The organism is Bradyrhizobium sp. F1.4.3 (assembly GCF_040548375.1).
Lineage (GTDB): Bacteria > Pseudomonadota > Alphaproteobacteria > Rhizobiales > Xanthobacteraceae > Bradyrhizobium.
Window position 1 is genome coordinate 115,344 of the sequence record NZ_JBEPRN010000012.1, and the last position, 56,335, is coordinate 171,678.

Sequence of the window (56,335 nt, forward strand, 5' to 3'; positions counted from 1 at the left end):
GGAATGCCACGGCGCTGCTCAATGCGACGAACCCGCCCCGCGCAGATTGTTATGTCATCGACTACAAGATGCCTGACATCAATGGCATCGAGCTGGCCAGGCGGCTGCGCCAATCCGACGTCGACACGCCCGTGATCCTGATCACGGGTTATCCGGACGGACATATCTCAGCACGGGCGGCGGCGGCAGGGATCAAGGACGTGATTTTGAAGCCGCTCCTCGATGAAAGCCTCGCGAAATGCATCTGCCACGCCATCCAGGACAGGCGCGGCCACTGACCTCCGGGATTCTCCGTAGGTAAACCTCCTTAAGATATCGCTCGAAATTTCCGGACCGTACGATCCGGCATACCAATGCACCATCACAACGGAGATGGCGCAGATGCTGACCCAGACGCTCAAGACCGAGGCGATTAACACCCAAATCGGCGGTAAGATCGCTCCCGCGCGTCCCGTTTCCGACCAGTTCGGCGCGATCGCGGGACATGCCGGCCTCGTTGCCACCGAGTTCTCCTATCGCAAGGACGAGGAGATCTACGGCGAAGACGAGCCCGCCGAATATGTCTATCAGGTGGTCTCCGGCGCGGTGCGCAGCTACAAGCTGCTCTCCGACGGCCGCCGTCAGATCGGCGCATTCCACCTTCCCGGTGACGTGTTCGGCCTCGAACCGGGCCAGACGCATCGCCTTGCGGCCGAAGCGATTATCGCCACAAGCGTGCGCCTCGTGGAGCGGGCCAGCCTCGAAAGGGTCGCCGGCACCGACGTACAGGTCGCGCGCAAGCTCTGGGCCATGACGGCGGGCGAGCTGCGTCACGCCGAAGATCACATGTTGCTGCTGGGGCGCAAGACGGCGATGGAGCGTGTTGCAACCTTCCTGCTCGAAATGGATCGCCGCCTCGCCGTCGCCAACATGATGGCGCTGCCGATGTGTCGGCTCGATATCGGCGACTATCTGGGCCTCACGCTCGAGACCGTGTCGCGCGCGCTCTCGCAGCTTCACGCAAAGGGCATACTCGGCTTCTCGGGCGCTCGCCAGATCGTGCTGCGCAACCGCCAGCACCTGCACAATCTCGACGCCTGATCGCTTTCACCTGGCCGATGTTTCTCCTCCGCGACTTGGCTCGATGGCGGCTATTCATTGCGCCCCGAGCATGATGTAGTGAGAAACTAGCACCTGGCCGGCGTCAGTTTTGCATACTAGAGAGGTCCGCCAGAGCTTACCGGTATTCACCGTAGCTGCTGGACCTCGGGTCGATCAAGATTGGCGGATGCGAAACAATAGACGATCACACGGACTATGGGCTCTGACTGCGCCACCAGCGCCTGAAACTGCTCCCCTTACCGCCGAACTGCAGCGGATATCGTCGTGATTGGGGCTGTCGGCGGCCCTTCATCTTGCTGAAGGTGGGGCGCGTGTCGCGCTTTTGGAGGCGTCTGAAATAGGATTCGGCGGCTCCGGGCGGAACGTCGGGCTCGTGAATGCGGGCATGTGGCTCATGCCTGACGCGCTTCCGGACGCGCTCCGCGCGCCGTTTGGAGAACGGTTGCTTGAACAACTCGGGCGCGGACCGCAGACGGTGTTCGAACTCATCGAAAAGCACGACATCGAATGTGAAGTGGAACGTGCCGGCACTTTACATTGTGCGGTCGGACGTAAAGGCTTGGAGGAGATTGAGGCCCGTGCCGAACAGTGGCAGAAGCGTGGAGCGCCCGTCTTGGTGCTAAATGCGGAGGCAACACACAGGAAAGTAGGCGGTGGCGACTACACCGGCGCGCTGCTCGATAGCCGCGCCGGCACCATGCAGCCATTGGCCTATGCGCGAGGGGGTGTGTGGGACACTCGAGAGGTCCTCTCTTCATTTCGCCTCGATCGCTCCGGGCGACTCGTGTTTGGCAGTGTTGATGCGCTTGAGGGAATGGGGCAATCTATTCACCGGGCCTGGGCCCAAAGATCGCTGCGCAAGCTTTTTCCAGGACTTCGGGGCGTCCAGTTTGAAGCCGGCTGGTTCGGCATGATTGGAATGACGTCGGATCTTGCCCGGGCTTCACAAGCTGGATCGCAACGTCATCGGTTTCAGTGGCTATAACGGCCGCGGAATCGCACCAGGCACAGTGTTTGGCAGTGTTTTGGCTTCGTACGTATTGGGGCAGATCGCGGAGAACGATTTGCCGTTGCCGGTCACTGCCGTTGAACGCCAGCGTTTTCTGGTTGGTGACAACCTTGAAGCCATCGGAAGGGTCTAAAATCATAGGCAGGGCCATCCGGCATCAAACTAGGCTACCGTGATTTTCAAAGTAAGCCACTGAGACTGACCGCGCATGTGAACGTTTCGTGAAACCAGAACGATGCCCCCACAACGATGAACCGCCTCTACCCGTAGTCTGCCCAACTGGAGCGGCGAGGAACGAAGGCCAACAGATCGGCTTGAGAGTCTTGCCAGCGCGCTGCCGAGCTGGCGGAGCGGCCCCGGCCCTGGCCCAAAAGTCTTCTGAAGCCGCGGCCGTCTCTCCGCCATCCGTGGTCTGAGGATGACTATGACCGTCTTCGTCTACGTGAACACCGCCAAACAGGTCGGCGACGTCGACCACATTAAGGTCTTCTCCACGATCGACGCCGCGGAAACGTGTTTCGAGGAGAACGATCCTGAGGGCGTGGCGTTCGAGTACGACGTGATAGGCCCGCCAGTCTGACCACCCGTAAATTTCCCAGCTGGACCGGCGAGGAACGCAGGCCAGCAGATCGGCTTGAGAGTGTTGCCAGCCCGTGCAGAGCTGGCAGAGCGGCCCCGGCCATGCCCCCCAGCCCCCTGAAGCCGGGGCCGTCTCTCTCAGCCTTTGTGTTCTGAATAGCTCATGCGGTCCTCGCCCTCGATTGTACCGGCTGATCGCCTCGATCGTGACGTCTATTTGGTGTTGGAGGACTTTGGAGCGCGCGCCGGCTGCGCTTGGCGGGAGACCGACGAGGAAGATACGGACTTGGAGACCATCGTCCGCGATCTGATCTCTGGACAATACACCTATCCCGTGCGGATCGTGGCCTTTAACGCTATTGAGGGCTGGTCGAGGGACGCGACGTCGGAGGTTGCCACGGCGCTTGCGCAACTCGCAATCGATGAGGCCTTGGAGATCACACCTGCGCTGGATGCCTTCATCGCCGCCAATGCGAGCGAAACAAGGCTGCAGTTGGTACTGCCGCTACGCTAATGTCTGAAAGCCCACGAGGTGCTCCACGTCGCGCCAACTAGAGCGACGCGTCGATCGCCACCCGATGTCCGTCGACCATCGCGGCGGCCTTGACCTTGGCTTCTTACTCTGTTGCGCAGTCGCGCTAAGTCTAAACTCAGCGCATTACCAAGTTCGTCGAGCACGCAATTCTGATAGATCATCATGATTTTCAACCTGCCGAGTTCCAAACGAAAACTAACATAAGTTGGGAATTCGCATTCTTTCCCGGCATTCATCGGATTTACATTGGCAGAAGCAAATCACCTTGGCATAATCTTAGGGCCGGGGCTGGAACGTTCATCTCGCATCTATTTACACCCGGGGTCTGACGTAGCAACAAGGCTACGTCGGTGCTTTCAGCACGATTTTAGATCAGCATAGCGAACAACCTGAGGCCGTCCAAAGGGCGGCCTTTTCTTGTGACGTGCGACGAAAGTTTTGCTGGATTTTCCTGCACTGGACAATCAAGATCGTCCCATTGAGCAGTCAATTTTTCCGGGGACATTGCAATGGCAAAACCGGCCGTTTCCCGTGATGCTTTTCGTGGACTATTCGCTTTCTATGCGGCGAAAGCTCATCACGACCACAAAGCCGAAGGTGAGGAATGCCTTCTGAAGCTGTTCGGGTCCGCGGAAGACATTCCTGATCGTCTATTGCAGCAGTGGTCTGAAAGAGCTGATTTACTCGGCCGCGAAACCGTTGGCAGTATAGTAGAGCCGCGCGCGCATGATATCGCCGGCGGCGGCGCGCGATATGATTGCGCGAGCGACTTTCTCCACACGCTCCTGAGAGATCTTGAGAGAAAAATGCAGTGATCAAGATACGCGCAGATTTTCCGCGCTGCTCTTGCCCCGCCTCTGATCGACTTTGACCTCGTAAGAGACCTTCTGTCCCTCACGCAGGTCCGAGAGACCAGCGCGCTCGACGGCGCTTATGTGCACAAAAACATCTTGGCCGCCATCATCGGGTTGAATGAAGCCGAAACCTTTGGTCGCATTGAACCATTTTACCACGCCAGTTGCCACGTTAGTCTCCTCGCTACGCAATTCCGAAAGAATAAATCAGGTTTGCTGAGCTTTCCACCTTGAACTTACGGCGCAGCTCCCAAAACTCCTCCGGCGGAAGTAGCTCGCGCACCTTGTGTTCGTATACCCGTCAAAATCATCTTCGGCGAGATGCGCGCGATGGGCACCGCCGGCGGAGGCTCGTTCGGTGCAATCCGCGTCGAGCGCGCAATCGCAATTGGCTGCGCAGCCGGGCACGCCGGGCAATTGGTCTATATGCGCGGCGGCCATGGACCACGCTCGGAGGAGGCAACGCCGATCGGCGTCGCATGTCGCGTCTGCCGCCGCCCGAGATGCGCGGCTCGGTCAGCGCTTCCAATTGGTCGTGAACTCCTTCCCGACGACTTCAGGACGTCAAGCGTACCGTTTGGGTTCTCCGGTGACTGATTATACGGGCACCTTCAAAAACACGCCTAGATATCGCGAGCCGATCGCTGGATTACTTTCAGATCCGGCGGGCGTTGGGTGAGCCGACGTATGTTCGACAGCGCGGTCCACTTCGGGAGCCAAGCGAGTATAGCCAGTATGAAGAGGTCCGCGCGCGCTTTATGGCTTCTCGCTGCGCGATATAATTGCGCCTCGTAACCCAAAAATTGTACAAATGGCGGGACACCATGGTTGCCACTCTCAGCAGCGATTTTTCCGTTTTTTCCGTTGGCGCGGCCGGCGGAATCTCGGCGGAGGTTCTTCATTGGTATGGACTTCGACGCGGTGGTCGTGTGCCGATCTACGCAAAGTCGGTTTTTTACTGGATTGTGACGATTGCGATGGTCTTGGTGGGCGCGTTTCTCGCGTGGGTTCGATTCGGCTCTGACGGAGTTCCATTTGACGTCTACTTCGTTGGTCTGGCCGCACCAATAATACTGCAGAAGCTGATTGCCCACGCTCCCGCAGGCGTTAAGGGATCGAGAGGCTCATCGGCCGGCATCCGAGATTTTTTCGTTTGGTAGCCGATGGCCCAAGCCCGTTTTGCCTCCCTCGCGATTGGAATCGACGAGTACCCCCAAGGGTTCTACCAAGGGGATGAATTGCCCCTGAAATGTGCTAGCGCAGACGCCCGCCGTGTCCACGCGTGGGTTTCCGACACCTTCCCGCGCGAGCAGTCGAGACATTTCGCATTTTTCAACGCGCAGGCGACTCACCTTACAATTAAATCCTCGCTCGAGACACTCGCGACCCTGCAAAACCTTGATTTCGTGCTGATCTATCTTGCCGGTCACGGTCGTCGTACGGCAAACGGCGCCAACTTCTGCGCGTACGACCATCCGCAGGTTGGCCAAGGCGTCGATGCCCAATTTATCGACGATGCGCTCCGTAGAATGCAAGCAAAGAACGTCCTGATCTTTGTGGATTGCTGCCACGCGGAGGCGGTATTCTGGGGCAGCGAGTTCTTCAGCCGGTTGGAAGGCTCTCGTTGCAGGTTGTTCGTCGCTTCGTGTCAAGCGGATCAACTAGCCTACGAAGACGATCTCCTAAAATCTGCAACTGACGCCAGTGGGTCAAGTTTGCTTGCGCTGGCGTTGTTCGAGAAAATCGACGAAGCGGCGCGGCTTCGCTCGGAGCACGTTAGCCTGGATGAGGCCTTGTTTCCCTACCTAAAGAGAAGAGTACCTGCGCTCGCGTTCAATCTCAAAGGGAGAGCCCCGCAGGAGCCGGTTTCCGGCGGACTGTCACGCGATAATATCTACCTGCCGATCGCCCCCTCAACTCGCCCACCGCCTGGAACGTTCACCGCGCTATTGGCGCGGTGGCGTTCAGTAGTCACCACTATCTGTGTAATTGCCGCGTTCTCGATCGTGACCATCTATGCCGCGACCTGGCATCTTGAATTCAGCTCCAAGGGCTATTTGGCACTGTTTGCAGGTCCATCCTGGTTACCGTCACTGCCGGGAGATCTCCTGCTACGAAGCGAGCTTCCATTTACAGTAGCTGACATCACCGAAGAGCCGTCCCTTAGGGCAGCGGCGTTGAGCCGGAAGATCGAGGGTGTGTGGTGGCAGACCGATCGTTTCGGCCAGCGCCGCTGGCTACAGGTCATCGAAGGCGCTCTGCGACCTGGCATCCGCGCTTACACTAGGGCACTCAATGGCATGCCCCAGGAAGCAGCTCCAGACTTGAACCTTATCAATCCGGAAAGCTTCGATTTCAAGAGGCGCGGAGCTGGCGTATCCGGATACTCAAGCATGCTGTTTGGCCCCCGGCCGATGGACATAGATCATTTAATCGCCATTGGCGCGTCGGCTGTCCTCGATCATCCTACTGACATGGACGGCTTGATTAGACCGGTCGTTCAGCACAAGGATTTGGCTACATTTAATTCCAACGCATGTGCGACAACAATAAGCTACGAGTACCTCGAGTGGGATAAGGGCGATTTTTGGCAATCGTTGTCTCTCTCGGCGGCCAGAGCCGACGCACCCGAGTTTTTTGACTTTCTGATCTTCCAAGCCCGAGTTCTGGATCTCATCCTACGAGCGGAGCCGCCACGACCGGAATCTCCTGAATCCGATCCACTTGACTACATAGTGTTTAGCGCCGCCAAACTTCGCCACCTGATTAGATCCTACGCACTTGGACGACGATTGAGAAATGAGACGGCGTTAGCGAAAGGAGATGCCGACAAAGTTTCCGAACTGAAAACGTCGGGATGCGGCACGATGGCGGATATTCTCCTTGCTTGGCTGGAGGAGGAGAAAGCTGATCCAGAGCTGCCAGCGAGGATCCTCACTGATCTCACGACGCCCCCGGTCAAGTACGGAAAACGTAGCGATACCGTGGTCAAACTGCTTCTCGGAGCTTTCGAGGAAATTTGCCACCGTGAGGCGATCAAAGAGACGTCTAAAGGGTGGTCTTTGTTATCGCAGGTGCCACAATCGGTGAGCGCCAAGGACAGGCTCCGAATGGCTGTGCGCTTGGCGGCGGATCGCGGGTTTCCGGGAGAGTTGGAAGACGCCCTTTTTCAAACAATCGAAAGATGGCCGAATAGAATTGCCGCAGACAAAGTGCCGCCTATGTGGGCGCAACTGTTCTCAGAGGCGCTGTCGCGTCCCGATCGCGCCCTGCAGACTCTGAGTGTTTGCTTCGATCGAATTGGAGGACCTGAATGAGAAGCGCTGAAGCGCAACGCCCCCCGCCGACGCGCGACGCTGAATCAAGGCGCGATAGGTTGCACAGCCGGCAACGGCTATGATCCGACCGTCTTGCCTGCCGCAGCATCTGCTTTCGGCGCATCCGCAAGGCCGCGCACGAAGTTTATGGCTCGCTCCTGAAGTTCGGCCTCAAGCTTCGTCGCCTTGATGCGCTCGACAACGAGCTCGCGATCGAACGGTCGCGCCTGGTGGTAGCCTTCCACGAACTCCTTGTCCTTGTCGGACAAGCGAGCGAGTTTGGATACGATGATGTCCTCAGGACATGGGGCAACGGCTAGGACCTTTCGATCGTCGACGTCGACCGTCTTGGTGATCGCCCGCTTGTTCCAATCTTCAGGAAGCCGCGCGGTGTTCTCGTCGACACCGTCGATATAGAAGCCGTGCTCGCGATGGAATTTAGAGCCCTCGCCATAGAGGGCATTGATCTCTTCTGAAGCCTCTGGATCGTCTTCGGGATCCAGTTCCTTCTGCTGGATCTCCCAAATCTTCGCGTTTTCCGGATAAGCGTCGATTTCGCCAGAGGTGCGTAGGACGATTGGTGCGTCTGGCCATGAAAGCAAGATGCTTTGGCTGCCGATGATGAAGACCTTGTCGGTTTTAAATAGCCGGGCGATCACCCTGACTGTCTCGACAAGGTCTTCAATAGTGCGAACAAACGAGTTTTGTGTCACGCAGCCATCCGCGGAAGTCCCGCGGTCTGATGGATCGCAGATCTCTCGGCAATCCGCTTCGCCGCCTTCCAGATACGACGGCGCAGAGTGTCGTCCTCGAAATTGATGCCTTCCGCCAAAACGAAAGGTGAGGACAGACGCAGACGCGTCATCTCTTCGTCGCGGCTCGTCAGACGGCGGCGGACCGTAGAAGGAGGAAAGCCAAGCATGTCCGACCACTCGCGAACGAAAGCGTAGCCTTCGAAACGCTGGTAGTTATGGGCCAAAGAATCCTTAGCCCTTTCGACCAGCGACGGGTCGCGACCGATCTGCCGCGCAATAAGCCGATGCATGATCAGCTTCGCGGTGTCGTTCACGTATTCCCGGTTGATCCGGACGCTCATGGCTCTCGACCAGTGCCTATCTCAGGGTGCAAAATAGGGCATCGACCCTTAAAAATCCAGCTACCCACCAATCCTCTTGGACGGCGGATGTTCCCTGTCCGTTCAAACTAGCAGTTCCGATAAGCTCGGGCAACGGGGCAAAAACCCGGAAAATCGCCAAGGTCTAAGGAACCTGACCTCCGACCAGCAAGCGTCTTACTCAACTAAATATGGGGGTATCGATAAGACAAATCAATATCTTAGCTCGATCTATCGCCTCAAGAGCGATAATCCTCCTTTCAGGCCCAAAATGGGAATGGAGGCCATGCCGGCGATACGAACTGAGATCTTCCAGAGAACCTTTACCCCCTCCCCGCGGGAGATCTCCGAGCCCATCCTGGCCCTTTGCCGCGAACTCAGCCCAGACCGACAGCCTGTCTGGATCTCAGTCTTGCCTGAGCCCGGCGCCGTTGCCAGCGAGTGCTTCAGCAACGTTGCCGCAAAGGTTGCGAGAGACGGAGGGACACTGCTTTACGGATGGACGATTTGGGAATGGCCACGAATTTTCGTTGAAGCCGAACATCACGCCATTTGGGAATGCGATGATTCAGAGTCCTCGATCGTCCAATTTGTACTCGGAAGTCGCCGATTGCCGCACCGGCCAAGGCATCAAGCTTCACGAAGGGCAGATTTTGCTTACACGTTGATCAGAACAGCGGAAGCAAAGGTCCCGGGTCCAACATATGCCCAAGCGAAATGCCGACAAGCTTGCGCGCGCGAAAGCACGACCGGATCCCTCCCAATGGAACGAGGATGAAGCGATGACCTTTGTCGAGGCTGTCGCCGTGTTTTTTCCGCAAGGTCCACTGACATTATCATCACTGCGCAGGGCAGCGGCAGTTGGGACTCTTGAAATCGCCAAAGTGGCAGGTAAAGATTTGACGACGCCTCGTGCTATCCGCAAATTGGTAAAGCCATCATGCCGGGCCGCAAAGCCAAGCCGCCGCGACTCTGGTTCCGAGAAGACGACGGATGCTGGGTCATCCTCGATCGATCGGAGGGAAAGCGACGGCAGATCCGCACAGGTTGCAGCCGCGACGACATTGACGGCGCTGCGAAAGCGCTCGAAACCTACATCGGCGGACGGCACCCAACCACAATCGGGGCAAGTGACCCTGGGGTCCTCGCCATAGCCGACGTCCTTACTGCCTACGAGATATCCAAACGGCCAAAGGATAAGAGTGACGAGCGAGCCTGGGCGCAGCATGATCTACTGCTCATCCGGCTCCTCGATCTGAATGGCTTCTTCGGTGACAAGACAGTGAGCAAGCTCAAGGCCCAGCTGTGCCGCGACTTCGTGGACTGGTCCACGAACACGCCGAATGAAAACAACAGGCAGGCCGGGATTAAGCCACGTCAAGACAAAGTTTCCGAGCAAACCGCTAGGCGCCGGCTTGAGGATTTACGTGCTGCCATCAACGCGTACCATGCGGAGCACACGCTGAGCGTCGTTCCGAAGATTACCCTACCTCCCAAGGCGGAAGGCCGCCACCGCTGGCTGACGCGCAACGAAGCCGCGCGCCTGCTCGGTGCCGCGATCGGCTACGTGTGGGATAACGAGCGAAAATCCTGGAAACGAAAGGAAGATGGCAAGCTGTTGCGCCGGGAGCGGTGGATCATCCGGCGACGCTATCCGGCCGCCCGCTTTTGTCTGATTGGCGTTTACAGCGCGCGGCGCGAGGAAACGATTCGGCGCACACAATGGCTCGCCACCACCACGCATCCATGGATGAACCTCGACGGCATGGTCTATCAGGGCAAAGGCGCCCTGGAACGGTCAACTAAGAAACGGCGCCCTCCGGCAAAGATCGCTAGCCGCCTGCGCCCTCACTTGGTCCGCTGGCGCAAGATCGACCAAATGCGATCGAGCGAACTGCGCGCGGCCGGCATTCTGGAGAACGGCGAACAAATCAGATTCGTCGTGAACCGCATTCACGATGGCCAGCCGCTTGCCGGCAAGATCAGGTCAGCTTGGGAAGGTATTCTGCAGGACGCGGGGCTTGGCGAGGATGTTGTCCGGCATTCGCTACGCCATACAGCAGCGACGTGGCTGATGCAGGCCGGCGTCGATATGTGGGAGGCTGCTGGCTGGCTTGGAATGACGGTAGAGCAGCTTGAGGCAAACTACGGTCATCACCATCCTGAATTCCAGGAAGAAGCCGCTGAGGCGTTTGGCGGCCAACGCTAGTCCCGCGCGGGGAACTTGGGATCGATTTCGTTCGCTGCAGCGTCGAGCTCAGATTGAGCGGCCCGCACCTTCGCCCAAGCCCCGGACTTCTCAGGATCCCTCGGCGAAATCTGCAGAAACCGATCGTTGGCTGTGACAAGCGCGTGCACGGCCTTACTCCAACGCTCGTATGCAGAATCGAGCTCTACAGCCACCACATTGCTCCGATCGAGCCATTTCGTTGCGCATTTCGTTGCGCGCAAAAATCATCGAAAGTATAAGTATTTGAAAGAATGGTCGGAGTGGCAGGATTCGAACCTGCGACCCCTGCGTCCCGAACGCAGTGCTCTACCGGGCTGAGCCACACTCCGACAAGAGGCCGGCTTATAGCGTCGGGCTTGGCGCACCGCAAGCGGCCGATTTGAGGAATTTCGTCCCAGTGAAAACGGGTCTTGAAACGCTGATTTTGCCGGCCGGCGGGGCGACCGCAGGGGCCGCCGCCCGGACGTTGGCCTCGGGCGGCCTCGTCGCGTTCCCGACCGAGACCGTCTATGGCCTCGGGGCGGACGCCGCCAATGCGACCGCAATCGCCCATCTCTACGCCGCCAAGGGCCGGCCGGCCTTCAATCCGCTGATCGCCCATGTCGCCGACCTCGCGGGCGCGCAGGCCATCGGCCGGTTCGACGCGCGCGCCCTGAGCCTGGCGGAGGCATTCTGGCCGGGGCCGCTGACGCTGGTGGTGCCGAAGACGGAGGGCTGCCCGGTGGCCGATCTCGCCACCGCTGGCCTCGATACGGTCGCGATCCGCATTCCCGCCCATCCGGTGGCGCAGGCGATTCTGCGCGCCTTTGGCGGGGCGGTGGTGGCGCCGTCCGCAAACATCTCCGGCCATGTCTCGCCGACGCTGGCCGCCCATGTCGAGAGCGACCTTTCGGGGCGGATCGACCTGATCGTCGACGGCGGGCCGGTCGCGGTCGGCGTCGAATCGACGATTCTCGGCTGCTTCGAGGCGCCAATGATGCTGCGTCCGGGCGGACTTTCGCGCGAGAAAATCGAGGCGGTGCTTGGCGCACCGCTGGCGCGGCCGCCCGCAGACGCCGAGAGCGACGACAGCCAGCCGCTGGCGCCGGGCATGCTGGCCTCGCATTACGCGCCGCGGGCCAATGTGCGGCTCAATGCGCGCGACGTCGCGCCGGGCGAGGCGCTGCTGGCGTTCGGCCCCGTGCAACTGCCCAGCCTTGACGCTGAGGTGACTGTCATGAATTTGTCGCCCGCGGCTGATCTCGATGAGGCCGCCGCCAATCTGTTCGGTTATCTTCGCGCTCTCGATGCGAAGGGACCGCGGGCGATCGCGGTGATGACGATCCCCGAAGAGGGTCTGGGCGAGGCGATCAACGATCGGCTGCGCCGGGCCGCGGTGGCGCGATAAGAAGCGGAATGAGAGAAGAAGGCATGAACATCAATAAATCAGCAACTCCTCCGCTTGCGCCCGAGCTGATTGAACAATTCCGCAAGATCGTCGGCGACAGGCACGCGATCACAGACGCGGCCGACATCGAGGCCTACGTCACCGAGGAGCGCAATCTGTTCCACGGCCGCTCGCCGCTGGTGCTGCGCCCGGGCTCAACGGCGGAAGTCGCCGCGATCTGCAAGCTCGCCTCCGCGCACAAAATCGCGCTGGTGCCGCAGGGCGGCAATACCGGGCTCGTCGGCGGGCAGACGCCGCACAATGGCGAGGTGGTGGTATCGCTGCGCCGTCTGGACAAGATCCGCGAGGTCGACGTCGCCTCCAACACCATGACCTGCGAGGCCGGCGTGGTGCTGCAGATCGCGCAGCAGAAGGCCGCTGAAGTGGACCGGCTGTTTCCGCTGTCGCTCGGCGCGGAGGGCAGCTGCACCATCGGCGGCAATCTCTCGACCAATGCCGGCGGCACCGCCGCGCTCGCCTATGGCGTCGCGCGCGAGATGGCGCTGGGGCTCGAAGTTGTGCTCGCCGACGGGCGCGTGCTCAACGTGCTGTCGAAGCTGAAGAAGGACAACACCGGCTACAATCTGCACAACCTCTTCATCGGCGCGGAGGGCACGCTCGGCATCATCACGGCGGCGACGCTGAGACTTTTCCCGAAGCCGCGGGCGATCGAGACCGCGTTCGTCGGGCTGAAGTCGCCTGAGGCGGCTCTGAAGCTGCTCACGATTGCACAGGGCGAAGCCGCGAACGCGCTGACGAGCTTCGAGCTGCTGTCGGAGATGGCGGTGGATTTTTCGATCCGCCACGGCATCGACGTGCGCGATCCGCTCCAGGCGAAGCATCCCTGGTACGTGCTGATGGAATTGTCCTCACCGGGCGAGGATGCCCGCGCGCCGCTAGAGGCGATCCTGACCCGCGCCATGGAGGAGGAGATCGTCGACGACGCCGTGATTGCGGCCAACCTGACCCAGCGCGCCGGTTTCTGGAAGCTGCGCGACGAGATGTCGTCGGCGCAGAAGCCGGAGGGCGGCTCGATCAAGCACGACATCTCCGTGCCGGTGGCCGCCGTGCCCGCCTTCATCGCGGAGGCCAATGCCGCCGTGGTAAAACTGATCCCCGGCGCGCGGCCGGTGCCGTTCGGCCATCTCGGCGACGGCAATCTGCACTACAATGTCAGCCAGCCCATCGGCGCCAACAGCGCGGATTATCTGGCGCGCTGGCACGAAATGAACGCCGTGGTGTTCGCGATCGTGCTGCGCATGGGCGGCTCGATCTCGGCCGAGCACGGCATCGGCGTGCTCAAGCGCGACGAACTGCCTGATGTGAAGGACAAGACCGCGATCGAGCTGATGCGCGCGATCAAGGCAATGCTCGATCCGCTTGGCATCATGAATCCGGGGAAAGTGCTGTGAACGAATCCGCGTCCTCCGCCCTCGCGATCGATGCGATCAAAGATGCCGATATCGAGCCGGTCGTCGCGCTGTGGCAGCGCTGCGGCCTGACGCGCCCCTGGAACGATCCGCATGCCGACATCACGCTGGCGCGGCGGCGCGACAATTCGACGATCCTGGTCGGCCGCAATAGTGGCGCAATCGCCGCGACTGTCATGGTCGGCCATGACGGCCATCGCGGCTGGGTCTATTACGTCGCCGTCGATCCCGATAGCCGCAAGCGCGGCTATGGCCGGGTGATCATGGCCGCGGCCGAGGACTGGTTGCGCGGGGCCGGCATCGCAAAGCTCCAGCTCCTGGTCCGCCGCGAAAACGCGCAGGCCAATGCGTTCTACGCCTCGCTCGGCTTCGAGGAATCCACCTCGGTGATGTTCCAAAAGTGGCTCGACGGCCGCGATCCCGGAAGACAGCAATGACCATTTCCGATCGCGTCCGCATCAAGGACGTCCGCGTGCTCTCGGACAACTGGACAATCCTGAAGAACACCACGCTCGAATACCGGCGCGCCAATGGCGAGTGGCAGACGCAGCACCGGGAAACCTACGAGCGCGACAACGCCGCCGCCGTGCTGCCCTACAATCGCGCACGGCGCACGGTGATCCTGGTGCGCCAGTTCCGTCTGCCGGCCTATATCCGCGGCTACGACGATCTTCTGATTGAGGCGGCCGCCGGCGTGCTGGACGATGCCTCACCCGAGGTGCGCATCCGCGCCGAGGCCGAGGAGGAGACCGGCTATCGCCTGCACCACGTCCACAAGGTGTTCGAGGCGTTCATGAGTCCCGGCGCCATCACCGAAAAGCTGCATTTCTTCGTCGCCGAGTACGAGCCGGAGATGCGCGTCAGCGCCGGCGGGGGCCTCGAGCACGAAGGCGAGGACATCGAGGTGCTGGAGCTCGGTATCGACGAGGCGCTGGCGATGATCGCGGACGGACGCATCATCGACGCCAAGGCGATCATGCTGCTGCAATATGCGGCGCTGCATATCTTTAGATAACTCGCGAGCTGCCTTCCCTTCTCCCCTTGTGGAAGGGGAGAGGGGAAACAGTGCCCGTGCGGCATCATCCGCAACTGCAATTCTGGCCTGCGCTGCCCTACCCGCTGTTGAGCTCCCCGCCGACTATCTCTAGTCTGGCCTCAACAAGAACCCTAGGAGACGCGCCCCATGTCCGCTCCGCGCGACGACGAATTCGGCTTTGCACCCGACTACGATGCCCCCGTCCCCTATATGCAGCGCACGCGCGATTATTACACGGCGATCGGCTACACCACAGCCTATCGCTGGGCGCATTACACCGAGGCGCCGTTCCAGCCGCTGAAGAAGCCGCTTTCGCAGTCGCGGGTCACCATCATCACGACGGCAGCACCTTACGATCCGGCCAAAGGCGACCAAGGGCCCGGCGCAGCGTATAATGGCGGCGCGAAGTTTTACCAGGTCTATGACGGCGACACCTCCAAGCAGCACGATCTGCGCATCTCGCACATCGGCTACGACCGCAAGCACACGTCGGCCACCGACAACGGTACCTGGTTTCCGCTGCCGCAACTCCTGAAGGCGCGGGCCGCGGGACGGATTGGCGAAGTCGCCCCTCGCTTCTTCGGCGCGCCGACCAACCGCAGCCATCGCGTCACCCTCGACACCGACGCGCCGGAGATTCTGGCGCGCTGCCTCGCCGATGCGGTCGATGTCGCCGTGCTGGTGCCGAACTGCCCGGTCTGTCACCAGACCACGGCGCTGGTGGCGCGGCATCTGGAGGCCAACGGCATTCCGACCGTGGTGATGGGTTGCGCCAAGGACATCATCGAGCACGCCGCCGTGCCGCGCTTTCTGTTCTCGGATTTCCCGCTCGGAAATTCCGCCGGCAAGCCGCATGACGTCGCCTCGCAGACGCAGACGCTGGAGCTCGCGCTAAAACTGCTGGAGACTGCGAGCGGGCCGCAGACCACGATGCAGTCGCCGCTGCGCTGGAGCGAGGATGCTTCCTGGAAGCTCGATTACAACAATGTCGCGCAGCTTTCGCCGGAAGAACTCGCGCGCCGCCGCGCCGAATTCGACAAGCAGAAGGAGATCGCGCGCGGCAACCGCGCTGCCTGACGTCCTCCGACAACGATAGTCAAAAAGGGAGAGCGACGTGATGCGACCGTTCGAGGGCGTGAAGATCCTGGATTTCACGCAAGTGCTGGCCGGCCCCTATGCGAGCTACCAGCTCGCCCTGCTCGGCGCCGACATCATCAAGGTCGAGCGGCGCGAGGGCGAGGACATGCGCCGCACGCCGCTGTCGCGCGAATGGGCCGAGCGCGGGCTTGCGCCGGCGTTCCAGGCCATCAACGGCAACAAGCGCAGCCTGACGCTCGACCTGCAAAAGCCCGATGCCATCGCCATCGTGAAGAAGCTCGCCGCGCAGGTCGACGTCGTGATGGAAAACTTCCGCCCCGGCGTGATGGACAAGCTCGGCATTGGCTATGAGGCACTCTCGGCGCTCAATCCAAAGCTGATCTATTGCGCGGTGTCCGGCTTCGGCCAGACCGGCCCGGACCGCCTGCGGCCCGGCTATGACGGCAAGATGCAGGCGCTGTCCGGCATCATGGCGATATCAGGCCATCCCGAGACCGGCCCGACCCGCGCAGGCTTTGCGGTGTGCGATGTGCTGTCAGGCGCGACCGCCGCGTTCGGCGTGTCGAGCGCGCTGTATCAGCGCGACCGCACCGGCCAGGGCCAGTTCGTCGACGTCTCCATGCTGGAGGCGACGATGGCGTTTCTGTCGGGGCAGATCGCGGACTGGTCGGTCGCCGGCCATCGCCAGCAATTGTCGGGCAACCAGGCGGTGAGCCGCAGGACCACCGCGAATTTGTTCAAATGCGGCGACGGCCACATCCTGCTCGCCGTCAACAACGAGAAGCAATACCGTGCGCTGATGTCTGCCCTCGGCCGCGAGGATACGCTGTCCGATCCGCGCTTTGCCGACTGGTTCTCGCGCAACGAGAACGAGCCCGCGTTGCGCGCCATCATCGAGGAAGCGCTCGCAGCAAAGCCGGCGCGCGAATGGGAGACGATTCTGGAAGACGCCGGCGCGCCCTGCGCCAGCATCTGGAAGATCGAGGAGGTCATCGATCATCCGCAGATCGCGGCACGCGGCGCCATTCAGGAGCTGGACACACCCTACGGCCGCCTGCGCTTCGCCGGCAGCGGATTCAAGCTCGCGCATGGTGGCGGCAGGCTGGATCGGATGGCGCCGGAGCTTGGTGCGGATACGGACACGGTGCTGGGTGAGTTGGGTTTTGACGCGGCGGAGATTGCGGCGTTAAGGGCAAGGGAGATTGTGTAGAGCAGCAGCCAAAAACTCAGCTGTCGTCCCGGACAAACGTCAGCGCAGATCCGGGACGACGGCGAAGTGAATGGCACCAGCTTGCTTAGAATAACGATCCCTGCCCGTCATCAGCCGACCCGGCCGCGGCTTTCCGCACGACCTTCTTCGGCTTCACCATCTCCGCCTCCATCTCTTCGGCACTGATCGGCAGCAGCAATTGCTCGTCGTCATTAGCGACGCGATTGACGCGGGTGGAGACCGGGTGCCAGGCGAATTCGCCGATGCGCGGAGCCGTCATCAGCGGCATCACGGCGTCGATCTCATCGCCGCGACTATCGAGCCAGCGCTCGAAATCGCGCGGGCTGATGGTGACGGGCACGCGGTCATGCAGCCCGGCGAGATCCTCGCCGGCCGCCGCCGTGACGATCGCGACCGTGTCGAGCTCCTCGCCGTTCGGTCCGGCCCAGGTCTCGAACACCGCGGCAAAGCCGAGCGGCGCGCCATCGGCGCGATGGATGAAGAACGGCTGCTTGCGGCCGTCCATCGCCTTCCATTCGTAATAGCCGTCGGCGGGAATCAGGCCGCGACGCCGGCGAATCGCGTTCTTGAAGGCGGGCTTTTCCAGCAGCGTCTCCGAACGTGCGTTGATCAGCAACGTGAAGCCCCGGGGGTCCTTGACCCAGCTCGGCAGCAGGCCCCAGCGCATCAGGCGGAAGTGGCGGGCGCCGTTCTCGACCAGCACGACCGGAATCGGTTGCGTCGGGGCCACATTGTACCGGGGCGGGAAATTCGGTTGCTCGATATAGCCGAACAGTTGCCGCAAAGCCGCGGGGGCCGAAGTTATGACGAAGCGTCCACACATCCTTGAGGGCCTATTTAGGGTCCGTTCAGGTCCTTTTAACCCCGAACGCTAACACTGCGGCAGATGAGCTCAACGGCCTCCCAACCCGCGCGGACGCAAGCACAGACGGGCCCCGAGGCCGCGGCCTGGGCCGATCGGCTGCGCGTGGCCAACATCAATCCGCGGACCGGGCTTGCCACTGACTATCTCAACCATTTTAATGAAGCCGTGATGCTCCTGGAAATGGTCCCGGACATGCCGGAATGCGCGGAAGATTTCTTGACATGGTCACCGCTGTCCTATGCCGAACATTTCACCGCGTCGAATTTCAAGGCGCGCGATCTTGCCATCGAAGCCTATGAGAAGGCCGATCCCAATGTGCGCACGCAGTTCGACCACCTCACCGACACCATGACCTCGATTCTATCAGCGGTCGGCTGGGCCATGCGTGACGTCGAGAAGGACACGACCCGAGTGCGCCTCGCCGAGCAGGCAACTCTCTGGGTCAAGCCGCTGATCGCGGCCTGCGGCGGCATCATCAATGGCGGCGCAGAAGCCGACGTCGACACCATCATGGCGAATTGAGCCCGGGTAGTTGAAGAGATATGGCCCCGGTCGTCCAGCCCACCCATCCCCAGCTCGCAGTCTCAGCCGCGATCTTTCGCGACGGCGAGGTGCTGCTGGTCCGCCGCGCCCGCTCGCCCGCCAAGGGCTTCTATTCGCTACCAGGCGGCCGGGTCGAGTTCGGTGAATCGCTACACCAGGCGCTGGCGCGCGAGGTCGACGAGGAGACCGGGCTCAGAATCGAGATCGTTGGCCTCGCCGGCTGGCGCGAGGTGCTGCCGGCCACGGCCGGCGCCGGCCATTACCTGATCATTTCCTTTGCCGCCCGCTGGGCGGCCGGGGAACCGGCTCTCAACGACGAGCTCGACGATTACCGCTGGATCGCCCCTGACACCCTGGCGAGCCTCGGCGACCTCAAGCTGACCGGGGGGCTGGAGGAGGTCATCCAGTCCGCGCACAGGCTGATCGGACCCTAGATCCAACCGCGCGCCCCGCTGCACCTCTCCCGCCTGCGGGAGAGGTCGCGCCGAAGGCGCGGGTGAGGGCTTTCTCCTCTAGGGGGTTCTCTCGCCAGCGGAAGCACCCTCTCCCCGACCCTCCCCCGCAAGTGGGGAGGGAGCGCACCGCCCGCGCGGCTCGCCTTGCTTCTCCAGCCCCGAGGGGGCATACACCCCGCCGATGTCTACGCGATTTCTGGCCATTTTTGCCCTGGTTCTCGCCTGCGTTTCCGTGCCCGCCCGGGCCCAGGACGTGGCGGCGCCGTTTGACGGCGATCTCCAGCGGCTGGCCGAGATCCTCGGCGGCCTGCACTATCTGCGCGGCATCTGCGGGTCCAACGAGGGCAACAAATGGCGCAGCGAGATGCAGGCGCTGATCGATGCCGAGACCCCCTCGGGCGAGCGCCGCACCCGCATGATCGCCGGTTTCAACCGCGGCTATAACGGCTTCCAGCAGACCTACCGGAGCTGCACGCCAGCCGCGACCGTCGCGATCCGCCGCTACATCGAGGAAGGCTCGAAGATCTCGCGCGATCTGACTGCGCGTTACGCGAACTAATTTTCTTCGTCATTCCGGGGCGCGCGCAGCGCGAACCCGGAATCCATCAAGCCGCAGAGTTGGTGGCACGATGGATTCCGGGTTCGCGACTTCGTCGCGCCCCGGAATGACAGTGCCTGGAACCCCGACATCGTCTTTGTCCACCGCCATTAACCGTTCCTAAAGATGTGGCCTAGCGAGCGTTAATACGCGTGCTACACCTCTCGTGCAGCGCATCGCCGTGGATCGCGCCCCAGCCCTGTCGAGTTTCATGAGCCATCCAGTGTCCTACGCCCCCGCCCGCGCGCCGCTGCCCGATCACGAGCAGAAACAGGCCGCGCTGAGCTATCTCAACGAAGCCTGGGCCGAGGCGCGCCATGACGGCGTTGACGGCGATTGCCTGGCGCAGGCGAGCCTGTTCGCGGCGCTCGCCGAGCTCGTCGGCACCTATGGCGAAGACGCGGTGGCGAAATTCGTCGAGGGTTTTCCCGCCCGCATCCGCAACGGCGAATTCTCGGTCGACATCTCCCGGCAATAAGCAGTTTTCGAAAATGACCCCGCCACGCGGGCGGGGCCAGTTTACGGATGAATGACTTGGCGAATAAATTCGCGAAGTCTGCCGCGCTTATCGCACGGAAGCTGCTCCCTGCTGACAAGCATTAGTCTCGCGATGACCGGGAGATGTTCCCGGCAGGGTCGGGAATGCGCGCCTTAGTCGGTCTCGATCGGCAGCGCCGGATCCCTCGCCCACTCGCCCATCGAGGCATCGTACAGCATCAGCTTGTCGTAGCCGAGCTGCGTCAGCAGCAACAAATCAATCGTCGCCGAGATGCCGCCGCCGCAATAGCAAATCACATTCTTGTCGCGCGTGACGCCTGCCGCAGCGAATTTGGCTTCGGCATCCGCAAGCGTCGTCAGCGTCTTGTCGGGATTCGTCAGCGTTGCGGCGGGAACGTTGACGCTGCCGGGAACACGGCCGGGCCGGCCGTAGCGGCTCGGCTCGAGGCCGCGATGAAACTGCGGCCCGAGCGCGTTGACGATTGCCGTCGAGGGATCGCCGATCCGAGCCTTCACAGTATTCTTGTCAACGAAGAAGCCCGCGCGCGGTGTGGCCTTGAAGGTCGTGGCCGGATAGCCCTTCGATACACCCGTCTCGACTGGCCGCCCCTCGGCCTTCCATTTGTCGAACCCGCCGTCGAGCACCTGCGCATCGACGCCGAGCGAACGCAGCATCCACCAGAACCGCGTCGCCCACATCATCGTGCCGATGCTGTAGAGCACGACGGTCCTGGTCGCATCGAGGCCGTGGCGGCCGAAGGCGGCCTCTAACTGCGCGATACCAGGCATCATGAAGAAGTGCTGCGCGGAGGTGTCGGAGAACTCGCCTTGCAGGTCGAGGAAATCGGCGCCCGGAATGTGGCCGTCCTCGAACGTCTTGTCGCCGGGCACGGCGCGATAAGGCACATCGCTGCCCGGCGGCACCGGCTCATTATAGGTCGTGCAGTCGTAGAGGCGGAGGCTGGGATCGCCGAGGATCGCAGCGAGTTGCTCGGTGGTGATGAGGGGTGCCGGTTGGGTCATCGAATGCTCTCCCATGCTTCCTCAATGTCGTCCCGGCGAAGGCCGGGAGCCATACCGCGTGACCTATCGGTGAATGTAGGTATTCGTACCGAGGGTAGGACTAGCAACTACTGGTCTTCGCCAAACTTCTCCCTGTGGTTATGGGTCCCGGCCTTCGCCGGGACGACGGCGAGGTTGTGGCGAGAGCGGAGAACGAGACGCCCTACGCCTTCAGCGTCTCCAGAAACCGCACCGGCTCGCCTTGCGACGCCGTCACCAACTCGCCCTGCCACATCACGCGGCGGCCGCGGATGAAGGTGCCGACGGGCCACCCCGTAACGCGCACGCCGTCGTAAGGCGTCCAGCCGGCCTTGGAGGCGACCCATTTGTTGGTGATGGTTTCGCTGCGTTTGAGGTCGACGATGGTGAAGTCGGCGTCGTAGCCCGCCGCGATGCGGCCCTTGCAGGCCATGTTGTAGAGGCGCGCGGGGCCGGCGCTGGTGAGATCGACGAACCTTGCCAGCGACAGGCGGCCGGCATTGACGTGATCGAGCATGAGCGGCACCAGCGTCTGCACGCCGGTCATGCCGGAGGGCGAGGCGGGGTAGGTCTTCTGCTTTTCTTCGAGCGTATGCGGAGCGTGGTCGGAGCCGAGCACGTCGATGATGCCCTGCTCGATGCCGCGCCAGATGCCGGCGCGATGATCGGCCCCGCGCACCGGCGGGTTCATCTGCGCAAGCGTACCGAGCCGCTCGTAGCATTCGGGCGCCGCCAGCGTCAGATGATGCGGGGTCGCCTCGCAGGAGGCGACGTCCTTGTGGTCGCGCAAGAACTCGATCTCTTCCTTGGTCGAGATGTGCAGCACGTGAATGCGCTTGCCGGTCTCATGCGCGAGCTTCACCAGCCGCTGCGTCGCCATCAGCGCCGCGGTCTCGTCGCGCCAGACCGGATGCGAGCGCGGATCGCCTTCGATGCGCAGCGATTTGCGGTCGTTGAGGCGATACTCGTCCTCGGCATGGAACGCGGCGCGGCGGCGGATTACCTGGAAAATTCGCCGCAGGCTTTCGTCGTCCTCCACCAGCAGGGCGCCGGTCGAGGAGCCGATGAAAACTTTTACGCCGGCGCAGCCCGGCGCGCGTTCGAGCACCGGCAGGTCCTGGACATTCTCGCGGGTGCCGCCGATGAAGAAGGCGAAATCGCAATGCATGCGGTGATGGGCGCGCTTCACCTTGTCGGTGAAGGTGGCTTCCGTCACCGTGAGCGGCGACGTGTTCGGCATCTCGAACACGGCGGTGACGCCACCCATCACGGCGCTGCGCGAGCCGGTCTCGAGGTCTTCCTTCTGCTCCAGCCCGGGCTCGCGGAAATGCACCTGCGTGTCCATCACGCCCGGCAGGATGTGCAGGCCTTTGCAGTCGACCATCTCAGCGGCAGAACCTTGCGACAGCGGGCCCAGCTCGGCGATCCGGCCGTTGGTGATGCCGATATCGCGAACACCCTCGCCGTCCTGGTTGACCACGGTGCCGCCCTTGAGGATGACGTCGAAACGCTGGGTCATGGCTAAAGGCCTCTCTCATCCCCAAGCGCGGGGCTCGAGGTCTTGTCGTTTATGCGTTGCGGGCTTACGTTCCGGAGCAACATGTCGCAAGAGATTTTCGCATGAAATCAGCGTTTCTTCTCGACCGGGGCGTGGTCAAGGTCGCGGGCGAGGATGCGCGCAACTTCCTCAACGGCCTCATCACCACCGACGTCGACAGGCTCAAGCCGGGCCTGGGGCGATTCGGTGCGCTGCTGACGCCGCAAGGCAAGATCGTCGTCGATTTCCTGATCACGGAGGTGCCCGCCGGCCATGGCGGCGGGTTCCTGATCGACTGCCCGAAGGCGCTGGCCGAGGGCCTCGCCACCAAGCTGAAATTCTACAAGCTGCGCGCCAAGGTAACGGTGGAAAACCTCTCCGATAATCTCGGCGTGCTCGCAGCCTGGGGCGGCCCGCTTGCAGCCCAGCCGGATCTCGCCTTTGCCGACCCGCGTAACGAAGGGCTCGGCCACCGCATCCTGATTCCCGAAGATCTCAAGCAGAAGCTGTCCGATCTGATCGGCGCCGAGCTCGTCGATGCGGCCGAGTATGAGGCGCACCGCATCGCGCTCGGCGTGCCGCGCGGCGGGCTCGATTTCATGTACAGCGATGCGTTCCCGCACGAGACCAACATGGATCGTCTCTCCGGCGTCGATTTCGACAAGGGCTGCTATGTCGGCCAGGAGGTCGTCTCGCGCATGCAGCATCGCGGCACTGCGCGCACCCGCAGCGTCAAGGTGCTGCTCGACGGGCCCTCGCCCGAGACCGGCGCCACCATTCTCGCCGGCGACAAGCCGGTCGGCACCATCGGCTCGACCGCCGACGGCAAGGCCATCGCGCTGGTGCGCATCGACCGCGTCGCCGACGCGCTCGACGCCGGCCAGCCGCTCACCGCCGGAGGCATCGTGTTGCGCCTCGCCGAGCCGGAGGTCGTCCGCATTCCAACGAAGCAGCCCGTCGCATGAGCCGCGCCCCGCGCCTGCATGCCGACGGCCTGACGCGCTGCCCCTGGCCGGGCGAAGATCCGCTCTATGTCGCCTATCACGACACCGAATGGGGCGTGCCGGAATATGACGACCGCGCGCTCTATGAGAAGCTGATCCTCGACGGCTTCCAGGCCGGCCTGTCCTGGATCACGATTTTGCGCAAGCGCGAAAATTTCCGCAAAGCCTTCGACGACTTCCAGCCGGAGAAGATCGCGCGCTACAACGCCAAGAAGGTCCATGCGCTGATGAACGACGTCGGCATCGTGCGCAACCGCGCCAAGATCGACGGCACCATCCTGAGCGCAAAATCCTATCTGGAGATCATGGAGAAGGGCCCGGGCTTCTCGAAGCTGTTGTGGGATTTCATGGGCGGCCGGCCCCTGGTCAACCATTTCAAGACCACCGCAAGCGTGCCGGCCTCGACGCCGCTATCCGTGCAGATCTCCAAGGAGCTGTCCTCGCGCGGCTTCAAATTCGTCGGCCCGACCATCGTCTACGCCTTCATGCAGGCGACCGGCATGGTCAACGACCATCTCGTCGACTGCCATTGCCACGCGGGCTGCGGCAAGACGCAGCGCAAGCCGCGCCTCAAAGCCAAATGACCGCGAAGAAGGCCGCCGCACGTGACGTCCAGTCCCGTGCCTGGCAGCGCATGCTGTCGGGCCGGCGGCTCGACCTGCTCGATCCTTCTCCGCTCGATGTCGAGATCGCCGACATCGCGCATGGGCTGGCGCGCGTGGCGCGCTGGAACGGGCAGACCATTGGCGCGCACATCTTCTCGGTCGCACAGCACACGCTGCTGGTGGAGACCGTGATGCGGCACGAGACGCCGCGCGTCGATCAGCGCGTGCGGCTCGCAGCGCTGCTGCACGATGCACCCGAATATGTGATTGGCGACATGATCTCGCCGTTCAAGGCCGTGCTCGACGGCCACTACAAGGCGGTCGAGAAGCGCCTGCTCGGCGCCATCCACATTCGCTTCGGCCTGCCGCCGGTGCTGGCCGACGAAATCACGCAGGCCATCAAGGCCGCCGATCGCGGCGCGGCCTATCTGGAGGCGACCGAGCTCGCCGGCTTCAGCGACGCCGAGGCCAAACGCCTGTTCGGCCGCGATCCCGGCCTCTCCGACAGCGTCCGGCGCGACTATCTCACGCCATGGACGGCGGCGCGGGCCGAGAAGCAGTTTTTGGAGCGGTTCAACGCGGTGTTTGCGTAGAGCGTTGTTGCGGGTTGGTGGTGCCCCTTGCTCCACCGTCGTCCCGGCGAAGGCCGGGACCCATAGCCACTGGGAGAGGTTGCGGTGCGAAACTGGCAACCACGAGTCTTCGCCAAACCACTCCCTGTGGTTATGGGTCCCGGATCCTCGCTGCGCTTGTCCGGGACGACGCGGTGAATGAATAAAGGCCGCGAGCTTCACTTTGCCCACCCTACAGCCGCGGCTATAATCAACAAAAAGGTCCCCCCATGATCCACGTTTGCTCCCTCGCCGCACTTCCCGAAACCGTTCGCATCACCAGGGCCAGCCATGTGCTGACCGTGATGGCCAATGTCGAGCAGGTGGCGCGGCCGGTCTCAGTGCTGCCGGCCAACCATCTCAAGGTGTCGATGGACGATATCACCGAGGAGATGGACGGTTTCGTCGCGCCCTCGGAAGCGCATGTCGACCAGGTGTTGAATTTCGTGCGCGGCTGGGACCGCAACGCGCCGCTGGTGGTGCATTGCTATGCCGGCATCAGCCGCTCCACCGCGAGTGCGTTTGCCGCCGTCTGCGCACTCAATCCAAATCGCGACGAGGTCGAGATCGCCAAGAAAATCCGCGCCGCCTCGCCGATCGCCTCGCCGAACCGGCGCATCGTCGGCCTTGCCGACCGCGCGCTGGGGCGCAACGGCCGCATGCTGCGCGCGCTCGACGAGATGGGCCCGGGCGCGATGATGGTCGAGGGCCGCCCCTTCGTGATCGAACTCGAATGACAGTTGCGCGCCACAGCATAGGTGCGCTCCCTCTCCCGCTTGCGGGGGAGGGTTGGGGTGCTTCCGCATCGGGGCACTCCCGGTGTGGAGAGAGCCCTCACCGGGCGCTACGCGCCGACCTCTCCCGCACGCGGGAGAGGTCGCAGCGAGCCCGCGGAGAGGCTGACTCAATCAACCGGCATATCTTTTTCACAACGCCTGCGATCATCCCCGCATGAGCGACAGACTGACGCCGATCGAGATCGGCCTGACCGCGGCGATCGTCGCGATCGAGGACCATGAGCCGCTGGTCCTCACCGCACGCGGCGGCGACGGGCTTGCCGGCCTGCCGTTCGGTCCGTTCGATGCGCCGAGCCATCGCACCTTCGAGATCGGCCTACGCGCCTGGGTCGAGGCGCAGGCGGGCTTGCGGCTCGGCTATGTCGAGCAGCTCTACACCTTCGGCGATCGCGGCCGGCATGCGGAAGCCGGCGATACCGGTGCACATATGGTGTCGATCGGATATCTCGCGCTGACACGCGCCGTCGACGGCGCGGCATCCGCAAACGCGGCGAGCTTCGAGCCCTGGTATCGCTTCTTTCCCTGGGAGGACTGGCGCGAGGAGCCGTCCGCCATCATCGCCCGCGACATCATCCCGGAGTTGACGAGGTGGGCCGAGGAGGAAACGCCGGAGACGACGCGTGCGCTGCCGCGCAGGGATCGCGTACGCTTCTATTTCGGCCTCGAGGGTGCTGCCTGGGACGAGGAGCGCGTGCTCGACCGGTACGAATTGCTCTACGAGGCCGGGCTGGTCGAGGAAGCGCGGCGCGATGGCCGCCCTGCGGCATTAGCACGCAAGACGCTTCCCGCACTCGGCACCTCGATGCGATTCGACCACCGGCGGATCCTTGCGACCGCGATCGCGCGGCTGCGCGCAAAACTGAAGTATCGTCCTGTCGTCTTTGAACTTTTGCCGGCGGAATTCACACTCACCGAATTGCAGTATACGGTGGAGGCGATCTCCGGCCGGCACCTGCACAAGCAGAATTTCCGCCGCCTGGTCGAAACGGGAGCCCTGGTCGAACCGACCGGGGTGATGTCGACACAGACGGGTGGACGGCCAGCGGCGCTCTATCGCTTCCGCCGCGACGTGCTCCAGGAACGGCCCGCACCCGGCTTGCGCGTACGCTCCCGGCGTTAGGTTAAGATTTGCGCGATCGGCCCCTGCACGCCGATTGCCTGGAGGCCTTATGTTCGACGCCCCGTTCGACGTCTTTGCGGTGATGCTTGCGATCGCCGCGTTCCTGATCGCGCTGAAGGCGTCCAACCAGGCGACCGATCTGCGCCGTCGGCTGAGTTCGCTGGAAGCTGCGCTGCACGCACAACGACAGATCCAGCCGCCGCCGCTGATGCCGATGCAGGAGCAGGCGCCTCTAGCGACCACGGCAGAGCCGCCTCCGCTTGTACCCGAAGCCGAGCCGGCGCCGCCGCCGATCGAGACGAGCACAGATAACGTCGTGCCGCCACCAGTGCCGGCCGCAGAGCCCGGTTTCGAAGAGCGGCTCGGCACCCGCTGGGTGGTGTGGATCGGCGGCCTTGCGCTCGCGCTCGGCGGCTTCTTCATGGTGCGCTATTCGATCGAGGCTGGCCTCATCGGCCCCGGCGTGCGCGTGTTCCTCGGCGGCGTGTTCGCGCTGGCGCTGCTTGGTGCCGGCGAATGGACGCGGCGCAAGGAGAGCATTTCCACCATCCAGGCGCTGCCGATCGCCAACATCCCCGCGATCCTCACCGCGGCAGGAACGGCGGTGGCGTTTGCGACCATCTATGCTGCCTACGCGCTCTACGGTTTCCTCGTGCCCGCCACCGCCTTCGTGCTGCTCGGCCTTGTCGCACTTGGCACGCTTGCGGCAGCGCTCTTGCACGGTCCCGCGCTTGCCGGCCTCGGCGTGGTCGGCGCCTTCGTGACGCCGGTCCTGGTCTCCAGTGGCAGGCCGGATTACTGGGCGCTGTACGTCTATCTCGCGGTCGTCACCGCCGCGAGCTTCGGCCTCGCCCGGATCCGGCTGTGGCGCTGGCTCGCGGTGACCACGATCGTCTTCGCCGTGCTCTGGATCTTCCCGGGTCTCGATATCGGTGACTTGCAGGTCGCGCCGCACGCCTTCCATGTGATCGCAGGTTTCGTGCTCGCCGCTCTCCTCGTCGTCTGTGGCTTCATGTTCGGCCCCACGATTGAAGATGGCCAGATCGAGCCGGTGTCGTCGAACGCGCTCGGCGCCTATGTGTTCGGCGCCATGCTGATCGTGCTGTCGAGCGCGCATACTGACCTCTCGCTGATCGCTTTCACGCTTCTCGTGGCGGCGACGCTGGTTATGGCCTGGCGTGCCCCTGCGGCAACCGGCGCACTGGGGGCGGCCGCGGTAACCGTCTTCATCGTCTTCGCCGAATGGGCCGTGCGCGCCAATCCCGACATGCTGGTGCTGCCGGGCGGGCCCATCCCCGGCATCGGACCGGCCGCGACAGACAGTGCTGTGACACTGCATCTGCTGATGGCGGCGATCTTCGCGGCCGGCTTCGGCATCGCCGGGTTCCTCGCGCAGGGCCGTTCGAACTCGGCGATCATCCCGGTGGTGTGGTCGGCGACAGCGGTCGCCACGCCCGTCGCAATCCTGGTTGCGCTCTACGCGCGCATCACCCATCTCGACCGCTCGATCCCGTTCGCGATCCTCGCGGTGCTGCTCGCGGCCGCCTTCGGGGCGGCGACCGAAGCTCTCACCCGGCGCGAGACCCGCCCGGGGGTTGCTATCTCCACCGCGCTGTTCGCCACCGGCACGCTCGGCGCGCTGGCACTGGCGCTGACCTTTGCCCTGGAGAAGGGCTGGCTCACCATTGCGCTGGCGCTGATGTCGCTCGGCACCGCCTGGATCTCGATGCAGCGGCCGATCCCGGTCCTGCGCCGGCTCGCCGCCATCTTCGCAGCGATCGTCACCGCGCGCATCGCCTATGATCCCCGCATCGTCGGCGACGCGATCGGCACGACGCCGATCTTCAACTGGCTGCTGTGGGGCTATGGCCTGCCGGCGCTGTCATTCTGGACGGCGAGCATCTTCCTGCGCCGCCGCGGCGACGACGCCCCGCTGCGCGTGGTGGAATCGGCCGCGATCCTGTTCACCGCGCTGCTCGCTTTCATGGAGATCCGCCATCTCGCGACCGACGGCCGCATGACCTCGCCGCCGTCGCTGCTCGAATGCGCGCTCCAGGTCTGCGTGATGCTGGCGATAGCGATCGGGTTGGAACGGCTGCGGCTGCGGAGCCGCAGCATCGTGCACAATGTCGGCGCGGTCGTTCTGACGGCGATCGCCGGGCTGATCAGCGTGTTCGGCCTCTTCATCCTGGAGAACCCGCTGCTGTGGCGCATCGACGTCGGCGGCGCCGTGTTCAACCTGCTGCTGCTCGGCTATGCGCTGCCAGCGGTGCTGATGCTGCTGTTGTCCTATGCGGTGGTAGGCGAGCGGGGCAAGGCCTATGCCAACACCATCGCGAGCGGCGCGCTCCTGTTCGCGCTGGCTTTCGTCACGCTGGAGATCCGCCGCTTCTATCACGGGCCGATCCTCTCCAGCGGCGAGACAACCGGCGCCGAGCAATACACCTATTCGATCGGCTGGCTCGCCTTCGGTGTGGTGCTGCTCGGCATCGGCATCCTGGTCAATTCCGAGCGCGCGCGGCTGGCATCGGCCGTGGTCATCGCGCTGACGATCCTGAAAGCCTTCGTCATCGACATGTCGACGCTGACCGGCATCTATCGCGCGCTGTCGTTCATGTGCCTTGGCATCGTGCTGGTCGCGATCGGCTGGCTCTATCAGCGCATCCTGTTCCGGCGGCAGGTGCCGCCGCCGGCTCCGCAGACAAGCGCGTAACGATCAGGCCGCGCGGACCGATTCCAGGAACTGCGCGACCTCGACCTTCAGCCGCGTGCTGTCGCTAGCGAGCGATTTCGCCGCCGACAGCACCTGGGTCGAGGCCGAGCCGGTCTCGATCGCGCCGCGCTGCACGTCGGTGATGTTCATCGAGACCTCCTGTGTGCCGACCGAGGCCTGCTGCACGTTGCGCGAGATCTCCTGTGTGGCCGCGCCCTGCTCTTCGACGGCGGCAGCGATGGCGGCGGACACCTCGGACAGCCTCTCGATGGTGCCGCCGATCTCCTGGATCGCGCTGACGGATTCACCGGTGGCGGCCTGGATGCCTGCGACCTGCGCCCCGATCTCGCCGGTGGCTTTCGCAGTCTGCTCGGCCAGCGCCTTGACCTCGGCGGCAACGACGGCGAAGCCGCGGCCGGCTTCGCCCGCACGCGCCGCCTCGATGGTCGCGTTCAGCGCCAGCAAATTGGTCTGCCCCGCGATCGTGTTGATGAGCTCGACGACGTCGCCGATGCGGGATGCCGCCAGCGACAAAGCGTTGACGCGCTCGTTGGTCCGCCCGGCCTGCTCGACGGCTTCCGCAGCCATCCGTGCCGAATCCTGCACCCGGCGGCTGATCTCGGTGATGGAGGACGACAGCTCTTCCGAAGCCGACGCCACCGCCTGGACGTTGGTGGAGGCCTCCTCCGACGCCGCGGCAACCACCGTCGCAAGCTCCTGACCGCGCTGTGCGGTGCTGGTCAACGTGCTCGCGGACGCCTCGAGTTCGGTCGAAGCCGAAGAGACGGTTCCGACGACTTCGCCGATCATGGCTTCGAACTTGCGCGTAATGGCATCGACGCGGCGACCGCGCTCGATCTTGGCTTCGGCATCGGCCGCAGCGGCCGCGTCGGCGGCCCTCTTGGCGATCAGCGCCTCCTTGAAGATCTGGAGCGCATCCGCCATCGAGCCGATCTCGGTCTTCTCGCCGCGATGCGGCACCTCGGCCGAGAGGTCGCCCTCGCCGAGCGCCTGCATCGGACGGATGATTGAAGCAATACCACGAGAAACGTCGCGCACGAGATAATAGGCGGCGCCGATCGCGATCACGACCGCAGCCACGATGATCACGACGAGCACGCGGAAGATGGAAGCGTAGCTGTCGGCGGCCTGCTTCGTCTCCGTTTCGGCACCCCGGTTGTTGATGTCGATACCCTTCAAGAGCAGCGGATCGGCGGCTTGCGCCATCTTCGCGACCTTGGTCTGGAGCATCTCGTTGGCATCGGTCGGGAAGCGGCCAGGGCTTTTGCGCGACAGCGCCATCACATCCTGCACGCCGTTCAGGTATTCGGCCCATGCCTTGACCCACTGCTCGTAAATCGAGCGCTCTTCCGACGAAGTGATCAGGGGCTCGTAGACCTTGCGCGTCCGCTCGATGCGCTCGCGCAGCGAGGCAAGACGCTTCTCTGCAGCGTCCTTGCCTTCGACGGTGTCCTGCATCAGGTGCAGACGGAGCGCGACGCGCAGCTCGTTGACGTCTGCGCGGATCGAGCCGAGGGCACGCACACCCGGCAGCCAGCTCTGCGCGATCTCGACGGTGTGAGAATTGATGTTCTGCATGGTGGTGATCGCCATCACGCCGACGCCGGCGAGAGACAGCACGAGGACCGACAAGACGGTCAGAATCTTGAAGACGATCGACAACTTCGACATCACAATGAATCCCGATGATACCTGGCAACGCACAAGTCACCTGCGCCGCGACCGTCGCAACGGACGGCAGGGCGGAAGTCATTCCAACAATGCTGGCTGGTTCTTGTCCGGTAAGATTGCGCTCATAATCGCAAACAGCCGTTAACAGGAACCTACGTAAAACTACGGGCGCGACCCCGTTTGCGTTTTTCTTTGCAACCACCTGTTGCAGCCGCAGCGATATCTCGTAGAGCCGCACCATCGCACGGCGTTCGCGAAATGCAGCATCCGAACGGACGGCCCGCGCCGTCACGCTGCCCGCACCGAGTCGAGGAACCTGCCGACCTCGAGCTTGAGGCGATCGCTGTCACCCGACAGCATCTGCGCGGCGGACAGGACTTGCGAGGAGGCGGATCCGGTCTCGCTCGCACCGCGCTGCACGTCGGCGATGTTGGACGACACCTGCTCGGTACCCTGGGCGGCCTGCGCCACGTTGCGGGAGATTTCCTGCGTGGCCGCGCCCTGCTCCTCGACGGCGGCTGCGATGGTCGAGGAGATCTCCGACAGTTTCTCGATGGTGCCGCTGATGTCCTTGATCGCTCCGACCGACTGCTCGGTCGCGGTCTGGATGCTGGCAATCTGCTGCCCAATCTCACCGGTCGCCTTCGCGGTCTGCTCGGCGAGCGCCTTGACCTCGGAGGCAACGACGGCGAAACCGCGGCCAGCTTCTCCGGCACGCGCCGCTTCGATCGTGGCATTGAGCGCCAGCAGGTTGGTCTGGCCGGCGATGGTGTTGATCAGTTCGACAACGTTGCCGATCCGCGTCGCCGCCATGGACAACTCGCTGACGCGCTCGGTGGTGATGCGGGCCTGGCCGACGGCTTCCCTCGCCACGCGCGCGGATTCCTGCACCTGCCGGCTGATCTCGGTGATCGAGGACGACAGCTCCTCTGTCGCCGACGCCACCGATTGCACGTTGGTGGAGGCTTCTTCTGAGGCGGCCGCGACCATCGTCGTGAGTTTCTGCGTGCGCTCCGCGGTCGAGGTGAGCGTGGTGGCGGACGCTTCGAGCTCGGTCGAGGCCGATGACACGGTACCGACGATCTCGCCAACGGCGCCTTCAAAGCTGTCGGCAAGCTTGCGCATTTCCACCTTGCGCTGCTCGGACGCGATCTGGTCCTGCCGCATCTTGGCTCCCGCTTCCTCGCGCACCTTCTGCTCGGACACGATCTTGAATTTCTCGACGGCTCCGGCGACCTCGCCGACCTCGTCCTTGCGGCCGAGACCCGGCAGCACCACGGAGAAATCGCCGCCGGCGAGCTTATCCATCGCCAGCGTCAACGCCCGCATCGGCCGCGCGATGCTGAAGACGGAGAAGATGCACGCACCGATCAGGACCATCGCGACCATCACGCCAGTGACGAGCGACGTGCGCGCAACCGACGCAGCCTCCGCTTCCGCTGCGGCACGAGTCTCGACACTCCTTTGCTTGGCAAAGTTGGTGATGTCGTTGGCTAGCTCGGAGATCTCTTCGTTGATCGGAGCGAGTGTTTCCTTGCGGATGCGGTCGACCTCGGCCACCAGCTTTGCGAGCTGCGCCGCCGCTTCGCCGTCCTTCTTCGCGTCGAGCACGAGCTCCTGCTTGCGGATCGTCTCGATCTGCTGCTCTCCCTTCTGAAAGTTGCCGATCAGCACGGTCAGCCGATCGATCCGCTTGCGGTTCTCCGGCGAATGCGAGAGCTTTGCCATTTCATCCGAGAACTTCAGGGCCGCCGTCTGGCGGTCGTTGAAATAGGTTACGGCCTTCTGCATCTCGGCCGGCGATGAGGACGTCAGGATGTCGCGAATGCCGATCTGCATCCCGCGGACCGACGCCTTCGCTTCCGCAGCGTTTTGCGCGATCGATTGCTGTCCGGATGCCCCATTGCTGAGCTTCTGGACCTCCACATCACCGCTCATCTGGAGAAAGATCATCAGCGCGACGAGGCCGATGGTCAGTGCCGAGGTAATGGCGAGTTTGGTGCCAATTCGCAGATTCTGAATGAACATCATCAAAGCATTTCCCAGGATACGAACTGGCGCGGCGAAGCGCGTAAACAGCCTGGGCAGGCTAACCGGCATGTTCCTCATTAACGTTAAGTGCTGAGGCTGCGGCGTTGGTAGAAATACGGGAAACGCTGCTCAAATCACGCGACTTGCACACTTTTCACGCGCAGCCGAGCCACGACTCGCGAATTTGCAATTGTCCTGTTCGTTAACGCCACCCGCCGCTGGCAGCCGCGTCAGCGCACCGTCTCGCCGACCAGACTGATGCGGAATACCGGTTTCTTGTTTTCGTCGAGCAGCTCCATGCTCCACTCGGCGTTCGGCTTCAAATTGCGTGCGATGCTGCCGAGAAAATTGGCGCACACCTCGGTCATCTCGGTCCAGGCGGCGGAGCGATCCTCGAATTCGTACGGCTGATCGGCGGCGCCGGAATAGCGGCCGGTGCTGATGCGGAAGAAATACAGCGACATCGTTGAACCCTTGTGTAGGGCCGCGCCCCCGGCCGTCACGCAAGCTGGGGCGCCAGTCGCTACCAAGGCATGAAAGCCGCCGTCCGTATGACTACGGCGCGGCGGCTTCGTGCTCGATAATGTCTTCAACGACAAAGTGCGCGAAGAGTGGCGCGCGGCCGGTTCACTGGGTCGAGCGGCGCAATTCCAGCGGGCCCTCGATCTTGACGGGCTCGGACTTGGCTTCGGACTTGGCTTCGGACTTCACCGGTTCGATCCGGCTGCTCTCGACACGCGGCGTCTCGACGCGCGCTGCGACCTCGGTGCTGGATGAGTTGACCGAACCGGTCTGCTCCGGCGCACGCAGCGAGCGCGGACGCGCGACAGCGCGCGCCATCAGCATCTGGTTGCCGCCCTGGTGGTGGAAGTCGCAATAGGCGAAGCCCATGCCCGACACCGAGCCGCGGAAGCTGCGATCGTCGGTCTTTTCAAGGTTGAAACAGGGCTCGAACGGAATGCCCTTGATCGAGGCGCAGACGTTCTGGCCGCGGATCTGGAGCGTGTTGCCGGGCAGCCGGAGATGGCGCACCGGACCCGCACCGGAGAACTGCACGGCGCCGGCGGCGCCGAGATCATCGAGGATACGGCCTGCGCCGCGGGTGCCGTCGAAACAGGTGAAGGCGAACACCTTGCCGGCAACGAAGCGGCGCGCCTCATCGGCGTTCATGCTTCCGGCAATGGCCGGCGCAAACGTCACGGCCGCCGTGACAGCCCCCAACACAATACGCGCAAGCATGCTCTACTCCGAACCAAACCCGCAGCGGGCGATGCCGTATCTCTTTACCCGCTGCTTACCATACTAACCATGGCGACATTGAAGCAGCTTGGTTGGTAAAGTCTGAACGCCGTTAGACAATTTTTACCACGATGCGGCCACGGACCTGGCCGGCGAGGATTTTCGCGCCCCATTCGGGAACTTCGGCGAGCGGAATTTCCTGAGTTATTTCAGATAGTTTCGTCCGATCCAAATCGGATGCCAGGCGCTGCCAGGCGGCCTTCCGGGGTTCGATCGGGCACATCACGGAATCGATGCCGAGAAGGCACACCCCGCGCAAAATGAACGGGGCAACCGAGGACGGCAGGTCCATGCCGGCCGCGAGACCGCAGGCGGCGATCGCGCCGCCATATTTCGTCATCGACAGCAGGTTGGCGAGCGTGGTCGAGCCGACGCTGTCGACGCCACCGGCCCAGCGCTCCTTGGCGAGCGGCTTGCCCGGCGCCGACAATTCGTTGCGGTCGATGACTTCAGCTGCACCGATCTCCTTCAGGTAGTCGGCCTCGGATGCGCGGCCGGTCGAGGCGATGACGTGGTAGCCAAGCTTCGAGAGCACCGCGGTCGCGACCGAGCCGACGCCGCCGGCCGCGCCGGTCACCACCACGGGGCCGCTTTTCGGCGACAGGCCGTGTTTCTCGAGCGCCAGCACCGAGAGCATCGCGGTGAAGCCCGCGGTGCCGATCGCCATGGCGTCGCGCGCCGACAGGCCCTGCGGCAAAGCGACCAGCCAGTCGCCGTTCACCCGCGCCTTCTCGGCATAGGCGCCGAGATGGGTCTCACCCATGCCCCAGCCGGTGCAGACGACCTTGTCGCCCGCCTTCCATTGCGGATGGGAGGACTGCTCGACCGTGCCGGCGAAATCGATGCCGGCGATCATCGGGAAGCGACGCACCACCGGCGCTTTGCCGGTGAGCGCAAGGCCGTCCTTGTAGTTCAGCGTCGACCATTCCACGCTGACGGTGACATCGCCTTCCATCAGCTCGGCTTCGTCGAACTGCGTGATCGCGGCGGTCGTGCTCTTGTCCACCTTGTCGATCCGGATCGCCTTGAATGTGGCCACGACTGAACTCCCTGACTTGTTTCAGGGGATGTTTAGCCGATCAGGCAGGCTGCGCAACCGCTCTACAGACCGGTTTCTCCACGATCGGAAGATTGATCAGCGCCGAGAGCACGCCGAACAGGATCGAGAGCCACCAGATCGGCGTGTAGGAACCGAACCGCTCGAACACGATGCCACCGAGCCAGACACCGAGGAAGCCGCCGACCTGATGGCTGACGAAGGCGAAGCCATACAGCGTCGCGAACCAGCGCGTGCCGAACATCAGCGCCACCAGCGCCGAGGTCGGCGGCACTGTCGACAGCCAGGTCAGGCCGGAGATCGCGCCAAACGCGATCGCCGAGAACGGGGTGATCGGGAACGAGATGAAGGCGAGCGTCGCAAGCGCGCGCGTAAAATAGATGGTCGAGAGAATGTAGCGCTTGGGCAGCGAGTTCTGGAGATAGCCGACGCTCAGCGAGCCCATGATGTTGAACAGACCGATCGCCGCGATCACCCAGCCGCCGGTTTGCGTCGAGATGCCGCGGTCGACCAGGAAGGCCGGCAGATGCACCGTGATGAACGCGAGCTGGAAGCCGCAGGTGAAGAAGCCGAGCACCAGCAGCACGTAGGAGCGATGACTAAACGCCTCGGCGAGCGCCTTGGTGAAGGTCTGCTCGTCCGCCGGTGCCTTGCTTGCGGAGCTTTCTACCGCCGGCGTCGACAGCGCCAGCGCCAGCGGGATGATCAGCAGCATCAGGAAGCCGAACACGGTGAGCGCCTGCTGCCAGCCGAAATTGTCGATCAGTGCGACGCCGATCGGCGCGAACAGGAACTGGCCGAACGAGCCCGCCGCGGTGCCGGCACCGAGCGCAAGGCCGCGCTTCTCGGCCGGCAGCAGCTTGCTGAACGCCGACAGCACCAGATTGAACGAGCAGCCGGCGAGGCCAAAGCCGACCATCACGCCCGCGCCAAAATTGAGCGACAGCGGCGTCGAGGAATAGCGCATCAGCAACAGACCGCCGGCATAGAGCAGCGCGCCGACGCACATCACCCGGAACAGGCCGAAGCGATCGGCGATCGCGCCGGCGAGTGGCTGACCCAGTCCCCACAGCAAATTCTGAAAGGCGATGGCGAGGCCAAACACGTCACGGCCCCAGGCGTATTCATGGCTCATCGGCTGCACGAAGAAGCCGAGCGCCGAGCGCGGGCCGAAACCGAGCATGGCGATCGCGCAGCCGCAGAGGATGATGACCGCCGGGGTGCGCCAGTTGGAGGATCGTGAGACCGCACCGAGCTCGCGCGCTTGTGTCGACATCGAATTCCTCACCTGTCGTTAGCGGATCCGCAAACAGGCCACCGCCAGTCCAGCCGTTTAATGCAACTGCATGAAAATCCAAAGCCAAAAATGATTGCGTTCTACGAAGAGCTGCCGCGGGAGCATTGCGTTTCACCGAGGCCTCGAACGGACGCCGACTTAACGAGAATGTGTGTGGCCATACCTAGCGGCGCTCCAAAAGGCGTGTTATCTTAGATCTACTCAGAGTGAGCATATTAGAGCGATGAAATGTGCCCGGCCCCACGGCCGGATTTCTCGGGCTCTATATATACTCATCTTGAGTATATATAACTTACACGGGAGGCTTCGATGCCGATCACTGGAATTTACGGCCCTGACGACTTTGCCAATCGGCCGCCGAGCGAAACCACCTCCGCCCACGTTGCGCCCGCGCCAACGGGCCCCGCATTGCCGATGCCGTTGCTGGAATGGACGCCGGAGGTCGAGCAGGCCACCGCGTCTCTTTACGAGCGCGTGAAACACGTGATCCCGCCGATCGAGTGGCCGCTGATGGCACCGACCATCAAGGCGATCAACGAGCTCAAGAGGGCGCGCAACGCCGTGATCCTCGCCCATAATTACCAGGCGCCGGAGATATTTCACTGCGTCGCCGACATCGGCGGCGATTCGCTTCAGCTCGCGGTCGAGGCCACCAAGGTGAAAGCCGATGTCATCGTACAGTGCGGCGTGCACTTCATGGCGGAGACCTCGAAGCTGCTCAATCCGGACAAGACGGTGCTGATCCCGGACTCACGCGCGGGCTGCTCGCTCGCAGCCAGCATCACCGGCGCGGACGTCCGGCTGCTCCGCGAAAAATTTCCCGGCGTGCCTGTGGTGGCCTATGTCAATACGTCCGCGGAGGTGAAGGCCGAGGTCGACATCTGCTGCACATCGTCGAACGCGGTGCAGGTGGTCGAGAGCCTCAACGCGCCAAGCGTGATCTTCCTGCCCGACCGCTATCTGGCGAGCTACGTCGCCTCGAAAACCGACGTGAAGATCATCGCCTGGAAGGGCGCCTGCGAGGTGCACGAGCGCTTCACCGGCGCGGAGCTGCGCAGCTATCGCGAGGCCGATCCGTCCGTGCAGATCATCGCGCATCCGGAATGCCCGCCGGACGTGCTGGCGGAAGCCGATTTTACCGGCTCGACCGCGCACATGATCAACTGGGTACGCGCGAAACGACCGCGGCGGCTGGTCATGATCACGGAATGCTCGATGGCCGACAACGTGCGCGCCGAACTTCCGGACGTCGAGATGCTGCGCCCCTGCAATCTCTGCCCGCACATGAAGCGCATCACGCTCGCCAACATTCTGGAGAGCCTGCTGACGCTTGGTGAGGAGGTGACGATCGATCCCGAGCTTGCGGTGCGCGCGCGGCGATCGGTCGAGCGGATGATCAATTTGAAGAACTAGCAACAAACAATGCTGCCGTCCCGGCGAAGGCCGGGACCCATAACCACCGGAAGGCGTGGTTGCGAAGAACGACGTTGAACAGCTCCGCGCAACAACTCCCGCTGCGGAGTATGGGTCCCGGCCTTCGCCGGGACGACAGTTGAGAGCTTGGAGAGATCCATGACAAACAACATCCACAACCTCACCCGCAGCACCGACGACGTCGTCATCGTCGGGGGCGGCCTTGCCGGACTGTTTTGCGCGCTCAAGCTCGCACCGCGCCCGGTGACGCTGATCTCGGCGGCGCCGCTCGGACAGGGCGCATCATCCGCATGGGCGCAAGGCGGCATCGCCGCCGCCGTGGCCGAAGGCGACAGTCCCGAGGCGCATGCCGCCGACACCATCGCCGTCGGCGGCGGTATCGTCGACGAAACGGTTGCGCTTGGGATCGCGCGCGAGGCCGCACCGCGGATTCATGATCTGCTGGCTTACGGCGTGCCGTTCGACCGCGACCTCGAAGGCAAGCTTGCTGTCGGGCGCGAGGCCGCGCATTCGGCGCGGCGTATCGTGCATGTGCGGGGCGACGGGGCAGGTGCCGCAATCATCGCGGCGCTGAGCGAGGCCGTGCGCCGCACGCCGTCGATCCGCCTGATCGAAGGTTTTGTCGCCGAAGCTCTCCTCACCGAGAACGGCGCCGTCACCGGCCTTCAGTTGCGCGAGGCCGGCAGTTTCCTGGCGAGGCCGATGATGATCGCCTCGCGCGCGGTGGTGCTCGCAACCGGCGGCATCGGTCATCTCTATGCGGTCACCACCAATCCGGCCGAGGCGAGCGGATCAGGCCTTGCGATTGCGGCCCGCGCCGGCGCGGTGATTGCCGATCCGGAGTTCGTGCAGTTTCATCCGACCGCCATCATGGCCGGACGCGATCCGGCGCCGCTCGCGACCGAGGCACTGCGCGGCGAAGGCGCGACGCTGATCAATGGCAATGGCGAACGCTTCATGACCGCGTGCCACCCACTTGCCGAGCTTGCGCCGCGCGACATCGTCGCCCGCGCCGTGTTCGCCGAGATCGTGGCCGGGCGCGGCGCATTCCTCGATGCGCGGCAGGCACTTGGGTCGCGCTTCGCCGAAAAATTCCCGACGGTGCATGCAAGCTGCATCGCTGCCGGGATCGATCCCGCCAAGCAACCGATCCCGATCGCGCCGGCCGCCCACTATCACATGGGCGGCATCGCGGCCGACGCGCGCGGCCGCAGCTCGATCGACGGGCTCTGGGCCGGCGGTGAAGTGTCGTCCACCGGCGCGCACGGCGCCAACCGGCTCGCGTCGAACTCGCTGCTCGAGGCCGTGGTCTATGCCGCGCGCATCGCCGACGACATCGCCGGCCGCGCCATTCCCTCGCCTGCCCGGCTTCCCGACATACTGGTGACGCCGCGCGGCGGCGCGCTGGATGCAGCGGTTGTGAAGCGGCTGCGGGCGATGATGAGCGCGTGTGTCGGCGTGATCCGAGACGCCGATGGTCTCGCAGACGCCGTGCGCAGCTTTGCGACACTCGAACGCGAGGCAACGAGCATTGCGCTACGCAACATGGCGACAGCAGCCCTGCTGGTGGCCGCCTCGGCATGGACACGACGCGAGAGCCGCGGCGCGCATTTCCGCTCCGACCATCCGGCGGACATGCCTGTGCTGATGCAACGAACCATGACCACGCTCGCAGCAGCGCACGAGGTCGCAGAAAGCCTCACCGAACACCCGCTGCCGCGCAGCGCCCAAGCCATGATCGCCTGACGGAGCCTTCCATGATCACCCCGACCTCACTGCTCAATCCCGACGCCTTCCTCTCTCCGCTTGCGATCGACGAGGCCGTGCACCGCGCGCTCGACGAGGATCTCGGCCGCGCCGGCGATATCACCTCGTTTGCGACGATTCCCGAAGCAACGAAGGCGCAGGCGATCCTCGTCGCGCGTCAGTCCGGCGTGATCGCCGGATTACCCCTGGCGCTGGCGACCTTGCACAAGCTCTCGCCCGACATCGAGGTGCGCGCGCATGTCCGCGATGCCGCGTACGTTGCCCGTGGGCAGCACGTGCTGACGATCTCCGGCCCGGCCCGCGCCATCCTCACGGCGGAGCGAACCGCACTGAATTTCGTCGGCCGCCTGTCGGGTATCGCGACGCTTACGGCCGACTACGTTCGCCGGACCGAAGGCACCAAGATGCGCATCTGCTGCACGCGCAAGACCACGCCGGGATTGCGTGCTTTGGAGAAATACGCGGTGCGCTGCGGCGGCGGCTTCAACCATCGCTTTGGCCTCGACGACGCGATCCTGATCAAGGACAACCACATCGCAGTCGCCGGCGGCATCCGCCCGGTGCTGGAGCGCGCCCGCGCCCATGTCGGACATCTCGTCAAGATCGAGATCGAGGTCGATACGCTTGGACAACTGCGCGAGGCGCTCAACACCGGACTCGCCGAGGCCGTGCTGCTCGACAACATGGATATCGCGACGCTACGCGAGGCGGTGAGGATGGCGGAAGGCCGCGTCGCGCTGGAGGCGTCCGGCGGCATCACGCTCGAGTCGATCGCGGCCATCGCGGCGACCGGCGTCGACTACGCCTCATCCGGCGCACTGACGCATTCGGCCCCGAATTTCGACTGCGCGCTGGATATCGAGGCGTGAGGCGAGCTCCCGTCTCCGTCATGGCCGGGCTTGTCCCGGCCATCCACGCCTTGCCACTCGGTGCGAAGAACGTGGATGCCCGGGACAAGCCCGGGCACGACGAACTCTTGTGAAGTAAACTACCGTCGTTCGCTCACGCCCATCTCGGCGGAGCTCTTGGCTTCCTGGGCGAGTTCGGCTGAAAGCGCGGCGGTCTGCGCCGGCGTGCCCCAGCTCGGTTCCTCGTCGCCGTCGCCCCAGGCGCGTGGCCGGTAGAATGTGTGGACGCCGAACTTGTACGTCTTCTTCATCTCGGCGACCCAGGACGGACGCACCCAATAGGCGTGGTAATGCGTGGACTTGCCGACTTCGGGCAGCCAGATCTGGCCGTCGAGCATCGCCTTGGAGATCTTCTTGGCGCGCTCCCACATCTCGGGCTCGCGGATCACGTCGGGATTGTTGTCGCAGGCAAAGGTGAACTGGCAGGCGAGGTGGCGATACTTGTTCTGATAGACCACGCCGCACACCGTGTCCGGATATTTGCCGGAGAACACGCGGTTCATCACCACCTGCGCGACCGCGATCTGGCCGCGCACGGCCTCGCCGCGGGACTCGAAGTAGATGGCTTCGGCGAGGCACTTTTCCGATTTCACGCGTGACTTGTCGTCCAGCGCCAACCGCTCCGCCGGCGACTTGGCGCGCTGGTTGTCGGCGTTGACCTCACCCTTCGGCGCGACGCTCTCGCCGCTTTCGATGTCCCTTGCAACATCCTCCGATGGCGGCGACAGCGAGGCCGTCACCTTCATGTCGGGATCGGCCATCACGATCAGTGGCTCGGCGCCGGGCTGCCAGCTTTCGATGCTCTCGAGATTGCCGCCGAGCGAGGAACTGCCGAAGAACAGGTTCGAGGTCTTCACGCTGAAGGGATCGCGTGGCGGCGCGATCGCCGCTTGCTTCAGCGCGTCGAGCGGCTGGGCCGCAAAGGACAGCGCATTGTCGTCGGCCTTCGGCGGATTGGCATATTGCGGCAATGGCGGCGCGCGCATCGCCTCCTGGAGCTCGGGATCGAGCGCCGCCGCGGACTCCGGCGACATCGCGTGCGGCAGTGTGACGGTCTTGGCGCCGAATACCGAGCCGTTGGAGGTTGTGGGATCTTGCTGCGCGGGGGCCGCGGACGGAGCAGCCATTTCCGGGGCCGGCGCGGGCGTCGCGGTGGCGAGGCGATCACCCTTCAGCGCGCGGTCGACCTTGGGGAAATCGGCGGCCTGGTAGCGCGGCGGCGCCTGGAGCGCCGGATTGCTGCGGGTCAAGGCGCCGGTGACGTCGCGACCATCAAGGTTCGCGAGACGAACCATCGCGCTCTGCGGCACTGACGTTCCAATCGGCCGGGAAAAACTGTAAGTGGCGAGCTGTATGGAGGACGCCGCAGAAAATACCTGCTTCTGCCAGCGCTCGGCGACGCCGGGTTGGCGCGCCAGCAAGGAGGCAATGTCCTGATAGCCGGTCTCTCTCGGCATCAATGCGAAGATGCAGAGACCGATTCCGAAGGACGCGAACCGCGCGCCCTTCGGATGGTTACGCAACACAAACATCGATACGCTCACGCTACGCTTACGCCAGGAAAATCGAGCCGCAGTACATCCGTGCAATTCGATCTTTATCGTGAGTATCTAATTTAGGTTGCCGGGGCGTTAATCGGCGTTGCGCGCGCAGCACACTCAAGCGGTCTCAGGTGTTTTCACGGGGTGATTGTGCGCGTTGGTAAATGCCGCCTCACGTGACGCGGTAAACATCTGGTCAACGCGAATGGTGAAGGAACTCTTGATGGCGCGTATCATTACGGGACGCGCGCGGTTCCCACTGTCGCGAGAAGCGCTTCCACACCACAGCTGTCATGCCCCGCGAGGGCGGGGTCAAGCCGGGCGATGACAGTGAGTGTGTGGCGCTCGCCGATGTGGATGCGGTGTCGCTCAAAACAAAAGAGGCGGGGTTTGGCCCCGCCTCTCTCAATTCAAAACCGAACCCTTCGCTTACGCCTGGCTCGCGACCGCCTTGCCGAGTGCGGCCTGCGCGGCGGCGAGGCGGGCGATCGGCACGCGGTATGGCGAGCAGGAGACGTAGTCGAGACCGATCGTGTGGCAGAAGGCGACGGAGGCGGGATCGCCGCCATGCTCGCCGCAGATGCCGACCTTGAGCGAGGCGCGCGTCTTGCGGCCGCGCGCGACGCCAATCTTGACGAGCTCGCCGACGCCTTCCTGGTCGAGTGCGACGAAGGGATCGATCGGGAGGATGCCCTTGGACACGTAGGTCCCGAGGAAGCTCGCGGCATCGTCACGGCTGATGCCGTAGGTCGTCTGCGTCAGATCGTTGGTGCCGAAGGAGAAGAACTCGGCGCTCTCGGCGATCTCGGCCGCGAGCAGACAGGCGCGCGGCAGTTCGATCATGGTGCCGACCTGATAGACGAGCTTGCTGTTGGTGTCGCGCATCACGGCTTTCGCGGTGGCGTCGATGCGCGCCTTGACGAGGTCGAGCTCCATCTTGGTTGCAATCAGCGGCACCATCACCTCGAGGCCCACCGCTTTGCCGGTGCGCTTCTCGGCTTCGACCGCAGCCTCAAAAATCGCCCGCGCCTGCATCTCGGCGATCTCTGGATACGCGATCGCGATGCGGCAGCCGCGGAAGCCGAGCATCGGATTGAACTCCGAGAGCTCGCGCGCACGGTCGGCCAGGCGCCGCGGGTCAGTGTTCATGGCCCGCGCCACTTCCTCGACCTCGGCATGGGTGTGCGGCAGGAACTCGTGCAGCGGCGGATCAAGCAGGCGGATCGTGACGGGCAGGCCCTTCATGATCTCGAACAGCTCGACGAAGTCGGCGCGCTGCATCGGCAGCAATTTTGCCAACGCAGCCCGACGCGACTGCTCGTCTTCGGAGAGGATCATCTCGCGCACCGTGCGGATGCGCGTCTCCTCGAAGAACATGTGCTCGGTGCGGCAGAGACCGATGCCTTCCGCGCCGAACTTGATCGCGGTGCGCGCGTCCTCCGGCGTGTCCGCATTGACGCGGACGCCGATCTTGCGGACCTGGTCGGCCCAGTTCATCAGCGTGCCGAACTCGCCGGAAAGCTCCGGCTCGATCATCGGCATGCGGCCGGCCAGAACCTGGCCGAGCGAGCCGTCGATGGTGATGACGTCGCCGGCCTTGAAGGTGCGCGAACCGATGCTCATGGTGCCGCGGCCGTAATCGACGCGGATGGTGCCGCAGCCGGAGACGCAGGGCTTGCCCATGCCGCGCGCCACCACGGCGGCGTGCGAAGTCATGCCGCCACGGGTCGTCAGGATGCCTTCGGCGGCATGCATGCCGTGGATGTCTTCGGGGCTGGTCTCGATGCGGACCAGGATGACCTTGCGGCCGTCGCCCTGAAGCTTGGCCGCCTCGTCCGAGGAGAACACGATCTCGCCGGAGGCAGCACCCGGCGAGGCCGGCAGGCCAGTCGCGATCACGTCGCGCTTGGCGTCCGGATCGATGGTCGGATGCAGCAGCTGATCGAGCGAGGCCGGATCGATCCGCGTCACCGCTTCCTTCTTCGAGATCAGGCCTTCATTGGCGAGTTCGATCGCGATGCGCAGCGCCGCCTTGGCGGTACGCTTGCCGCCGCGGGTCTGGAGCATCCAGAGCTTGCCCTGCTCGACCGTGAACTCCATGTCCTGCATGTCACGGTAGTGCTTCTCGAGCAGCGTATAGATCCGCGTCAGCTCCTTGAAGGCCTCCGGCATCGCCGATTCCATCGACGCCTTGTCGGAGCCCGATTCCTTCCGCGCATCCTCGGTGATGTCCTGCGGCGTGCGAATGCCCGCCACCACGTCCTCGCCCTGCGCGTTGATCAGGAACTCGCCGTAGAGCTTGCTCTCGCCGGTCGAGGGGTTGCGCGTGAAGGCAACGCCGGTCGCCGATGTCTCGCCCATGTTGCCGAACACCATGGCCTGCACGTTGACCGCCGTGCCCCAGGATTCCGGAATGTCGTGCAGCTTGCGGTAGGTCACCGCGCGCGCGTTCATCCAGGATGAGAACACCGCACCAATCGCGCCCCACAGCTGGTCGTGCGGATCCTGCGGAAAATCCTTGCCCGTTTCGCGCGCGACTGCGTCCTTGTACTTGCCGACCAGATCGACCCAGTCCTCGGCCGACAGATCGGTATCGAGCGTATAGCCCTGGCTGTCCTTGAAGGTGTCGAGGATTTCCTCGAAGTGATGATGCTCGAAGCCGAGCACCACGTCGGAATACATGGTGATGAAGCGGCGATAGCTGTCATAGGCGAAGCGGCGGTCGCCCGACAGCTCCGACAATGCTTCAACGGTCTCGTCGTTGAGGCCGAGATTGAGCACGGTGTCCATCATGCCCGGCATCGAGGCGCGCGCGCCGGAGCGCACGGAGACCAGCAGCGGATTCCTGGTGTCGCCGAACACCTTGCCGGTCAACTTGCCGACATAGTCCAGCGCCTTCTCAACCTGCGACTGCAACTCCTTCGGATAGTTCTTGTCGTGCGCGTAGAAGTAGGTGCAGACCGAGGTCGGGATGGTGAAGCCCGGAGGCACCGGCAGGCCGAGATTGGCCATTTCCGCGAGGTTGGCGCCCTTGCCGCCGAGCAGGTCGCGCATCTCCGACCGGCCCTCGGCCTTGCCGTCACCGAACGTGAAGACCCACTTGCCGGCCTTGACCGCGGCAGGCGCCGCCTTGGTCGGTGCTGCCTTGATTGGTGCGGTCTTCGCGGCAACCTTCGGCGCGAGAGGCTTGGTCACAGCCTTCGCGGCGGGCTTGGCAGCCGGCTTGGCCACCGGCTTCGGGGCGCTCTTGGGGAGTGCCTTGCGGGCCGCCGGCGCGGCCTTCGCCTTGGCGGAAGACTTTGATTTCGCTGGGAGTTTCTTAGGCTTCGAGGCGGCTTTGGCCATAGCTTGCACACAACCTGCGAGAGGGACGGGAATTGCGGGCCTTACACCACTTTGGGCAGGCCCGCGCAAGTCGAACAGTTCCGGAAAATGAAGGCCTAGAGATGGAGCCACCTCAACAATCCGAGCCCGATCGCACCATTGATGATGAGAAAGATCGCAACGATCAGGTTGAGAAGGCGCGGCATGATCAGGATGAGCACACCCGCGATCAGCGACAGGATCGGTGAAATGTGGGCGACGGTGAGATGCATGAAAAGTCTTCCTGTGGCGTGAGGCGAATCGCGGGCGGATCATAGCGGACCGGGTTCCGCTGGTAGAGACGCAGTAGGGCCGGCGCGAGTTCCCGGCTTCGCAAAAACTGCCCGAAATTGCCGCGAATGTGGCCGCGCATTTCCCGGAACATTGCCAAGTCGCATGCATTGGCAACCGGTCGCGCCACTGGCGCCGGCTGAAATCATTTCGAAGGAGTTGCCCATGCGGAACAGGATTCTCGCCCTCGCAGCGCTTGGCATCGCGCTCGGCCCGCCGATCGCGGCGTCTGCGCAATCCACGGTTGGACGCGCGCCCGCCGTCGTCGACAGCGGCCCGACCATCGCGGTCGAACAGCGGCCGGCCTTCCGCGACTATGTGGTCGAACAACGTGTGCCAGCCTTCAGCATTCCGGATCGCGTGGTGGTCGGCGCCACCTTACCCGAGACCGGCGTCACCTATTATGACGTGCCGCAACGTTTCGGCGCCACGACCTATCGCTACACCGTCGTGAACGGTGAAACCGTGCTGGTCGAGCCGCGCTCGCGGCGCATCGTCGAGGTGATGGACTAGCTTCTTGTTTGGACGCGTTTTCTTCACGCGAACCGGTACCCACTTCGCTTGAAAACGCTCTGCACAACTCGATGTCCGGCGCGTCAATCAGGCTGACGCGCATCGCGTAGTCGGACATCAGGCCCCGCCCGGTCTTCCCCCCGCCGGGCGGGGCTTTTTTCTCTCGTGTCGCGGGCAAGCGCAGCGCAGACCCGGGACCCAGAAGCCGCGTGCACGGAGCGTGGGCCCCGGCTCAGCTGCGCATCACGCCGCGAAGGGCGGCGCACTGCGCAGCATCCGGGCACGAGATCAGTCCTGGATCTTCGAAAAATCCGCGACCGCACGCGTGGCGCTGCGGATTTCGTTGAGCAGCTTCAGGCGGTTCTCGCGCACCTCAAGGTCGTCATCGTTGACGCGAACTTTTTCGAAGAACGCATCGACCGGTGGACGCAGCTTAGCCATCGCGCTCATGGCGACGGCGAAATCTTCCTTCGCGACGGCGGCACTTGCTTCCACCTTCACCTCGCCGATCGCCTTGGCCAGCGCCTTCTCCTCGCCAAGGCTGTAGAGCGCAGCATCCGGCGCGCCGTCGAACATGCGCTTGTCCTTCTTCTCCTCGATGCCAAGGATGTTGCTCGCACGCTTGATGCCGGCGAGCAGGTTCTTGCCGTCGTCGCTCTCGAGGAACTTTCCGAGCGCCTCGACGCGGCGGACGATCATCAGGAGATCGTCCTGGCCGCCGAGTGCGAACACGGCGTCGACGAGATCGTGCCGCGCGCCCTGCTCACGGAGCTGGACCTTGAGGCGGTCTGCGAAGAAGGCGAGCAGATCGCTTGGAATTTTCTGCGCGTCGGTCGACTTCACCGACAAGCCAGCGAGTCCGGACGCAGCTAACTTCATGAGCGACAGCCGAAGCGCGTTCTCGGCAATCAGACGGATCACACCCAACGCGGCACGACGCAGCGCATACGGGTCCTTGCTGCCCGTCGGCTTCTCATCAATCGCCCAAAAGCCAACCAATGTATCGAGCTTGTCCGCGAGCGCCACCGCGACGCTGACTGGATCGGTCGGCACGCGATCGGCAGGCCCTTGCGGCTTGTAGTGCTCCTCGCAGGCGGCAGCGACGGAAGCATCCTCGCCCTGGGCCAGCGCGTAGTACTTGCCCATCAGGCCCTGCACCTCGGGGAATTCGCCGACGACTTCGGTCAGCAGATCCGCCTTCGCAAGATGCGCGGCGCGCGTGGCCTTGGCGACGTCGGCACCGACCAGCGGCGCGATCTCCGCTGCAAGGCGCTCGATGCGCTTGATGCGCTCGGCCTGCGTCCCAAGCTTCTCGTGAAACACGATCTGCTCGAACTTCGGCAGCCGATCCTCGAGCTTGGTCTTGAGGTCCGTCTCGTAGAAGAACTTTGCATCCGATAACCGCGGGCGGATCACGCGTTCGTTGCCGGCGACGATGGTCTTGCCGCCGTCGGGCGCCTCGATATTGGCGGTGAGCACGAACTTGTTGGTCAGTTTGCTCGTCTTGGAATCCCTAACGACGAAGCACTTCTGGTTGTTGCGAATGGTGGCGCGGATCACCTCGTCCGGGATCGCGAGATATTCTCTCTCGAACGATCCCATCATGACGACCGGCCATTCGACGAGGCCCGACACCTCGTCCAGCAGCACCTGGTCCTCGACCAGTTCAAGGCCTTGCGCGAACGCCAGCTCCTTGGCGTCGGCGAGAATGATGTCCTTGCGCGCCTGCGGATCCAGAATGACCTTGGCGGCCTTCAGCTTGGCTTCGTAGTCCTCGAACCTGCGCACTTGAATAGCAGCCGGCGCCATGAAGCGATGGCCGTAGGTGGTCTGGCCGGTCTCGATGCCGTCGATCGCAAATGTCACGACGTCGGGCTCTTCGGTTTCGATGCCGAAGGTCGCGGTGATCGCGTGCAGCGGACGCACCCAGTTCAGCGAGCCCGGTTTGCCGGAACGCGCGCCCCAGCGCATCGATTTCGGCCAAGGGAAGGTGCGAATGATCACCGGCAGGATTTCGGCGAGCACCTCGATCGCCGGGCGGCCCGGCTTTTCGATCAGCGCGATGTAGAAATCGCCCTTCGGATCGCGCTGGATCTTGGCTTCGTCGAGGGATTGCAAACCTGTCGCTTTCAGGAAGCCCTGCACGGCCGCATCGGCCGCGCCGATTTTCGGTCCGCGGCGTTCGGTCCTCAGGTCAGGCTGGCGCGCGGGAATGCCGTGCACGGTCAGCGCGAGGCGGCGCGGCGTCGCGAACGCCTTGGCGCCTTCGTAGACGAGGCCTTCGGCAACGAGCTTGTCGGTGACCATGCGGCGCAGATCGTCGGCCGCCTTCGCCTGCATGCGCGCGGGGATTTCTTCCGAAAACAGTTCAAGCAGCAATTCGGGCATCAGGCCGCTCCACCGGCTTCGGTGTGCACCCAGGCTTCGCCGCAGGCTTTTGCCAGTTCACGCACGCGCAAAATGTAGCTCTGCCGCTCCGTCACCGAGATCACGCCGCGCGCATCGAGCAGGTTGAAGACATGGCTCGCCTTGATGCACTGGTCATAGGCCGGCAGCGCCATCAGATGCGCCTCGCGCTTGCCGTCCTTCCAGCCTGCTTCGAGATATTTCCTGCAGGCCGCTTCCGCCATCTTGAACTGCTCGAACAGCATCGCGGTGTCAGCGACTTCGAAGTTGTGCCGCGAATATTCCCGCTCGGCTTGCAGGAACACATCGCCATAGGTGACCTTGGCGTCGCCGTCGCGGCCGTTGAAGTTGAGGTCGTAGACGCGATCGACGCCCTGCACATACATCGCGAGGCGTTCGAGCCCGTAGGTGAGTTCGCCCGCGACCGGCGCGCATTCGACACCCGCGACCTGCTGGAAATAGGTGAACTGGCTGACTTCCATGCCGTCGCACCAGCACTCCCAGCCGAGGCCCCAGGCGCCGAGTGTCGGGCTCTCCCAGTCGTCCTCGACGAAGCGGATGTCGTGGATGGCGGAATCGATGCCGATCGCGGCGAGTGACTTCAGGTACAGCTCCTGAAGATTCGGCGGCGACGGCTTCATGATCACCTGGAACTGGTAGTAGTGCTGCATCCGGTTCGGGTTCTCGCCGTAGCGGCCGTCCTTGGGCCGGCGCGAGGGCTGCACATAGGCGGCGTTCCAGGGCTTCGGCCCGAGCGCGCGGAGCGTGGTCGCCGGATGAAAGGTGCCCGCGCCCATCTCCATGTCGTAGGGCTGCAGGATGACGCAGCCCTGCTCGGCCCAGAATCGCTGGAGCGCGAGAATAAAGCCCTGGAACGAGCGTTCCGGGCGCATATGGGCGGGCAATGAGGCGTCCATCGTCAGATCGGGCTCTCGCGGGGGGTTTTGAATCGCGCGGGACCGTATCGACGGCGGGGATGGGAATCAAGGCAAAGGGGGCGGATTCGGGCCAAATGGCCATCGTCCGGGGACGATGCGGTAGGGTGGGCAAAGGCGCGTCAGCGCCGTGCCCACCATCTTTCCGAAACTGAAAGGCCGGTGGTGGGCACGCTTCGCTTTGCCCACCCTACGGCAGCGGTTTGTGGGGCGGCTAACCCGGCCGGTAGGCTCCGGTCACGGGGTCACGCTTCAGGGTCTGGATGTCCCCCATATGGGCGGCCTCGGCGACGCGCGAGAGGCGCATCTCCTCCAGCTCCTGGTTGATCCGGAGTGCGGTCTTGTAGGCCCAGCGGACCACGGCAAGCCCGCCCAAGACGCCCGCGAATGCGACGAACGGCGGCATCGGTCGTTCCTTGTTCACAATGCTCAGCCCCCACGCGCGCATTCTTGCGCAGACCGGGCCGCGCCGCAATTGGCTCGGCCCGGACCAAATGGCGCGGGAGGGCGCGCGCTAGAACCCGAATTTCGCCCAGATCGCGCGGGTTTCGACCGCCGAGATCAGCTCATCCGGCAGCCCGGCCATTGATTCCAGGGCCGAAAGCTGGCCCGCGCCGGGCGATTTTCGTCCCAGAATGCCGGAGAGCAGCCCCGTCGGCTGCGCGATCACGGGGGTGAGAACCTTCTCGCCGTAGCGGGCACGAAGAGTTGAGCGGAGATCGCCGATGCCGTCGGCCAAGCCGAGCGCGATCGAACTCTCGCCGGCCCAGTATTCGCCGGTGAACAGGGTGTCGTCGGCGCCCTTCAGCCGCACGCCGCGACTCTCCTTCACCAGCGCGATGAAGATCTGGTGGATCTCGCGCTGGAGCGCCTTCAGCTTCGCCACGTCGTCAGGGTTTTCGGGCAGGAACGGATCGAGCATCGCCTTGTGCGCGCCGGCCGTGTAGAGGCGCCGCTCGATGCCGAGCCGCTTGATCGCCTCCTGGAAACCGAAGCTGCCGCCGACCACGCCGATCGAGCCGAGGATCGAGGACGGATCGCAAAAGATCTCGTCGCCCGCGCAGGCGATCATGTAGCCGCCGGAGGCCGCGACGTCCTCGACGAACACCAGCACCGGCAGCTTCTTCTCCGCCGCGAGCTGCTTGATGCGCAGATAGATCTGGCGCGACTGCACCGGCGAGCCGCCGGGCGAATTGATTACCAGCGCCACCGCCTTGGCGTTGCGGACCGAGAACGCCCGCTCCAGCACCCGCGCGAGACCCGCGAGCGTCATGCCCGGGCGCAGTGGCGTCACCGCGCCGATCACGCCCGACAGCCGCACCACCGGCACCACCGCCGTGCCGGGGCGGAAGCGCGCCGGCAGATATTGCATCAGTTTGTCGGCCAGGCCGGAACCTGCGCGATCGTTCAATTGTTCGGCCATGCCGTTACCTCTGATTAATCATTTCTTATCACGCGACTGTCATTGGAAGTGCCTGGAACGTGTTTTGCAGATTTCCCGTTGGGAAGCTGCAATGAAGCAGCGGAGGAAATGCCATGAAGATCTATCTGCTGTTGATGCTGATCGGTGCGCTTTTCACGGCGATTCGCTTTACCTCCCCGCAAGAACAGCAGTCGGAATCGCTTCCGCAGTAGGCCTTTACGGCTCCGCCAGCGGCAAGACAGCCCTCCCCTCAAGAATATTCCTCACCTCTTTTTTAGGCACGCGTGACTCATCGTTGAGCACGAGGCCCGACAGCAATCGCGTCGGGGCCCGGCCGCCTTTGACTGCGCGCACCAGCACGCGGATCGCGGGTCGCGCCTCCTCGCCATGAACCGGCAGGATCGACAGGCTGCCGAAGCCGCGTGACAGCGCTGCCAAGACCTCCGCAATCCCATCCGCTCGCCAGATCAGGGTCAACACACCGTTCGATCGGAGGATGCGCCGCGCTGCATGCACCCACGCATGCAGCGTCTCCTCCGTCGCGACATGCGCGGTGTGGCGCGCCTGATCCGGCGAGCCGCGATGCCGCGACGGATCGTTGAAGGGTGGGTTCATCAGCACATGATCGACGCTGTCAGGCACGAGCCCATGTGCCACGAAGACCTGCGCATCGGCCGTGACGTCGAGCACAATCGCTTCGGCAGCAATCGCGTTCGCCGCCGCGTTGGCGCGCGCGAGCTCCGCCAACTCGGGATTGATCTCCACCAGGCTGAGGTGGATGCCGGCCACGCGCCGGGCCAGCGCCAGCCCGGCCGCGCCGATGCCGGCGCCGAGATCGACCACGCGGTCGCCGGCCCGGGCCTCCGTCGCCGCCGCAAGCAAAATAGCGTCGTGCCCGGCGCGATGGCCGGACCGCTTCTGCTTCAGGAGCAACTGTCCGCCGAGAAAGGCATCCTCGGTGATATCGATCGCCGCCTCAGTCATCGCGGCGCAGTTCGTGGCTGAGGCCGGCTTCGGTGAGCAACTGCCGGGCCTCGTGGGCATCGTCCTCATGGACCAGGATCCGCCGCGGCAAAATGCCGAGCGAGCCTTCGATGATGCTCATGTTCTGGTCCAACACCAGATGATGGATGTTGGCGCCGTCGAGCAGCGCGCCGATCGCTGACACCAGCACCATATCGTTGGTCCGAACCAGTTCACGCAAAGCAGATCTCCTGCCTGAAGAGGGTTGAGCGGCAAATGTCAATGGTTCCACAGGTCTTGCCGCATCCGCCTCCAGTTTCTATTGTCTTTCCATCAGAATAGCCCTTCCGGGGCAAATATTGGAGACCGGCTTGGCCGTCATCGTACCTTTCGAAACTCCCGGCGCGTCGATCGAAGAGCTGGTTGCCCTTGTCGCTCCCGACATGGAGCGCGTCAACGCCACGATCCTGTCGCGGACCGGCTCCGAGGTGACCATGATCCCGGAGGTGGCCAACCACCTGATCTCGTCCGGAGGAAAGCGCCTGCGGCCGATGCTGACGCTCGCCATGGCCAACCTCGCCGGCTACACCGGCGACGGCCATATCAAGCTCGCGGCCAGCGTCGAGTTCATGCATACCGCCACCCTGCTCCACGACGACGTCGTCGACGAGAGCGAGATGCGCCGCGGCAAGCTGTCAGCGCGCATGCTCTGGGGCAATGAGGCCAGCGTGCTGGTCGGCGACTTCCTGCTCGGCCAGGCTTTCCGGATGATGGTCGAAGTCGGCTCGCTCCGCGCGCTCGACATCCTCTCCGCGGCGGCTGCCACCATCGCCGAGGGTGAGGTGATGCAGCTTGCCGCCGCCAAGAACACCGCAACCACCGAGGACGAATATCTCGCCGTGATCCGCGGCAAGACTGCCGAGCTGTTCGCCGCGGCCTGCGAGGTCGGGCCCGTGATCGCCAACCGCCCGAAGGCGGAGCAGACCGCCTGCCGCTCGGTCGGCATGAATCTCGGCATCGCCTTCCAGCTCGTCGACGACGTGCTCGACTATGGCGGCAAAAGTGCAAAACTCGGCAAGAACACCGGTGACGATTTCCGCGAAGGCAAGATCACGCTGCCGGTGGTGCTCGCCTTCCGCCGCGGCAATGACACCGAGCGCGCCTTCTGGATCCGCGCGCTGGAGCGCGGCGAGATCGGCGACACCGACCTCGATCACGCCCTCGGCCTTATGAACAAGCACCGTGCGCTGGAAGACACGCTCAGCCGCGCCCAGCACTATGGCGCCATGGCCGTCGACGCTCTCGCACTGTTCCCGTCCTCGCCGATGAAGAGCGCGCTGGAGCAGGTTGTGGCGTTCTGCCTGGCAAGGTCGCATTAGGTCGTCGCGCTTTCAGCACGTACTGCCGCAACATCCTCGGTGTCGTCCCGGCGAAGGCCGGGACCCATACCCCAAGGGAGCTGTCGTAGCGCGAGCTGACAACCGCGAGCCTTCGCCAAACACGATCCTGTGGTTATGGGTCCCGGCCTTCGCCGGGACGACGCTGGTGAGATAGGACCGCTACTGCTCTCACACCGTCATCGCGAGCGCAGCGAAGCAATCCTGGTTGTCCCGGTGGCAAGACTGGATCGCTTCGCTCGCAATGACGGCGCAAGGTGCGCGGGCACCGTTCAGTCTCGTGTCCCGGACGCGCTGCAACGCCCCTTGGCGTTGCTGCGCTGAGCCGGGACCCAAGCCGCACCCCAGTTCTCAGCAACCTGGGCCCCGGCTCTGCAACGCACCGCCGAAGAGGCGCTGCGCTGCGTCCGGGGCACGAGAGCTGCTGTCTAGTAACTTGCATTTTGCAAGTAACTTGCCTAGCTTCCCGCCATGCAGCCCAAATCCCCCTCCATATTGGAATGCCCCGTCGGCCGCACCGTGGAAACGGTCGGCGAGTGGTGGAGCATCCTGATCCTGCGGGATGCGTTCCAGGGTGCGACGCGCTTTGACGAATTCGAACAAGGTCTGGGGATCGCGCCGAACATCCTGTCGCGGCGCCTCGCGCATCTCACCACGGCCGACATGTTCGTTCGCCACCGCTACAGCGAGCGGCCGCCACGTTACGAATATTTGCTGACGCCGAAGGCACGGGATTTCTTTCCCGTGATCGTGGCGATGCTGGCCTGGGGCAACAAGCATCTCGCGCCGAAAGGCGAAGCCGTTGTACTGGCGAACCGGGATGACGTTCGTCCGCTCGATCCGGTCGTGGTCGATGCCGCCGACATGCGCCCCATCACATCAGCCAATGCGGTCGTCATCGCAGGCCCGCGCGCAAGTCGCGGGATGCGCCGGCGGCTCGCTTCGCTCAAGGCCATGAACCCGGCCCTGGCGCCGGCTGGAGACTGACATGCGTCGTATCGTCGTGACGGGCATGGGGGCGGTGTCGCCGCTCGGCTGCGGGGTCGAACTGTCCTGGCGCCGGCTGCTCGCCGGCCAGAGTGGGCTGCGAGCGCTCCCGGAATGGTCGCAGGCGCTGCCCGCGCGCATTGCCGGACTCGTGCCCGACAAAATCGACGACATCGACGGCGGCTTCGATCCGGCACAGGCCGCCGCGCCAAAAGATCAGCGCAAGATGGACCGCTTCATCCTGTTTGCGCTGCTCGCGGCCGCGGAGGCGATCGCACAGGCGAAATGGGCGCCGCAGGACGCGGCGGCACTGGAACGGACCGCGACGATCGTCGGCTCCGGTGTCGGCGGCTTCCCGGCGATGGTAGAGGCAGTGCGCACCACCGACCAGCGTGGCCCGCGCCGGCTGTCGCCGTTCACCATTCCCTCGTTCCTCGCCAATCTCGCTGCCGGTCACGTCTCGATCAAGCATGGCTACAAGGGACCATTGGGCACGCCGGTCACGGCCTGCGCCGCCGGAGTCCAGGCGATCGGCGATGCCGCGCGCATGATCCGCGCGGGCGAAATCGACGCTGCGGTCTGCGGCGGCGCTGAAGCCTGCATCGATCTCGTCAGCCTCGGCGGCTTCGCAGCCGCGCGCGCCCTGTCGAGCGGGTTCAACGACGAGCCCATGCGCGCCTCGCGCCCGTTCGATCGCGACCGCGACGGTTTTGTCATGGGCGAAGGCGCCGGCATTCTGGTGATCGAGGAGCTGGAGCATGCACTCGCCCGCGGCGCCACGCCGATCGCCGAGATCGTGGGATACGGCACCACCGCGGACGCCTATCACATGACGTCCGGTCCACCGGACGGCGACGGCGCCCGCCGCGCCATGGAGATCGCGCTTCGACAGGCGCGGCTCGCGCCCGCTGACTTGCAGCATTTGAACGCGCACGCAACCTCGACACCGGCTGGCGACGAGAGCGAGCTTGGCGCGATCGGCGCGCTGTTCGGCCGCAACAACGGCATCGCGGTGAGCGCGACCAAATCGGCCACCGGCCATCTGCTCGGCGCCGCAGGCGGCCTGGAGGCGATCTTCACCGTCCTCGCCTTGCGCGACCAGATCGCGCCGCCGACGCTCAACCTTGAAAATCCCGATCCCGGCGCGGAAGGCATCGACATCGTCTCCGGCGCGGCGCGGCCAATGCCGATGCAGCACGCCATCTCCAACGGTTTCGGCTTCGGCGGCGTCAATGCCAGCGTGATCCTCCGCCGCATGGGCTAAGCGAGAACACTTGCAATCACGCCGGGCATCGCTACGACAACAGCATGAGCGCAACGAATTTCTGGCTGTTCCTCGCCGCGGCTTTTCTCATCGCCGCCATACCTGGCCCCGGCATCTTCTACGTGGCGGCGCGGACCTTGTCGGAGGGACGCGCCGGCGGCTTTGCGTCGACCGCGGGCACGGCGCTGGGCGGCCTGGTTCATGTGGTGGCGGGCAGCCTCGGCATCTCCGCGATCATCCTTGCGAGCGCCGAGCTGTTCGCGGTCGTGAAGTTCGTCGGCGCGCTCTATCTGGTCTGGCTCGGCATTCGCACCTTTCGCAGCGCTGACCGGATGCTGTCGCTCGAGAGCGAGCCCGTCGGTGACAAGCGCGCCTTTCGCGACGGCGTGCTGGTCGAAGCGCTGAACCCGAAGACCGCGG

Annotated in this window: 53 protein-coding genes, 1 tRNA gene and 2 pseudogenes (2 of these 56 only partly in view); 34 read left to right on the forward strand and 22 right to left on the reverse strand. The window is 63.9% G+C overall.

What is annotated here, in order from left to right; translation table 11 throughout:
- The 6 genes and pseudogenes from ABIB73_RS26400 to ABIB73_RS26425 all read left to right on the forward strand — a co-directional run.
- Positions 1–278, forward strand: partial view of a response regulator gene (locus ABIB73_RS26400; RefSeq protein ID WP_317242853.1) — the 3' portion only. It extends 145 nt beyond the left edge of the window; 278 of the gene's 423 nt are visible here — the last part of the coding sequence; its start codon lies beyond the left edge, outside the window; it ends in the stop codon at positions 276–278.
- Between the two features lie 103 nt (positions 279–381).
- Positions 382–1,080 carry a helix-turn-helix domain-containing protein gene (locus tag ABIB73_RS26405; protein ID WP_354097990.1) on the forward strand — a complete coding sequence of 233 codons (699 nt, stop codon included), beginning with the start codon at positions 382–384 and terminating at the stop codon, positions 1,078–1,080.
- 187 nt (positions 1,081–1,267) lie between these two features.
- A pseudogene (locus ABIB73_RS26410) lies at positions 1,268–2,204 on the forward strand (NAD(P)/FAD-dependent oxidoreductase); the annotation flags it as partial.
- A gap of 330 nt (positions 2,205–2,534) precedes the next feature.
- On the forward strand, positions 2,535–2,690 hold the full coding sequence (locus tag ABIB73_RS26415; protein WP_201266095.1) for a hypothetical protein: 156 nt from the start codon (positions 2,535–2,537) through the stop codon (positions 2,688–2,690).
- 162 nt (positions 2,691–2,852) lie between these two features.
- Complete coding sequence (locus ABIB73_RS26420) at positions 2,853–3,203, forward strand: hypothetical protein (RefSeq protein WP_085398450.1); 351 nt, start codon at positions 2,853–2,855, stop codon at positions 3,201–3,203.
- Positions 3,204–3,733: 530 nt separating this feature from the next.
- On the forward strand, positions 3,734–4,039 hold the full coding sequence (locus ABIB73_RS26425; protein WP_148771925.1) for a hypothetical protein: 306 nt from the start codon (positions 3,734–3,736) through the stop codon (positions 4,037–4,039).
- Here the strand turns inward: ABIB73_RS26425 and ABIB73_RS26430 are convergent, their stop codons facing one another.
- Positions 4,040–4,249 carry a cold-shock protein gene (locus tag ABIB73_RS26430; protein ID WP_085398462.1) on the reverse strand — a complete coding sequence of 70 codons (210 nt, stop codon included), beginning with the start codon at positions 4,247–4,249 and terminating at the stop codon, positions 4,040–4,042.
- A gap of 165 nt (positions 4,250–4,414) precedes the next feature.
- On the opposite strand from ABIB73_RS26430, the pseudogene ABIB73_RS26435 reads away from it, so the two are divergent.
- From ABIB73_RS26435 to ABIB73_RS26445, 3 genes and pseudogenes are all read left to right on the forward strand, one after another.
- A pseudogene (locus tag ABIB73_RS26435) lies at positions 4,415–4,675 on the forward strand (short-chain fatty acyl-CoA regulator family protein); the annotation flags it as partial.
- A gap of 227 nt (positions 4,676–4,902) precedes the next feature.
- Complete coding sequence (locus ABIB73_RS26440) at positions 4,903–5,238, forward strand: hypothetical protein (protein WP_317242852.1); 336 nt, start codon at positions 4,903–4,905, stop codon at positions 5,236–5,238.
- 3 nt (positions 5,239–5,241) lie between these two features.
- Positions 5,242–7,395 carry a caspase family protein gene (locus ABIB73_RS26445; protein WP_354228689.1) on the forward strand — a complete coding sequence of 718 codons (2,154 nt, stop codon included), beginning with the start codon at positions 5,242–5,244 and terminating at the stop codon, positions 7,393–7,395.
- Positions 7,396–7,472: 77 nt separating this feature from the next.
- Here the strand turns inward: ABIB73_RS26445 and ABIB73_RS26450 are convergent, their stop codons facing one another.
- Both ABIB73_RS26450 and ABIB73_RS26455 read right to left on the reverse strand, forming a co-directional pair.
- Positions 7,473–8,108 carry a DUF6036 family nucleotidyltransferase gene (locus ABIB73_RS26450; protein WP_085398454.1) on the reverse strand — a complete coding sequence of 212 codons (636 nt, stop codon included), beginning with the start codon at positions 8,106–8,108 and terminating at the stop codon, positions 7,473–7,475.
- Entirely contained in the window at positions 8,105–8,491 is a 387-nt protein-coding gene (locus tag ABIB73_RS26455) for a hypothetical protein (RefSeq protein WP_085398455.1), read from the reverse strand. Before ABIB73_RS26455 ends, ABIB73_RS26450 begins: the two co-directional genes overlap by 4 nt.
- A 958-nt stretch (positions 8,492–9,449) precedes the next feature.
- Here ABIB73_RS26455 and ABIB73_RS26460 point away from each other — a divergent pair.
- Positions 9,450–10,718 (forward strand): site-specific integrase, encoded by a 1,269-nt coding sequence (locus ABIB73_RS26460; protein ID WP_085398456.1) that lies wholly within the window; start codon positions 9,450–9,452, stop codon positions 10,716–10,718.
- Positions 10,719–10,991: 273 nt separating this feature from the next.
- Here the strand turns inward: ABIB73_RS26460 and ABIB73_RS26465 are convergent.
- Positions 10,992–11,068 (reverse strand) — tRNA-Pro (locus ABIB73_RS26465).
- Between the two features lie 68 nt (positions 11,069–11,136).
- On the opposite strand from ABIB73_RS26465, the gene ABIB73_RS26470 reads away from it, so the two are divergent.
- The 6 genes from ABIB73_RS26470 to ABIB73_RS26495 all read left to right on the forward strand — a co-directional run bounded on the left by ABIB73_RS26470 (position 11,137) and on the right by ABIB73_RS26495 (position 16,939).
- On the forward strand, positions 11,137–12,126 hold the full coding sequence (locus ABIB73_RS26470; protein WP_354228692.1) for an L-threonylcarbamoyladenylate synthase: 990 nt from the start codon (positions 11,137–11,139) through the stop codon (positions 12,124–12,126).
- A gap of 23 nt (positions 12,127–12,149) precedes the next feature.
- Positions 12,150–13,577 carry an FAD-binding oxidoreductase gene (locus tag ABIB73_RS26475; RefSeq protein WP_354228694.1) on the forward strand — a complete coding sequence of 476 codons (1,428 nt, stop codon included), beginning with the start codon at positions 12,150–12,152 and terminating at the stop codon, positions 13,575–13,577.
- Positions 13,574–14,032 carry a GNAT family acetyltransferase gene (locus ABIB73_RS26480; protein ID WP_354228696.1) on the forward strand — a complete coding sequence of 153 codons (459 nt, stop codon included), beginning with the start codon at positions 13,574–13,576 and terminating at the stop codon, positions 14,030–14,032. Before ABIB73_RS26475 ends, ABIB73_RS26480 begins: the two co-directional genes overlap by 4 nt.
- On the forward strand, positions 14,029–14,610 hold the full coding sequence (locus tag ABIB73_RS26485) for an NUDIX hydrolase (RefSeq protein WP_354228698.1): 582 nt from the start codon (positions 14,029–14,031) through the stop codon (positions 14,608–14,610). Before ABIB73_RS26480 ends, ABIB73_RS26485 begins: the two co-directional genes overlap by 4 nt.
- A 168-nt stretch (positions 14,611–14,778) precedes the next feature.
- Positions 14,779–15,708, forward strand: coding sequence for a glycine reductase (locus ABIB73_RS26490; protein WP_354228699.1), 930 nt, complete (start codon positions 14,779–14,781; stop codon positions 15,706–15,708).
- A 37-nt stretch (positions 15,709–15,745) separates the two neighbouring features.
- A complete protein-coding gene (locus tag ABIB73_RS26495) occupies positions 15,746–16,939 on the forward strand; it encodes a CaiB/BaiF CoA transferase family protein (RefSeq protein ID WP_354228701.1) in 1,194 nt (397 codons plus the stop codon).
- Between the two features lie 85 nt (positions 16,940–17,024).
- Here ABIB73_RS26495 and ABIB73_RS26500 read toward each other — a convergent pair whose 3' ends face one another.
- Positions 17,025–17,783: an SOS response-associated peptidase gene (locus ABIB73_RS26500; protein WP_354228703.1), complete on the reverse strand. Its 759-nt coding sequence runs from the start codon at positions 17,781–17,783 to the stop codon at positions 17,025–17,027.
- A gap of 63 nt (positions 17,784–17,846) precedes the next feature.
- On the opposite strand from ABIB73_RS26500, the gene ABIB73_RS26505 reads away from it, so the two are divergent.
- The 4 genes from ABIB73_RS26505 to ABIB73_RS26520 all read left to right on the forward strand — a co-directional run bounded on the left by ABIB73_RS26505 (position 17,847) and on the right by ABIB73_RS26520 (position 19,899).
- Positions 17,847–18,347 (forward strand): hypothetical protein, encoded by a 501-nt coding sequence (locus ABIB73_RS26505; protein WP_354228705.1) that lies wholly within the window; start codon positions 17,847–17,849, stop codon positions 18,345–18,347.
- A gap of 20 nt (positions 18,348–18,367) precedes the next feature.
- Positions 18,368–18,802, forward strand: coding sequence for an NUDIX hydrolase (locus ABIB73_RS26510; RefSeq protein ID WP_354228706.1), 435 nt, complete (start codon positions 18,368–18,370; stop codon positions 18,800–18,802).
- A gap of 202 nt (positions 18,803–19,004) precedes the next feature.
- Positions 19,005–19,382, forward strand: coding sequence for a TIGR02301 family protein (locus tag ABIB73_RS26515; RefSeq protein ID WP_354228708.1), 378 nt, complete (start codon positions 19,005–19,007; stop codon positions 19,380–19,382).
- Positions 19,383–19,632: 250 nt separating this feature from the next.
- Positions 19,633–19,899, forward strand: coding sequence for a hypothetical protein (locus ABIB73_RS26520; protein WP_045005124.1), 267 nt, complete (start codon positions 19,633–19,635; stop codon positions 19,897–19,899).
- A 173-nt stretch (positions 19,900–20,072) separates the two neighbouring features.
- Here ABIB73_RS26520 and ABIB73_RS26525 read toward each other — a convergent pair whose 3' ends face one another.
- Both ABIB73_RS26525 and ABIB73_RS26530 read right to left on the reverse strand, forming a co-directional pair.
- Positions 20,073–20,942 (reverse strand): sulfurtransferase, encoded by an 870-nt coding sequence (locus tag ABIB73_RS26525; RefSeq protein ID WP_354228710.1) that lies wholly within the window; start codon positions 20,940–20,942, stop codon positions 20,073–20,075.
- A gap of 202 nt (positions 20,943–21,144) precedes the next feature.
- The gene (locus ABIB73_RS26530; RefSeq protein ID WP_354228712.1) at positions 21,145–22,479 is read right to left on the reverse strand and encodes a dihydroorotase; all 1,335 of its coding nucleotides are present in this window, start codon (positions 22,477–22,479) and stop codon (positions 21,145–21,147) included.
- A 101-nt stretch (positions 22,480–22,580) separates the two neighbouring features.
- Here ABIB73_RS26530 and ygfZ point away from each other — a divergent pair, with 101 nt between their 5' ends.
- The 6 genes from ygfZ (at position 22,581) to ABIB73_RS26560 (ending at position 29,347) form a co-directional block, all read left to right on the forward strand.
- Positions 22,581–23,462: a CAF17-like 4Fe-4S cluster assembly/insertion protein YgfZ gene (gene ygfZ / locus ABIB73_RS26535; RefSeq protein ID WP_354228714.1), complete on the forward strand. Its 882-nt coding sequence runs from the start codon at positions 22,581–22,583 to the stop codon at positions 23,460–23,462.
- Entirely contained in the window at positions 23,459–24,085 is a 627-nt protein-coding gene (locus tag ABIB73_RS26540) for a DNA-3-methyladenine glycosylase I (RefSeq protein ID WP_354228716.1), read from the forward strand. Before ygfZ ends, ABIB73_RS26540 begins: the two co-directional genes overlap by 4 nt.
- Positions 24,082–24,699, forward strand: coding sequence for a YfbR-like 5'-deoxynucleotidase (locus ABIB73_RS26545; RefSeq protein ID WP_354228718.1), 618 nt, complete (start codon positions 24,082–24,084; stop codon positions 24,697–24,699). Before ABIB73_RS26540 ends, ABIB73_RS26545 begins: the two co-directional genes overlap by 4 nt.
- A gap of 248 nt (positions 24,700–24,947) precedes the next feature.
- On the forward strand, positions 24,948–25,454 hold the full coding sequence (locus ABIB73_RS26550; protein WP_354228720.1) for a tyrosine phosphatase family protein: 507 nt from the start codon (positions 24,948–24,950) through the stop codon (positions 25,452–25,454).
- 214 nt (positions 25,455–25,668) lie between these two features.
- On the forward strand, positions 25,669–26,634 hold the full coding sequence (locus tag ABIB73_RS26555; RefSeq protein WP_354228722.1) for an NUDIX hydrolase: 966 nt from the start codon (positions 25,669–25,671) through the stop codon (positions 26,632–26,634).
- A gap of 49 nt (positions 26,635–26,683) precedes the next feature.
- Positions 26,684–29,347 (forward strand): DUF2339 domain-containing protein, encoded by a 2,664-nt coding sequence (locus tag ABIB73_RS26560; protein WP_354228724.1) that lies wholly within the window; start codon positions 26,684–26,686, stop codon positions 29,345–29,347.
- A gap of 3 nt (positions 29,348–29,350) precedes the next feature.
- On the opposite strand, the gene ABIB73_RS26565 is transcribed toward ABIB73_RS26560, so the two are convergent.
- The 6 genes from ABIB73_RS26565 to ABIB73_RS26590 all read right to left on the reverse strand — a co-directional run bounded on the left by ABIB73_RS26565 (position 29,351) and on the right by ABIB73_RS26590 (position 36,702).
- On the reverse strand, positions 29,351–31,039 hold the full coding sequence (locus ABIB73_RS26565) for a methyl-accepting chemotaxis protein (protein ID WP_354228726.1): 1,689 nt from the start codon (positions 31,037–31,039) through the stop codon (positions 29,351–29,353).
- A 288-nt stretch (positions 31,040–31,327) separates the two neighbouring features.
- Entirely contained in the window at positions 31,328–33,070 is a 1,743-nt protein-coding gene (locus ABIB73_RS26570; RefSeq protein ID WP_354228728.1) for a methyl-accepting chemotaxis protein, read from the reverse strand.
- A 230-nt stretch (positions 33,071–33,300) separates the two neighbouring features.
- Positions 33,301–33,534 (reverse strand): DUF6894 family protein, encoded by a 234-nt coding sequence (locus tag ABIB73_RS26575; protein ID WP_354228730.1) that lies wholly within the window; start codon positions 33,532–33,534, stop codon positions 33,301–33,303.
- Between the two features lie 163 nt (positions 33,535–33,697).
- The gene (locus ABIB73_RS26580; protein WP_354228732.1) at positions 33,698–34,309 is read right to left on the reverse strand and encodes a hypothetical protein; all 612 of its coding nucleotides are present in this window, start codon (positions 34,307–34,309) and stop codon (positions 33,698–33,700) included.
- 112 nt (positions 34,310–34,421) lie between these two features.
- On the reverse strand, positions 34,422–35,408 hold the full coding sequence (gene acuI / locus ABIB73_RS26585; protein ID WP_354228734.1) for an acrylyl-CoA reductase (NADPH): 987 nt from the start codon (positions 35,406–35,408) through the stop codon (positions 34,422–34,424).
- Positions 35,409–35,448: 40 nt separating this feature from the next.
- Complete coding sequence (locus ABIB73_RS26590; RefSeq protein WP_354228736.1) at positions 35,449–36,702, reverse strand: MFS transporter; 1,254 nt, start codon at positions 36,700–36,702, stop codon at positions 35,449–35,451.
- A gap of 330 nt (positions 36,703–37,032) precedes the next feature.
- On the opposite strand from ABIB73_RS26590, the gene nadA reads away from it, so the two are divergent.
- The 3 genes from nadA (at position 37,033) to nadC (ending at position 40,793) form a co-directional block, all read left to right on the forward strand.
- Positions 37,033–38,136, forward strand: coding sequence for a quinolinate synthase NadA (nadA, locus tag ABIB73_RS26595; RefSeq protein WP_354228738.1), 1,104 nt, complete (start codon positions 37,033–37,035; stop codon positions 38,134–38,136).
- Between the two features lie 159 nt (positions 38,137–38,295).
- Positions 38,296–39,903 (forward strand): L-aspartate oxidase, encoded by a 1,608-nt coding sequence (locus ABIB73_RS26600; protein WP_354228740.1) that lies wholly within the window; start codon positions 38,296–38,298, stop codon positions 39,901–39,903.
- A gap of 11 nt (positions 39,904–39,914) precedes the next feature.
- Positions 39,915–40,793: a carboxylating nicotinate-nucleotide diphosphorylase gene (nadC, locus tag ABIB73_RS26605; RefSeq protein WP_354228742.1), complete on the forward strand. Its 879-nt coding sequence runs from the start codon at positions 39,915–39,917 to the stop codon at positions 40,791–40,793.
- 119 nt (positions 40,794–40,912) lie between these two features.
- Here the strand turns inward: nadC and ABIB73_RS26610 are convergent, their stop codons facing one another.
- The 3 genes from ABIB73_RS26610 to ABIB73_RS26620 form a co-directional block, all read right to left on the reverse strand.
- Complete coding sequence (locus ABIB73_RS26610) at positions 40,913–42,364, reverse strand: cell wall hydrolase (RefSeq protein ID WP_354228744.1); 1,452 nt, start codon at positions 42,362–42,364, stop codon at positions 40,913–40,915.
- Positions 42,365–42,802: 438 nt separating this feature from the next.
- Entirely contained in the window at positions 42,803–45,718 is a 2,916-nt protein-coding gene (gene ppdK / locus ABIB73_RS26615) for a pyruvate, phosphate dikinase (protein WP_354228746.1), read from the reverse strand.
- A 95-nt stretch (positions 45,719–45,813) separates the two neighbouring features.
- Positions 45,814–45,969: a DUF3096 domain-containing protein gene (locus tag ABIB73_RS26620; RefSeq protein WP_082078741.1), complete on the reverse strand. Its 156-nt coding sequence runs from the start codon at positions 45,967–45,969 to the stop codon at positions 45,814–45,816.
- A 223-nt stretch (positions 45,970–46,192) separates the two neighbouring features.
- Between ABIB73_RS26620 and ABIB73_RS26625 the strand changes: the two genes are divergently transcribed.
- Complete coding sequence (locus ABIB73_RS26625) at positions 46,193–46,540, forward strand: DUF1236 domain-containing protein (protein WP_354228748.1); 348 nt, start codon at positions 46,193–46,195, stop codon at positions 46,538–46,540.
- Positions 46,541–46,828: 288 nt separating this feature from the next.
- Here the strand turns inward: ABIB73_RS26625 and glyS are convergent, their stop codons facing one another.
- The 6 genes from glyS to ABIB73_RS26655 all read right to left on the reverse strand — a co-directional run bounded on the left by glyS (position 46,829) and on the right by ABIB73_RS26655 (position 52,508).
- A complete protein-coding gene (glyS, locus tag ABIB73_RS26630) occupies positions 46,829–48,928 on the reverse strand; it encodes a glycine--tRNA ligase subunit beta (RefSeq protein ID WP_354228750.1) in 2,100 nt (699 codons plus the stop codon).
- The gene (locus ABIB73_RS26635) at positions 48,928–49,863 is read right to left on the reverse strand and encodes a glycine--tRNA ligase subunit alpha (protein WP_354228752.1); all 936 of its coding nucleotides are present in this window, start codon (positions 49,861–49,863) and stop codon (positions 48,928–48,930) included. The genes glyS and ABIB73_RS26635 overlap by 1 nt, the downstream gene beginning before the upstream one ends.
- 232 nt (positions 49,864–50,095) lie before the next feature.
- Positions 50,096–50,287 (reverse strand): hypothetical protein, encoded by a 192-nt coding sequence (locus tag ABIB73_RS26640; protein ID WP_354228855.1) that lies wholly within the window; start codon positions 50,285–50,287, stop codon positions 50,096–50,098.
- A gap of 108 nt (positions 50,288–50,395) precedes the next feature.
- Positions 50,396–51,304: a S49 family peptidase gene (locus ABIB73_RS26645; protein ID WP_354228754.1), complete on the reverse strand. Its 909-nt coding sequence runs from the start codon at positions 51,302–51,304 to the stop codon at positions 50,396–50,398.
- Between the two features lie 216 nt (positions 51,305–51,520).
- Positions 51,521–52,288: a tRNA1(Val) (adenine(37)-N6)-methyltransferase gene (locus ABIB73_RS26650; RefSeq protein WP_354228756.1), complete on the reverse strand. Its 768-nt coding sequence runs from the start codon at positions 52,286–52,288 to the stop codon at positions 51,521–51,523.
- Entirely contained in the window at positions 52,281–52,508 is a 228-nt protein-coding gene (locus ABIB73_RS26655) for a putative signal transducing protein (protein WP_354228758.1), read from the reverse strand. The genes ABIB73_RS26650 and ABIB73_RS26655 overlap by 8 nt, the downstream gene beginning before the upstream one ends.
- A 130-nt stretch (positions 52,509–52,638) precedes the next feature.
- Between ABIB73_RS26655 and ABIB73_RS26660 the strand changes: the two genes are divergently transcribed.
- The 4 genes from ABIB73_RS26660 to ABIB73_RS26675 form a co-directional block, all read left to right on the forward strand.
- A complete protein-coding gene (locus ABIB73_RS26660; protein ID WP_354228760.1) occupies positions 52,639–53,646 on the forward strand; it encodes a polyprenyl synthetase family protein in 1,008 nt (335 codons plus the stop codon).
- A gap of 489 nt (positions 53,647–54,135) precedes the next feature.
- Positions 54,136–54,651, forward strand: coding sequence for a winged helix-turn-helix transcriptional regulator (locus ABIB73_RS26665; RefSeq protein ID WP_354228762.1), 516 nt, complete (start codon positions 54,136–54,138; stop codon positions 54,649–54,651).
- 1 nt (position 54,652) lies between these two features.
- Positions 54,653–55,915, forward strand: a complete 1,263-nt coding sequence (fabF, locus tag ABIB73_RS26670) for a beta-ketoacyl-ACP synthase II (protein WP_354228764.1) — start codon at positions 54,653–54,655, stop codon at positions 55,913–55,915.
- Between the two features lie 44 nt (positions 55,916–55,959).
- A protein-coding gene (locus ABIB73_RS26675; protein ID WP_354228766.1) for a LysE family translocator crosses the window boundary here: on the forward strand, positions 55,960–56,335 show its 5' portion. 254 nt of this gene lie beyond the right edge of the window; the window shows 376 of its 630 coding nt (coding positions 1–376); the start codon lies at positions 55,960–55,962; the stop codon falls past the right edge of the window.

Excerpts from the sequence above, each read along its gene's own strand:
- ygfZ (WP_354228714.1), top strand. The coding sequence starts at position 22,581 with ATGAAATCAGCGTTTCTTCTCGACCGGGGCGTGGTCAAGGTCGCGGGC.
- ABIB73_RS26525 (WP_354228710.1), bottom strand. The coding sequence starts at position 20,942 with ATGACCCAACCGGCACCCCTCATCACCACCGAGCAACTCGCTGCGATC.
- ABIB73_RS26415 (WP_201266095.1), top strand. The coding sequence starts at position 2,535 with ATGACCGTCTTCGTCTACGTGAACACCGCCAAACAGGTCGGCGACGTC.
- ABIB73_RS26520 (WP_045005124.1), top strand. The coding sequence starts at position 19,633 with ATGAGCCATCCAGTGTCCTACGCCCCCGCCCGCGCGCCGCTGCCCGAT.
- ABIB73_RS26625 (WP_354228748.1), top strand. The coding sequence starts at position 46,193 with ATGCGGAACAGGATTCTCGCCCTCGCAGCGCTTGGCATCGCGCTCGGC.
- ABIB73_RS26600 (WP_354228740.1), top strand. The coding sequence starts at position 38,296 with ATGACAAACAACATCCACAACCTCACCCGCAGCACCGACGACGTCGTC.
- nadC (WP_354228742.1), top strand. The coding sequence starts at position 39,915 with ATGATCACCCCGACCTCACTGCTCAATCCCGACGCCTTCCTCTCTCCG.
- ABIB73_RS26500 (WP_354228703.1), bottom strand. The coding sequence starts at position 17,783 with ATGTGTGGACGCTTCGTCATAACTTCGGCCCCCGCGGCTTTGCGGCAA.
- ppdK (WP_354228746.1), bottom strand. The coding sequence starts at position 45,718 with ATGGCCAAAGCCGCCTCGAAGCCTAAGAAACTCCCAGCGAAATCAAAG.
- nadA (WP_354228738.1), top strand. The coding sequence starts at position 37,033 with ATGCCGATCACTGGAATTTACGGCCCTGACGACTTTGCCAATCGGCCG.
- ABIB73_RS26510 (WP_354228706.1), top strand. The coding sequence starts at position 18,368 with ATGGCCCCGGTCGTCCAGCCCACCCATCCCCAGCTCGCAGTCTCAGCC.
- ABIB73_RS26460 (WP_085398456.1), top strand. The coding sequence starts at position 9,450 with ATGCCGGGCCGCAAAGCCAAGCCGCCGCGACTCTGGTTCCGAGAAGAC.
- ABIB73_RS26635 (WP_354228752.1), bottom strand. The coding sequence starts at position 49,863 with ATGGACGCCTCATTGCCCGCCCATATGCGCCCGGAACGCTCGTTCCAG.
- ABIB73_RS26575 (WP_354228730.1), bottom strand. The coding sequence starts at position 33,534 with ATGTCGCTGTATTTCTTCCGCATCAGCACCGGCCGCTATTCCGGCGCC.
- ABIB73_RS26425 (WP_148771925.1), top strand. The coding sequence starts at position 3,734 with ATGGCAAAACCGGCCGTTTCCCGTGATGCTTTTCGTGGACTATTCGCT.
- ABIB73_RS26610 (WP_354228744.1), bottom strand. The coding sequence starts at position 42,364 with ATGTTTGTGTTGCGTAACCATCCGAAGGGCGCGCGGTTCGCGTCCTTC.
- ABIB73_RS26565 (WP_354228726.1), bottom strand. The coding sequence starts at position 31,039 with ATGTCGAAGTTGTCGATCGTCTTCAAGATTCTGACCGTCTTGTCGGTC.
- ABIB73_RS26540 (WP_354228716.1), top strand. The coding sequence starts at position 23,459 with ATGAGCCGCGCCCCGCGCCTGCATGCCGACGGCCTGACGCGCTGCCCC.
- ABIB73_RS26665 (WP_354228762.1), top strand. The coding sequence starts at position 54,136 with ATGCAGCCCAAATCCCCCTCCATATTGGAATGCCCCGTCGGCCGCACC.
- ABIB73_RS26455 (WP_085398455.1), bottom strand. The coding sequence starts at position 8,491 with ATGAGCGTCCGGATCAACCGGGAATACGTGAACGACACCGCGAAGCTG.
- glyS (WP_354228750.1), bottom strand. The coding sequence starts at position 48,928 with ATGCCCGAATTGCTGCTTGAACTGTTTTCGGAAGAAATCCCCGCGCGC.
- ABIB73_RS26530 (WP_354228712.1), bottom strand. The coding sequence starts at position 22,479 with ATGACCCAGCGTTTCGACGTCATCCTCAAGGGCGGCACCGTGGTCAAC.
- ABIB73_RS26445 (WP_354228689.1), top strand. The coding sequence starts at position 5,242 with ATGGCCCAAGCCCGTTTTGCCTCCCTCGCGATTGGAATCGACGAGTAC.
- ABIB73_RS26490 (WP_354228699.1), top strand. The coding sequence starts at position 14,779 with ATGTCCGCTCCGCGCGACGACGAATTCGGCTTTGCACCCGACTACGAT.
- ABIB73_RS26485 (WP_354228698.1), top strand. The coding sequence starts at position 14,029 with ATGACCATTTCCGATCGCGTCCGCATCAAGGACGTCCGCGTGCTCTCG.
- ABIB73_RS26505 (WP_354228705.1), top strand. The coding sequence starts at position 17,847 with ATGAGCTCAACGGCCTCCCAACCCGCGCGGACGCAAGCACAGACGGGC.
- ABIB73_RS26515 (WP_354228708.1), top strand. The coding sequence starts at position 19,005 with ATGTCTACGCGATTTCTGGCCATTTTTGCCCTGGTTCTCGCCTGCGTT.
- ABIB73_RS26590 (WP_354228736.1), bottom strand. The coding sequence starts at position 36,702 with ATGTCGACACAAGCGCGCGAGCTCGGTGCGGTCTCACGATCCTCCAAC.
- ABIB73_RS26570 (WP_354228728.1), bottom strand. The coding sequence starts at position 33,070 with ATGATGTTCATTCAGAATCTGCGAATTGGCACCAAACTCGCCATTACC.
- ABIB73_RS26620 (WP_082078741.1), bottom strand. The coding sequence starts at position 45,969 with ATGCATCTCACCGTCGCCCACATTTCACCGATCCTGTCGCTGATCGCG.
- ABIB73_RS26550 (WP_354228720.1), top strand. The coding sequence starts at position 24,948 with ATGATCCACGTTTGCTCCCTCGCCGCACTTCCCGAAACCGTTCGCATC.
- ABIB73_RS26645 (WP_354228754.1), bottom strand. The coding sequence starts at position 51,304 with ATGGCCGAACAATTGAACGATCGCGCAGGTTCCGGCCTGGCCGACAAA.
- ABIB73_RS26560 (WP_354228724.1), top strand. The coding sequence starts at position 26,684 with ATGTTCGACGCCCCGTTCGACGTCTTTGCGGTGATGCTTGCGATCGCC.
- ABIB73_RS26475 (WP_354228694.1), top strand. The coding sequence starts at position 12,150 with ATGAACATCAATAAATCAGCAACTCCTCCGCTTGCGCCCGAGCTGATT.
- ABIB73_RS26420 (WP_085398450.1), top strand. The coding sequence starts at position 2,853 with ATGCGGTCCTCGCCCTCGATTGTACCGGCTGATCGCCTCGATCGTGAC.
- ABIB73_RS26440 (WP_317242852.1), top strand. The coding sequence starts at position 4,903 with ATGGTTGCCACTCTCAGCAGCGATTTTTCCGTTTTTTCCGTTGGCGCG.
- ABIB73_RS26640 (WP_354228855.1), bottom strand. The coding sequence starts at position 50,287 with ATGCCGCCGTTCGTCGCATTCGCGGGCGTCTTGGGCGGGCTTGCCGTG.
- ABIB73_RS26405 (WP_354097990.1), top strand. The coding sequence starts at position 382 with ATGCTGACCCAGACGCTCAAGACCGAGGCGATTAACACCCAAATCGGC.
- fabF (WP_354228764.1), top strand. The coding sequence starts at position 54,653 with ATGCGTCGTATCGTCGTGACGGGCATGGGGGCGGTGTCGCCGCTCGGC.
- ABIB73_RS26580 (WP_354228732.1), bottom strand. The coding sequence starts at position 34,309 with ATGCTTGCGCGTATTGTGTTGGGGGCTGTCACGGCGGCCGTGACGTTT.
- ABIB73_RS26545 (WP_354228718.1), top strand. The coding sequence starts at position 24,082 with ATGACCGCGAAGAAGGCCGCCGCACGTGACGTCCAGTCCCGTGCCTGG.
- ABIB73_RS26650 (WP_354228756.1), bottom strand. The coding sequence starts at position 52,288 with ATGACTGAGGCGGCGATCGATATCACCGAGGATGCCTTTCTCGGCGGA.
- ABIB73_RS26555 (WP_354228722.1), top strand. The coding sequence starts at position 25,669 with ATGAGCGACAGACTGACGCCGATCGAGATCGGCCTGACCGCGGCGATC.